The sequence below is a fragment of the Chryseobacterium sp. BGARF1 genome, assembly GCF_001677955.1.
Taxonomy (GTDB): Bacteria; Bacteroidota; Bacteroidia; order Flavobacteriales; family Weeksellaceae; genus Chryseobacterium.
This window is the reverse complement of sequence record NZ_LELA01000108.1, coordinates 1-57671: the sequence shown is the minus strand read 5'-3', so window position 1 is coordinate 57671 and position 57671 is coordinate 1. Positions and strand designations below refer to the sequence as shown.

Below are 57671 nucleotides of genomic sequence, written 5' to 3'. Positions count from 1 at the left end.
AAACCACAATCAGGATTTACCCAAAGTTGCTGTGCAGGAATTACGGCTTGTGCTTTTTTCAGCAATTCCACCATTTCCTCTTTGGATGGAACTCTCGGTGAGTGAATATCATAAACTCCTGGACCAATCTCGTTTGGATATTTGAAATCTGCAAAAGCATTCAACAATTCCATCTGGCTTCTAGAGCATTCTATAGTAATTACGTCAGCATCCATATCGGCGATATTTTGGATGATGTCATTAAATTCAGAGTAACACATGTGCGTATGAATTTGTGTCGCATCTTCCACACCGCTTGCCGAAATTCTAAAAGCTTCAACAGCCCATTTTAGATAATTTTGCCAGTCGGATTTTCTCAACGGAAGACCTTCACGAATTGCCGGTTCATCAATCTGGATAATTCTGATTCCCGCTTTTTCCAAATCATTGACCTCATCACGAATCGCCAAAGCAATTTGTTTGCAAGTCGTCGAACGAGGTTGGTCGTCACGAACGAAAGACCATTGAAGAATTGTCACAGGACCCGTCAACATTCCTTTTACCCATTTTTGAGTTAAAGATTGTGCATATTCCGACCAATAAACCGTCATCGGATTTGGTCTGTGAACATCTCCAAAAATCACAGGCGGCTTCACGCAACGGCTTCCGTAACTTTGAACCCATCCATTTTGAGTGAATGCAAATCCGGCCAATTGTTCCCCAAAATATTCTACCATATCGTTTCGCTCAAATTCTCCGTGAACCAAAACATCGATTCCGATTTCTTCCTGCCAGCGAATCGTTCTTTCGGTTTCCTGTTTCAATAAAGTGTCGTATTGTTCGGCATTTAATTCTCCTTTTTTGAATTTTGAACGCCAGTTTCTCACTTCTTTCGTTTGCGGAAATGAACCAATTGTTGTCGTCGGAAATAAAGGTAGATTCAACACTTTTTGCTGAGTTTCTTTCCTGACATTGAACGGCGAATTTCTTTGCGCATCTTCTTCAGTCGTTATATCAACACGATTTTTTATATCCTGATTATGAATTAATATTGAGGTTTTACGGTTTTCAATTGCCTTTTTGTTTTCAGCTAATTCCTGTAAAGTATTATAATCCGGATTTTCTGAAGCTAATTTTTTTAAATTAACAATCTCAACAACTTTTTGTTTTGCAAAAGCCATCCATTGTTTGATTTCCGGAGATAAAATATCTGCATTTTTCTCAGAATCAAGGTCGAAAGGAGAGTGGAGTAATGAACAAGACGGAGCGATGAAAACTCTTTCAGAACCAATTTTTTCGATTGCTTTTTTTATGAATTTTAAAGACTGACTGAAATCATTTTTCCAGATATTTCTTCCGTCGACAATTCCTAAAGATAAACTTAAAGTTTCCGGAATTGTATTTAAAACTTCATCCAATTGTTCAGGACAACGAACCAAATCAACATGCAAAACATCGATCGGAAGGGAAGTTGCCAAAGAAATATTGTCTTTTAATCCTTCAAAATAAGTAGCCACAATAAATTTAAGTTTCGGGAATTGTTTTCTGATTTCCGCATAAATAAACTGATAAGTTTCTTTCTCTTTTTCAGTTAAATCTAAAGCTAAAAACGGCTCATCAAACTGAATATATTCCGCACCATGATTTTCTAGTTCTTTTAAAATTTGAATATAAACTGGAAGCAAGTTTTTAGCTAAATCTAATTTATCAAAACCTTCTTCTTTCCCTTTTCCTAATAATAAATAAGTCAATAAACCGATGATTACAGGTTTTGCATTGATTCCTGATTGTTTTGCGCTGATGAATTCCTGAATGATTTTATTGGAAAATAACTTAAACTCCTGATTTTTCTGAAATTCAGGAACGATGTAGTGATAATTGGTATCAAACCATTTCGTCATTTCCATTGCGGTAATATCCAATCCATCTTTCTGAAAACCTCTTGCCATCGCAAAATAAAGATCGGTTTCAGATTTTCTTAAGGCAATTTCCTGATAACGTTCCGGAATGGCTCCGACCGTCAAAGTCATATCCAAAACCTGATCATAATATGAAAAATCATTGCATGGAATAAGGTCAATTCCTGCTTCCTGCTGCAGTTTCCAGTTGTTTTGAGTGATGGTTTTTCCGACTTCTAATAATTCGTCTAAAACAGTTTTGCCTGACCAATATTGCTCGCAGGCTTTTTTGAGTTCTCTGTTGCTACCAATACGCGGATAGCCAAGAATGTGCGTTTGCATTTTCTTTTAAACTTTTTAATTAAACAATAGTTGTAAAGTTCTTTTTGAATGCTTCGCAATGCTGTCTTAGAAAGAAATTTTAAGGAATAGAGTAGATACAATAATGACGTAATTTATTCCTTTAATAAAAAGAATTGGCTTAAACTTTTTTATTTTTTGACGCAAAGTTTTAATTCAATATTCTTTATATATTAAGAAAGCAAAGAGTTAATCAATAAATTGATTTTATGAAGCTAACGTTAACAATAAGCTTCATCAGCGATTCATCGCTATTCTTTGTTCCTTAAAAATAAGAAGTCATCATAAAAAATCTTTGCGTTTAAAAAAACAATATTAATTTGAAATTTTAAACCAAAATATATTCAAAAGTATCATCTACTGATCCAAAAACTCCAATTCGCGAGAGCATTGACCATTCGGAATAGGCAGGTCTCCTGACTTGTAACGGTTTTTGTCATCCTTCCCGTTTTCACAGTGGATATTCTCGGACAAAAACTTTTGGTGTGTTACTTACAGTTGCGCGACAGTTCGTGATTCTCACACGATTCCCTATTAATTTACTTTACGTAAAACCTTTTCCGCTTGATGAAGTATGTGAAAGAACAATTTCTTTGGTAAAGATAGTGTTAAAGTGAATTGATTGGTTTTAATTTAAAAATAAAGGATACTGTTCTTTTTATTTTAATTATAAAAGAAATTTATTCTTTAAATTTGAAATTTGTAATCTAAAAAAGAATATTATTCTGTGGAAAGACTTGATGAAAAGGATTTACAGCTATTAAGAATCCTACAAAAAAACGCAAAACTGACCGTAAAAGAGTTAGCCAAAGAAGTAAACCTTTCTGCGTCACCTGTTTTTGAACGGATGAAAAGACTGGAACAGGAAGGGTATATCAAGCATTATGCAGCCGTTTTGGAAGCTGAAAAACTTAATCGTGGATTCACCGTTTTCTGCCAAATTAAACTCAAAATTCATGACCGTTCTGTAGGAAATCAGTTTGTGGAAGATATTCTGAAGATTGATGAGGTGGCAGAATGTTATAATATTTCAGGCGATTTTGATTTCTTACTCAAAGTTCAGGTAAGAGATATGAAGCATTATCAGGATTTTGTTTTTAATAAATTGGGTTCTGTAGATTCTATCGGAAGTACACACAGTACTTTTGTGATGGCGGAAGTGAAGAATATTCATGGAGTGAGTATTTAGAAATTTTTCTGAAGCATGTTTGTCATTCCTTTAGGAATCTAAGCATGAATTCTTTCATTCTTATTTCTAGATTCTTTCAGGATGAGAAAGTGTGAGAAGGTTAATTTTTAAGGTAAAATGAGAAGTAAATTATAGATAATTACTCACCTCTATCAAATTCAAATCAGGATCTCTGAAATAAACCGATTTAATCTTTCCAGTCGCTCCAGTTCTTTCTACAATTCCTTCGATGATCTCTATATTTTTCTGTTGTAGTTCTTCTAAAACATCCTCAATATTGGTTTCTGCAATAAAGCATAAATCTGCTGAACCTGAGGTTGGATATTCAGCTTTAGGTTCAAATTCTTTTCCTTTTTGATGAAGGTTTATTTTCTGATTTCCGAAGGTCAGTGCTTTTCTGCTATCTCCAAATGTTACAACTTCAAAACCTAAAATGTTGGTGTAGAAATCTATCGTTTTATCAATGTTTGCAACGGTTAAGACAAGATGGTCAATGTTGTTTATTTTCATTTTTTAAATTTTAAAACTCCCTTTTAATAAATATATTCAGTATCATTATTTTTAATCTTAATGTCTTCATTTCCGGGTTTTAGCAAAAGAGAATCAGAATCAAACTTAAAATGAATGGCATTTTTATTTTCGTGAATTTTGAGAACATCAGTCATTGAAGTTTCCATATCAAAAGGTTCTAAGTCAATATTTCCAACGTATTTTACAGAATTGTTTTCAAGCAGAAAAACTTCGCCACCAAAAAAATATTCAAAAGCTAATTGACAGACGATGAGTATTTTGTTGTCAGACTTGTTCTTGTAAAAATGAGATTGGTACAGATATGTATCTCCGCCACCTTGTCCTTTAAAAATGATCTCATTTTTATTATTCAACACCAAAAGTCTTTGTCCGTTATCTTTTTCTGTATCGGGAGCAACTGTTTTGCCGTCTACAGGATTATAATATCCTGTAACAAATTTGGTCTGATCGTAAGAATAAGAGCTTATCACCTCAAATCCTTTTATCTTCACATTAGAAATACTGTCTGGTTTGAATTCTAAGTAATCAATTTCTGGATCTGAAATTTTCACATCAATATTTACATTTTCTGGTTTAGAACTTTGAATTGATGATGCTTTCTCGGATTCTTTAGTGCAACGAACTAAAGTTAATGAACATAATAAAATTGCGAAATATGTTTTCATTCTTATTTGATCAATTTTTGTGTTTTTTCAATTTTAAAAGCCGAAAAAATAATTAAAACGGTGTTGATAAGCACTAAATAAAATCCAACTTTAAGCTGATTAAAATCTTCAAGAATGTCAGAACTATAAAAGAGAATCATTGAGGTTATCAAAAATAATATATTCAAAATTCCTAAAATCTTAATAAGTTGGATTCGTTTAAAAAAGGAAAAAACAAGCATGCAAATTGTTGAAATAAAAATAAACAAAAGACTTAACAAGGCATAAAATGATTGATCATAAAATACCGAAGAATCTGATTTTGTATCCTTATTTACAAAACCTAGATCTAGTAATCCATAAAAGCTATAAGTGAATTTTTCTTTACTTTCCTCAATATTTTCTTTTCGTTCATCAAGCGTTTTTTGCAAAAGTTTTTCGTTGCTAGCTTTAGATACGTTATTTTCAGGTAAAACTTCTGAAATTACGGGATCCAATTTTTCAATAGATGAGTTTGAACAGGTGCGTAAAAAGGGAAGGCAAAACAATAGAAAGCTCAGTAAAATTAGGGTTCTTAGAGTAAAGATGTTTTTCATTGAGGTTATTTGGTTTATTCTATATCAATATAGCAAAATGATAAATTTATGTTTGAATAAATTATTTCAAATTACGATTCGTGTGATAGATGGATGCAAGTTCTTCGGTAGGGATTCTAACTGAATTTACATCATAGATATTGAAGCTTATCGACTGATGATCTTCATAAGTTTCAGCATAAAAAAGTAGTGCATATTTATTATTTCTAAAATAGATTGGTTTCGAAAAACTATAAACAATTGAGCACATCAATTGTTCTTCTTTGGTTGGAAAATATTGTATCAAACCATGACCGATGATCAGATCTTTAAAATATAAAGCTTTAGAATTTGGAAACAAATGATCGTTCCATACAAAAGTCTTTAACTTATTTAGTTCTGAAATAAGGTATTCCCGCTCAGATCTAGAAATAGATAAGTAATTCTTCTTACCATGATCTTTTTCGAACTTATTTGTTTTCGTTAAAATTTCTATAGCTTGATCAATTGATTCACCATCAATATCTTTTGTGTAATATAAACTGTCGCATTTTACATTTCCATAACTTTCTCTACTCTTCATTTCTAAAGGGATATCAAAATAATCAAACTTTTCTTGACTTGAAAATAAATTAAAACTTGAAATTAAAATGATTAAAATAAATTTTTGTTTCATTTTTTTACAATTTGTTTGATCTATTCAGTATCAATATACGTCAGTTTTGCCCCTTTAATAAATTCTTCCAAAGAAATGTCTTTTGTAGCTTTATCATTCATCAATTCAAAAAGATAGGTTGAGGTTGTGTTTAATCGAATGTCTTTTAGTGAAACTTTAAATCTCTTTGTTTTTATGTTTGAGTTAAAAAAAGTCAGTTCAGAAGTGTTGCTCAGCTTGATATTATTCACATCAAAAGAAGCTTTTGGATCTTTCTGAAGTTTCAAAAACCTTTTCTGTGTTTTATCGGTCGACTCATCCAGGAATTTCTGCATTTGATAATCGGTTAAAAGCTGCGGATAGATCAGGCCTTCTTTCAGAATTGTAGCCGTGATCTTATCGCCTTTATCATAATAAACTGTTTTATTATCAAACTGTATCAGATTATCTTTTACAAGAATTTTACCTGCAAATTTTTTATAATTTTTCTTTTTATAATCGGTTTTAAAATGCTCAACGATGGCAGCATCTTTCGTGGTCAATTTTTCATTTTTCTGGGCAAAAAAATTGGAAGAAAGCAATAGTGAAAGACCAATTGTGAATATAAATTTCATAATACTTTAGATTTTTGGATTTAAATATTTACAGAATATTTTTCAGACGAAGATGCTGTAAAAGCATAATGGTTTTGGCATCTTTTATTTCGCCATTATCAATCATAGAAAGGGTGTCATCAAACTGAAGCTGTAAAACTTCGATGTTTTCGCCTTCCTCTTCCAATCCGCCACCTTCGTTTATTTTCATATCATCAGAATATTCAGCAATAAAAAAGTGTAAAATTTCTGTTACCGAACCGGGCGACATATAAGCTTCAAATATTTTTTCTACTTTCGAAATTTTATAACCCGTTTCTTCTTCAGTTTCTCTTTTAATACAATCTTCGGGATTATCGTTGTCTAAAAGTCCGGCACAAGCTTCAATCAACATTCCGTCTGGATTTCCGTTGATATACGTTGGAAGACGGAATTGTCTAGTTAAAATTACATTTTTAGTATGTGTATTGTACAATAAAATAACGGCTCCGTTTCCTCTGTCATAAGCTTCCCGGCTTTGAGTTTCGGTGTGTCCGTTTTCTTTTTTTATATTGAAGGTTACTTTTTTTAAAGTGTACCAGTTATCAGATAAGATTTCTGTTTTCTCGATACTTACATTCGTCTCTTGCATTCTATATTGTATATCTTTTTATTTTAATGATAATTTTTATTAAAAAACTCTGTGTTCTTTGTTAAGTGAAACGCCTTTGCCTCAATTATATAATTAATTTTTTACTTGAATCGGCGAAACTTTGTTTTGCGAACTTAAAAACAGTTAGTAATTAATAAATCTTTTCGTCCTTTGCGTTTAAAAAATTAATCACGGCATTATTTTTTCAGCAAATCTTCTAAAGCCATTTTCAAATCAGGAAACTGAAATTCAAAACCAGCTTTCATTATTTTTTCTGAAGAAGCTCTAGAACCTTCCAGCAAAGCGTCTGCCAATTCACCAAATATCAATTTTAAAATAAATGATGGAACATTCGGCATCAACAAGGGCTTGTTTAAAACCTTCGCAATTAACTTTGTCAAATTTTCATTCGTTGTATGTTGTGGCGCTGAAGCATTGTAAGAGCCTTCAATTTCAGGATTTTTTAAAGCAAATTCATAGATCGAACAAATATCATCAATATGAATCCACGGCATATATTGTTTTCCACTTCCAAGTGGCGACCCAACTCCAAATTGTATCGGAGTCATCATTTTTGCCAAAGCGCCTTCATTTTTAGATAAAACAACAGCAGTTCTTATTTTTACTACTCGTTCTGCTACATTTTGTCTTTTAAATTCATCAGCAGCTTTTTCCCAAACCATAACAACTTCACTTAGAAAGTCATTTCCGGGAGCATCGTTTTCAATGAAAATTTTATCTGTAGTTTTTGTTCCGTAAAAATTAATTCCGGAAGCTGAAATAAAAGATCTTAGCTTTAAATTTTTCTTTTTAAGTGTATTTAAGATCAATTTAGCAGAATCTACACGACTAGAAATCAATTCTTTTTTTCTGTCTTCTGTCCAGCGTTTTTCAGAAATATTGGCTCCTGCAAGATGAATGATATGGCTTATGTTTTCAAATGCTCGTTCATCTATTGTATTATTTTCCAGATTCCATTCAAATTCGTTTTCGGCTTTCTTTTTTCGGGTTAAAAACCGTACAGCAAAGTCTTTTTCAATTTTTTTTGAAAGTGCTTTTGCAATGGCTCCGCTTGCACCGGTGATTAATACAATTTCTTTCATTATGCTTTTTTAGATTAATTTTTTACAATAAGAACATAATCTTCTTCCAGTATTTTATAACCTTGGTCGTACACAAACTTGTATTCCGAACCGTTTTTATACACTTTTATATTGGTGAGATAATTAAAATCAAAACCTAAGCCATCTAATTTTGACTTTGCAATTTTTGTTTTTCCTTCAATATTGATCTCACTCAGAATGCGGTAGTTTTTACGGAGCTTATTATTTACATTCCGCATCAAGTTGCTCGAATCTTTATTTTGATTATTGTTATAAGCGTTTCTACAAGAATCGTTGCAGAATTTTTTGTCGGATCTTCCAATGATTTTTTCGCCGCATTCTATACATTCCATGATGATTATTTTTTCAGTTGATGTTTGTGTCTTTTATTTAAAAGTCGCTTCCATTTTGTGCTGTTGGGATAACTTCTGTGTTTGGTCATATTATTAAAAACCAAAGCCACCACAAGTAAAATTAAGCAGCCCGAAAGAACCGGAGAAAGTACATACCAATATCCCAGTTCAGGAATTTTCCCCGTTGAGCTTACAGCAATTAACGCCGTTGCTCCACCGGGTGGATGAAGCGTTTTTGTGTATTGCATGGCAACAATTGAAAAAGCAACAGCAAGTGGTGCAGAAAGCCAGATAACATCGGGAACAATTTTAAAAACGGTAACTCCGATCAATGCTGAAATTACATGTCCACCGACAAGATTTCTCGGCTGAGCGAGCGGACTTTGAATGGCTCCGTAAATCAATACACAAGAGGCTCCGAATGAACCTATTAAAAAGATATTCTCTTGTTTGAATAGATATTGAGACTGCAGAAAAGCGATCAATCCAATTCCGAAAAACGCACCCAGAAATGACCAGAAATGTTCTTTATAATCAACAAGTGTTTCTTTATAAATGACATATTTTGAAACTCTGAGCGTTCTTTTGAAAGTTTTTTTCACAATAAATTTATTTGAGATTTAAAGGTACGAAATATCCGTTTGTAAACGGGTATGAAAATAGATTGATTGAATTTCTTTAAATATTATCTTTTGTATTTAGTGAAACCTATTTTCAGTTTTTCCTTTTAATTTCTCAGATTTATCTAATTAACCTGAGTTCAGAATAAGAAATTCAACAACATCTTCTACGCAAAGATTTTAATTTTTAAGATTATTATTTTAAGGAGCAAAGAATTGCGACAAAGTCGCTGATGAAGATTGAATAAAGCGACTGCTTAATAAAAATCAATTTATTGATTCATCTTTGCTCCTTAAAATGAGATTTGAGAAAATCAAACTTTGCGTTAAACAAACAACGAATTAAGAATTAGTAGCTATCACTTAACCCGCATTTAAGTTAATTAGACATTTTTTTAATATTTCTCATCTGCAAATTTGCGAAATCAGTGAGAAAATTATTTTCAAACAGATTTCTAATCTCAGTTGTTTCTTTTGCCTCTTTTGTAATAAAAAAGACCAAATATTTTTTAATGTCATTTAAAAACATCAATTTTGCACGATCAATGGGGTGCTGCAAATTGCGGCTGAGATGATACCCGGGAAAATTTTCCACACCTGATCTGGGTAATTCCAGCGTAGGGATTTTTTGATTTATCATCTCATCATTTAATTTATATAAGTTAATTTGATGCAGGACATTTTACAACAGACAACATGGCAAGAATGGCTTGGGGTCTTCTTTTCAGTATTTCAGGTTTTATTGGCAAGAAAAAATAATTCGAATAATTATCTTTTCGGTATTGCAGGGATTTCACTAACGCTTTACGTGATGATACAATCTAAGCTCTACGCAGAGTTTACGCTCAATCTTTACTATTTGGTAATGAGTATTTATGGATGGTTGTATTGGAAGTTTGGAAAAAGAAAATCCGAAACAACAATTTCTGAAACGACCAATAATGAAAAATTAATTACCGCAGGAATTGTGATTGGAACCTTTAGTATTTTCTATTTTTTTCTGACGAATTTTACCGATTCTGATGTTCCGATCTTGGATTCTTTGGTCAGTGCTTTTGCTTGGTCAGGAATGTGGTTGATGGCTCGAAGAAAGATTGAAAACTGGATCTTACTCAACATCAGCAACATTATTGCAATCCCTTTGTTGATTCATAAAGGCCTTTATTTGTATGCAGTTTTGACGGCTTTCTTGTTCATCGTCGCAATTTCTGGTTATTTGGAATGGAGGAAAAGTATTAGATCTAAATCGGTTATTGTTTAATTAAAATGCTTAAACGAATCGATATTTAAGTCTTTGAATCAACTTAATCTGTTAAATCAGCGAGAAATAATTAAACGCAAAGGTTTACTTAAAAAAAAACACATATTTTAAAGGAGCAAAGATGGCAACTTCGTTGCTGATGAAGCTTGAAAATATATGCTTAGAATCAATTTTATTGACTATTCTTTACCTCTTAAATAATAAACATACAGAAATAAAACTTTGCGTTGAAAAAACAAGAATTATAAAGTCCCATTTAAATTAAGGAGATTAATCTTTTTAATTATTAAGAGATAGATAAAAAGGAATGTTTACACCTAAAGAAATAAGAGAAAAAATGCATGGAGCTTCTGAAGTTCCAAAGTCGATCATTGATCAGATTCATCATGAAAGATTGCTTCAGATTTGGGTCCCGAAAAGGTATGGCGGATTGGGATCTCGTTTAAATCATGGTTTACAAGTACTTTTTGATTGGTCAAAAATTGATGGAAGTTTAGGTTGGATGCTCACTTTATGTTCGGGTGCTAATTTTTTTTCAAGAAATTTAAAACCAAATATTGCTAAAGAGCTTTTTTCCAATTCAAAAACCTGTTTTGGCGGAAGCGGGATGATTGGCGGAACAGCCGAAAAACAAACCGATGGAACTTTTCTGATCAACGGACTTTGGCATTTTGCAACAGGCACTCCCCATTTAAGTCACTTTACTTTAAATGCTACCCTGACTGAAAATGGAGATCCTTTGCTTGACGAATCGGGTTTAGAAATTATTAGGTCATTCGTGATCTCTAAAGATCACGCTGAAATTATTCCGAATTGGAAATCGATGGGAATGAAAGCAACCGGTACCTATTCTTTTAAAGTTGATAATGTAAAAGTTTCTGAGGATCATAGTTTTATTTATGATGAGTTTTTTACGGATGATGTTTTAGATAAAATTCCGTTCAGGATTTTTGCAGATCTCACTTTATTGGTCAATTACCTCGGAATGGCTTCTCATTTTTCTGAAGAAGCCATTAAAATTAGACCTCATCTTGATTTAAACTTTTTCGATAAAAAAATAGAAGATGCAATGGTAAAAGTGATTGAATTTGCCAATGAAATTGAATGTTTATTAAGCGAATCTCAATGTATAAACCAGGAAAAGCAATCAGAAATTCACGATCATTCTTCAGGTTTAGTTGAAAGTTTGTCACATCAGATTTTGCAGATCTACATTCAGTTAGGAATTAAGGCAAGTCATACCAATTCTGCGGTTTATCAGATTTTCTGTGATTATTTTACGGCGACGCAACATTCTAATTTTAGGAGGGAGTTGAATTTTAAATAATTATAAATTTATTCATATTTTTAATTAATATCATTATAAGAATTAACTTTATAAACTAACTGAAATTTGATTGTATCTTTTTTTGAATTTGGATATTTTTCCAAATATAAACGTTCTTCAAAAGTTTTCATTATTTCTAAATCCAAATCATCTCTAACTGCAAACTGAATTTCATTTTTGTTTTTACCTAATTCAAACTGAACAATAATTTTTCCTGATTTATCTGAGTTTTTAAATAATTCTTCAAAAATTTTATTTGTTTTATCAACAATTAGACTTAAATCTTCAACAGAAGAATTGTTTTTCAAATCTATATCACTGCTTAATAAAATAACCTTTTCAAGTTTAGTTTCTTTATTTCCTTTATCTGTCATATAAACTTCGTTCCCACTTTGGTAGATTTTAAAACTTCCGTCTGTTTTGTATGTTCCATTATCAATGGGATTGTAATAAGATTTTTTAATTGGAAATTCGTCAATCCATAATAGCTTCATGTTTGTTTTCAAAAAATTAAGAATGTAATTATGGTGCTCTGTTTCAAGAATAAATAATGGCTCTTCAATGTCAAATGATATTGTTGACCAATAATATTTCAACTCATCTTCATTTGCTTTTCTGATTTTATAATCTCCAGAAATTTCTTTTTTTACTTCGTTCCAAATTTTTTTTGAATCGTCCAAATCTTGGCTCATTTTTCCATCAACTTTCATATCATCTATGTGAAAGACAACATTTCCGGGAATACCTTTTAAACTTTCAATATTCTGAAATCTATTCCATAAAGTTGGTCCAATTATTAAACTTTTGTCCAAAATGGAATAATAATCTTTCTGTGAAATACTTTCAGCAATCAATTTTTTTACTTTTTCATTTATTTTATGACTCGCATAATTATAAACAACTCCATTGGGGATTATTATTTTTTCGGTGGTTTGCCCAAAAGAAAAACTTATTGTTGATAATAAAAATGTTGTAAACTTTAATTTCATAATCTGTTTTTTAAGTAATTTCTACTTATATCAAATATAATAAAATCAATCATCCAAAATGAGTTATAAAAATACATTTCATCCTTAGTCGTTTTCAAACGACTACAAACGAATTTAAATAGTTTATTACCGACTAATTTTTGCAATCTGATGAATCTTTGCAACAGAGATTTGAGAAAACAAGTGAACGTCTCTTATTTAAATCGCTAATCTTAAAAATATAAAGTTATGTCACTAAGAAACAAAGTAACCTTGATCGGTTTCACAGGAAAAGAAGTAGAAACTGTAAACTTCGAAAACGGAGGAATGAAAATTTCAGTTTCACTGGCTACAAACGATCATTACACCAATGCAAAAGGTGAGAAAGTAGAAGAAACACAATGGCACAATCTGGTTGCTTTTGGAAAAACGGCTGAGATCTTTCAGAAATATGTTCCAAAAGGAAAAGAGATCGCTGTTGAAGGAAAATTAACGTACAGATCATACGACGATAAAGACGGTGTGAAAAGATATATTACCGAGATCAGAGTAGATGAACTTATGCTTTTGGGAAGTAAATAATATCTGTTTATCAACCTACATTTTTTACGATAAACTTTCAGTTTTTTGGTAAGGTTACACTGTTTTTAACTTAAAAACAGCAAGTTATAAAGGAGTTTTTGCGCACTTTGCGTCAAAATAATTGTAGGATCAAAACAGGTGATCAAATAAATTATTGTTCAACTTTAAAATCACAAATGATGAAAATAAAAGTTTTAAAGATCAGGATCGCAGATGAATTTCTGCATGAAGACCAAAAAGTAATAGATCATTTTCTTGAAGATCATGAAATTATTAAATCTGAAACTGCATTTGTACACGACGAACAGTTTTGGTCGGTGGTATTGTATTTTAATGATGTAGAATCTGCCATTAATAAAACGAGTGTAAAAGATCCTAAACCTGTAAAATATTCTGCAGAAGACGAAGTTCTGAATAATGACGAAATAAAAATTCTGGATGCGCTGAAACTTTGGCGCTCTGAGAAAGCAAGAGAGCAAAATCTTCCTACCTATTTTATTGCGACCTATAAAGAACTAGTATCCGTTGCCAAATATAAACCTGCGAAAAAAGAAGAGCTGCTCGACATCAAAGGTTTCGGAAAACATAAGATCGAAAACTATGGCGAAGAGATCTTAGAAATCCTTGAAAGCGTGTAAAATGAAAACACTAAAACACAAATGATGAAAGTGAAGGCCGCAGAAATAAGATCTACGGCTTTTTTATTGATTTAAAAGTCCTTTCAATTCCTTATTTTTGCAATCAATTACTTATTATTCATTACCCATATCATATGAAGCCAAGCTTAGCAAAAGGAACGAGAGATTTTACATCGCTGGAAGTTTCAAGAAGAAAATACATCATCAATATATTACAGAAGAATTTCGAATTATTTGGATTTCAGCCTTTAGAAACCCCAAGTTTTGAAAATCTTTCAACATTAACCGGAAAATACGGAGAAGAGGGAGACCGTTTGATTTTTAAAATTTTAAACTCAAGCATCAACGAAGCTAAAGAAGAAAAGAAAACTCAAATGTTGAGCGATTTTCAGAAAGCTTTAGATAAACCATTTAGCGCAGAAAGTCTTACAGATAAAGCGCTTCGTTATGACTTAACGGTACCTTTCGCAAGATTTGTAGCAATGAATCATGGGAAATTAACATTTCCGTACAAACGTTACCAAATTCAGCCGGTTTGGAGAGCAGACCGTCCGCAAAAAGGAAGATTCAGAGAGTTTTATCAGTGTGATGCTGATGTTGTAGGAAGCGAAAGTCTTTATCAGGAAGTAGATTTGGTGCAATTGTATTTAAAATCTTTTGCTCAGTTAAAAGTTTCAGTAACCATTCATATCAACAACCGAAAAATTCTTTCAGGTTTGGCAGAATATGCGGGAATTACAGATAAGCTGATCGATTTCACAGTTGCTTTAGATAAGTTAGACAAAATCGGAAAGGATGGAGTAGTGAAGGAACTTTTAGAAAGAAATATTTCTCAGGAATCAATTGATAAATTAGATTTCCTTTTCAATCAGTCTAATGATGCTTTGGAAAATCTTCTTCAGCTGAAAGAAAAATTTGCAGGAAATGAAATCGGTTTGAAAGGTGTTGAAGAACTTGAATTTGTGATTACTCAATCTCTAAATCTGGGTGTCGATATTCAGAATCTTGTTTTTGATATTACTTTGGCGCGTGGTTTAGATTATTACACCGGAGCAATTTTTGAAGTAAAAGCAGATGAAGCGCAAATGGGTTCCATCGGTGGTGGTGGAAGATATGATAACCTAACCGAAGTTTTTGGGGTGAAAAATGTTCCCGGAATCGGAATTTCTTTTGGCTTAGATAGAATTTATCTGGTAATGGAAGAGTTGAATCTTTTCCCTGAAGAAGCTGCATCAAATGTAGAATATCTATTTGCTAATTTTGGAGGCGAAGAAACTTCGGAAGCTTTAAAATTAATCATCCAATTAAGAGAAAAAGGAATTTCTGCAGAGCTGTATCCTGAAAGTGCAAAGATCAATAAGCAATTCACTTACGCTGAAAAGAAAGGAATTAAAAACCTTGTATTCTTAGGTGAAGAAGAGTTGAAAAACAATACGGTTACTTTTAAAAACTTAGAAGCTGGTGAACAAAAAACAGTTTCTTTGGAAGAGTTTCTTAATTCATAAATTCTTTGCAGATGAATATTTTTCACATTCTGAATGGCGATTGTTTAGCCGAAAAATTTTCAAAAAATTTGGAAGGTGAAAGTATTATCTGGCGTGAAGCTTTAATTGACGGACCTGTTTCTGAAGATGATTTTTTTGAAAATCGTAAGAAATTTATCGCAGAAAATTACGATTCAGAAAGTAATTATAATGAATTGGTGGTAAAAGAATTTCAGAAAATGCAAAATATTCCTGAGGGTTCTGCTGTATTTTTCTGGTTTGAAGACGATTTGTTTTGTCAGTTAAATTTTTGGTTTTTAATTTCGAGTTTGAATTTACATAAAACAAAGATTTTTAGAATTTTCCCAAAAGAAACAGAAAAAGGATTTGCAGAAAGTGAAGAAAATGATTTGCTGGAACTATTTCATTCGGCAAAAGAGATTAATGATAAAGAACGAAAATTAATTTCAAATCTTTGGGCAGATTTTCAACAGAATAATTTATCAAAAGAGACCTCATCTGAAATTGTGAGAAATTTTGAAGAATTGATTGTTGCAAGCGAAAACAGATTTAATGGAGCTTTGGAAAGTCAAATAATAGATATTCAAAAGAATGCAGAAACTTTTGAAGAAGTTTTCACAATCTTCAATCAGAAATATCCTGTTTATGGATTCGGAGATTTACAATTGAAGAGATTGATGAATCAGTTTTTTGGATGATTTTAGATAAAATATTAAAATTCCGGCTCGAAAAAGCCGGAATTTTTTGTGTTATTTGCTTTTAGCAATTGTAGATAAAGTTTGTTTCGAAGATTTCTTTCGAGATTTTCTCCATTCCCAAGGTGCTGTTGGGCTCTTATCAATCCATAATCCTAATTTCAGTTTTCTTGCATACTTTTCTAAATCATCATAGCTGTTGTCTTTAGAATATTTTTTGTAATGCCAAGCAAAACCATTTTTTACAAGTTCTTTATTAAGATTTTTTCCGTTTGATAATATAATTTCGGCAAGCAATCTTTTATTTCGGTCTTTCTTCCAGCCGGTAGAAAGTTTTATTTTTTTTCCAAAACACAAATCTGAAGCAAACTGCTTTGCGTTGTTTCCGAATGGTTGTTTTTTTTCAGGACAATCAATATTCGAAAGTCTCACAGTTTGTGGTTTTCCATCCATTAATATCTCCACAGTATCACCGTCTTTTACTCCGATTACTTTGTAAGATTTGTTTTGTGAAAAAATTATAATTGGAAAAAGGAAGAGAAGAAAAGTTTTATAAATCATTTAAATATAATTACATTATCATTGTTATCCACTTTTAATACTTCCAAAATCTACAGAATAAATTTTCTGAAAAGTATAATTAATCATGGATTGCCTTTACATTATTTAAATTAATATTTTCGCCTTTTGTAGGTCTTAAATTAATTTTCGTAGTACACGACAAAAAAACTTATATGTTTTTTTGCTGCAAAAGTATCAAAAGAAATGATAAATTCAAAAGTTTATGAAATCTAAAAACTCTGCTCTGCAAATGCTTTGTTAGTTTTTAACAAACAAAATCCTGTAATAATTTTGTAAAGTTATCACAGGATTTCAAATAATCGTTTTAGAAAATAAAAGAATAGTTTATCTACAATAGAATATTAAAATCCACGAGTAAGTTTAATAAATTTTTGTTCATCAATTGCTTGTCCCATCGCTTTAAATTTCCATTCATTATCTTCACGAAAAAGCTTTCCTAAAACTAAAATTCCCTTATTTTTATGATTATCATTAGAATTAATGCTAAAATCAATTAATGCTTTATTGGCTTTTACATCTTCATTAATCTTTAAATTGACAGATTCTACTAATGAAAAATCGGTTTCCTTCATTTTTCTCCGATCAATACTTAAATAAAAAAAGACTGTTTCTATTTCATTTTCTATTTTTTGAGGATTTATTTTTATCGTTTTTTTGTACTGAGAATTATCAGTTACTGTTTCATAAAAATGATGAAAAGCATTGTCTTTTGAATGGTATTTACCTAAAGGGAAATTATGGTGAATAAGCCAGCTGTTGTATTTCGGAGAATAGATCCAGTCGACTGCTTTTTTTTGAGCATCAAACATAATACAAGTTAGGTCTAGATCTATGTCTAATCCATCTTTTTTCGTTTTTATTCCTAAAAAATTACGCTTCTGCATTTCTATTTTCCCCCAATTGACACCCAAAGTATAACTAGTGTCATTGCTTTTAGCATCTGAAAATATTTTGATAACCTGACTTTTTTCTAAAATTGCTGTCATAATTTTTTCTAAAATTTTTACTAAAAAAAACTAATCTCAAGCTGTTCTTATGTCGTAAACAAAAAGTAATTTTTGTTGAAAAAAAATAAATACAATTGCAGCCTTGATTTAAATAAATTAATCAAAACGTAAAGAAAAAGAAAATATAAAATTGTAGATTTTTATTTGATTCAATAATTAGGAATACCGTTGTTTATTTAGTTTTTAGCTCTTAGTTTGCGACAAATTTAACATAGTTTTTTGAAATAAACCTAATTTTTTATATTAATTTAAGTAATATTTAAGTTTTTCAACAATATGTTACATTAATGTTAATTATAATGGTAAAACTATTAATTAAATCATTCTTTTTGTAGATATTATGCTTCTTTTGAGATTTTTATTTTCGAAAAAAGTATGATAAATGCATAGATGAAAAATTATTTTAGTTAAAAGTAGCAGTGCTTGGTGAAATATTTTCGCTTACCTTAACAGAAAAAAAGGAATTTTAAGTAGCGAATCTTTCTTTTGCAATATTTTATTTGAGCCAAATGCACCTGGGTTTTGTTTAATTAATTCTTCAGCATAGTCATCTTTTTGAAATTGGTAAACATCTTTTATAATTTTATTTTTTTCAAAAATAAGTTCCACCGTTTTCTCAATGTTTGTATTGTTTTCGACAAGCAGGTCTAAAATCAGTTTTTTGTTATTTTCATCTTTTGCAAAATCATTGGGCAAAGGGTTTAATTTGCTTTCTGCTACATCAGTATTTTTTTCAATGGTAGGTTCTTCAGTAATAATTTCTTGTGGAACCATTTCTTTTACTTCTTCGTAATGCATGAAATAAAAATAGGTAGTTCCTCCAACGAATAGAAGATTTATAATGATTGAAATAATCGCTAAAGTTCCAAAATTTCTATTTTTATCACTTCTTTCAGTACTTCTTTCAGTACTTCTATCATTTGAATCTCTTTGATAAGGATTTGAATATGGAGATACACGATTGTTTGCATCCGAATTTGACAGTGATGATATCTGAAGAGAAGTTCGTAATTTTCTCTTTTCGTCATTAAACTCTCTCTCCAATTGTTTAAAAGAATGAGTTACTTCTTCGAGGTGTTTTCCTGAATTTAAGGCAGAAACTAAAGCTGGAATTTTATTCGAAAAATTATTATAATGATGATCCAAAGAAGTTAAATTACTTTTTGATTCTTCTATTTTTTTTTGATTTTCAGAATGTTTTTGTTCGCCTTGAGCAATTTGCTTTTTCAGATTGTCAAGTTCTTTTTTTTGTTCTTCTTCCAGTTTTTCTTTTTCTCTTTCTAAGCGAGAAATAGCATTTGTGATTTTCTGCTTTCTTTCTTCTTCTAAGATTTGAATTTCCTGATCCAAACCATTTTTATCAATGATTCTAAAAAGCCTTTTCTGAGATACGAATTCAGCAATTTCTTTACTGTCAATAAAAAAGATTGTGTCATATTTGGGAAGTAGCTCAAACGATTTTTTAAATAAATTCTGAATTTCGTTATTTCCAAATTTTGGTATGAAAACAACCAGATTTTTTCCGGAATTTTCCCATTCAAGAACATTCAATTGATGAGTTTGATGTTCCAGTTTTTCAAAATCTTTAGAGAATATATTTTCAATATTGAAATCTTTAGAATGATTAATTGTCAATATATTATTACTGACATTATTATTTTTCAGCCTTTGATGAACATCATGAAGAGAACTTAAAATTAAATTCTCAGGTAAAATTTCATTGGTAAAAACCAGACTTGTACCTATGAAGGTTCCGCTTCTGTTAGAGTTTTTTTCTTTTGCATAAGTGTAAACAGAATAAGAGATAATAAATTTATCTGCAATACCCTCTTTTCTAATCGAGTAAATACGGTCATTGGGAGATAATAATTGTATAGCGTCTGTTTTTAAATCGAAAGTTTTTAGAGCTTTTTCTAAATTTTTGTTTCCATAAATACAGGATTGTGTAAAGCCATTCGGTGTTCCAAATGTTGCATAACCAAAGACATTTATATTTTTCATTTATTTTGAAAAGTTAAATTTTATTTTTTCCCAGAAAGTACCTTCATAATCTAAATCGTAACCAACAATATTATGATACAGCCACTTTGCAATCACTTCTGCCGACTCCAGATTTAGGAGCGTTATTTTTTCAATTCCAGCCTGATTTTGTACGTTTCCTATTGTAAAATAAGTTTTGCTGAGGTTATAAGTGTCAATTCTGTTATTGGTCATACTCAATCTCTCGCTAATGAAATTTTCTAGATGTTGCTCATTGTCTACACCTGTATTTCCAGATTTATCCCACTTGGAAATTACGAGAAGTACATTTACATTTTTTAGATTTTTCCCTTTTTTTTCCAGGTAATCTAAGAATTCTACAATTTTAGAGTCTTCATTATGTGCTTTGTCATAGCTTGTTACAATAAGAAAATTCAAAGGGATGTCAGAATTTAGGTATGCTTCAATATCTGCATGGTATTTTCCTCCTCGTGAGATTTCGTTATGATTTTCACCTGCTGTTTCTAAAAATGAAATATTAATAGAAGGAACTTTTTTCGATTGATTATTCGGATCAAATACAAAATCTAATCTTGTAACCTGATCTCTTGTGCTTCGGTTCGGAAGAATACCTTTTTTAATATTTTCAAAAAAATCAGCCAATAAAATTTGAGCCTCCCTGGAATTTGGGCTTCCCAGTTTGGGTCTTAAAACTCCAGCGTAAGAATTAAGATAATATAGAACGGCAGACAATATAACCGATTTTCCTGAAGCAGATGTTCCGTAAAAGAAAACGAAATTACTGTCTTTATTTTTCACAGTAGTTGTACTGCCGTTTGAAGTGGGAACAAAACCATCTTCCTCTATTTCAGGATGGGTGTAGATGTTTTCATTCACTACAATCTCGTTTTGAGGCTCATTAAAATCATCGAATTTTTTAAAATCGTTGTCGATATCATAGTTGTCGAAAGAGAAAGGTTTGTCGTTATGTATCATGGTAGTTTATTTATTTGGGATTAATGTTCTGCCTTTTTTCCTGTTTCCTAAAACACTGTTATTGGTTCTGTTATCTGGGCTTGTCACCAACAAAATAATAATTACAATGACGAAATCTAATAGAATACATCCCGCTAAAACGACAAACTGATACATCCCGAAATTTTTTATAGCATGCTCAAAAGCATATCCTATTTTACCTACATCCTGAGTTTTAGAAGAAAGCATTTCAAATTTAAATTTATCTTCTCCCAAAACATTACTTGCTCTGCTTCCTAATTTATTGTAATCGGTTAATGCATTGTCAATAAGAGTTTGTGCCAAATCATCTTTATCTTTTTTACTTAGAGCTAAAAATTCCTGTGTTTTTTTATTCCATTTTAGAACAGAGTTATTGATGTCTGATTTTAAGTTTCTCTCATCAGGTGATAGATCCATGACCATATTGTCTATTTGACTTCCCATTCGCAATGCTAAATCTTCATAATCTTGCCCTACTGGGGTTAATAAATCAACTTTTTGCCCCGTCATTTTTTCAATATCTCTGATTAATGATTGTGCTCTTGAGCCGATTCCCTGGTTTGCGGGATCTACAATCTGTGCCATCAGCTGTTTTTTCTTGATTTCTATATTTCTTGCCGTCTCTTTTGGGTATTTGTAGCTTAATTTAGATTCAATATTTGTTTCCAAATTGTTAAAATCTTCGTTTAAGGTTCTTAATTCAGTACTGTAAATATCTGTTCGCATAAACCTCGTGTACAAAGCATTAAAATTTGCAATAAAGCAAAATGACGCAATGAAAACATAGATTCCTACCAAACTTCCTGTAGATTTACCCTCAAGTTTTGCCGCCCGAAGCATCCAGCAAAGAAATAATAACAGCAAAGAAAGCACGAGTGCGATTACAAATGATGCATTGCCGAAAATCTGCTCAAGCCCGATCCAGGTTTGATAAAAGCTCACGCTGATTAATAATATTGCGAGCACACCCAAAAATAGATCTGATGCTCCTAAAGAATTTTTACTCATGGTTGGTATTTATAATATTGTTTTTTCTTTCCTCTAAAAACAAGAAATTATGTATTCTAATTTTCTTCAAAACTACAGTGGCATTCTTGTATTTTTTTACGGGAAACCATAAACGATGAATGTTTTAAAAAAAATTATATTTACATTAAATAAAACTCAATGGAAAACTATTTAGAAATCAATAAAAAATCTTGGAATGCCAAAGTAGAACCACACTTAAAGTCGGATTTCTATTTTTTAAATGAATTTTTAAAAGGAAGAACTTCTTTAAATTCTATAGAATTAGAACTTTTAGGAGATGTAAAAGGTAAAACAATTCTGCACCTGCAGTGTCATTTTGGGCAAGATTCTATTTCGCTCTCAAGAATGGGGGCAAAGGTTACCGGAATTGATCTTTCAGATAAAGGAATTGAAGCAGCAAAAGATTTAGCTAAACAATGCAACACAGATACAGAGTTTGTCTGCTCTGATGTCTATGATTTACCTAATGTTTTAAACGAAAAATTTGATATTGTTTTTACAAGTTATGGCACAATAGGCTGGCTTCCTGATCTTGAAAAGTGGGCGGGTGTGATTAATCATTTTTTAAAACCTGACGGACAGTTTATCATGGCAGAATTTCATCCTGTAGTTTGGATGTTTGATGATGATTTTAAAGATATTGCGTATAATTATTTCAATGAAAAACCTATTGCAGAAACTTATGAAGGAACGTATGCTGATTTTTCTGCTGATCTAGTAGAAGATTATGTAATGTGGAATCATTCATTATCAGAAGTAATGCAGAATTTAATCAATAAAAATTTAGTAATCAATCAATTTCAGGAATTCGATTGGTCTCCTTATCCTTGTTTTAAGCACATTGTGGAGTTTGAAAAAGGAAAATGGCGTACAGAGAAATTTGGGAATAAAATACCAATGGTTTATGCCATTTCAGCACAAAAAAAGTCATCGTAATGATGACTTTTTTTATATGAATGTTAAAAAATGAATATCTAAGTTTGTTGATTCAAATTTTATAATTTTGATGCAGAATCCTCTACTTTTGATTTTGCTTCGTCAAATTTGCTTTGAGCCTGGGAAGCCACTTCATTTGCTTTATCTTTCAAATCATTTCCCCATTGGTTCAAATTATCTTTCGCAGAATTGATTTTATCTTTTACAGCTTGCTGCTGCTCTGGAGTAGATTTTTTGTATTTCCAGTATGCTAAAGCGCCTAGTCCTAATAAAGCTAATATTCCGTTTGTCTTATTTCCCATGATTTCTGATTTTTAAAGGTTGTAATATTAAAATTTTGTTACTAGTAACTATGTAAAATGTGTGCCAAAAATATTTTAGGAATAATAAATAAATGTTAAAATTATTTAAAAATTTCAAACTGATTTCCATCAAAACTTGCAAAGACCATTGTTGGATAAGAGTCTTGATGATAAATATTTCCGTTTTTATCAATAGCAATAGCTCCTGCAAAACCATCAATTGTTTTTAGTTCTGCAAAAGTTTTGTCAAAAGCTTCTTTCAAATTCATCCCGTCGGTTACTCTGGTTACAATTTTGGCTGAGGTCGCATTGCTTACAATATCTTCACCCACTCCGGTACAGCTTACCGCGCAAAATTCGTTGGCATAATTTCCGGCTACCGTTGCAGAATCTGAAATTCTTCCCGGGATCTCAAAACCTTTTCCTCCAGTAGAAGTGGCAACAGCTAATTTTCCGTTTTTATCGATGGCAACACAACCAACAGTTCCTTTTCCTCCGGTTTTTAGTTTAGCTTCATATTCTTTTCTTCTTTGAGGAATTTCAGTGGAGAAGTTTTCAAATCCGTTTTTATCAGCATAAATTTTAGCTCCGTTTCCTCCTAAAACACGGTCGTCTTCTTTCATTAGTTCTTTCGCCACAAAAATAGGATTCTTCACATCCTGGATATTGATAACACCACTCATTTTCTGAGTTTCACCATCCATCAAAGCTGCGCTCATTCTGATAACGCCGTCGCTTTGAATTTGCGAACCGATCCCTGCATTAAACAGTTCATCGTCTTCCAAAAGAGAAACTGCATACGCAACCGTATCTACTGCAGAATGGGTCTTTAAATATTGATATGCCTTTTCAGCGATGTTTTTTAAAGAATTTTGTTTGGCAACTTTTACTTCGTGGCTTTGATCGCTCTCCGAGAAAAAACCTCCGTGGATAATGATTTTCATAAAAATTATAGTTGATGATTGATAGATGATAATTGATATTAAATCTTCGATTTTAAATAATTTGATTTGAAATTAAAAATTAAAATCATTTATTATTTATCGATTATCAATGATTATTTTATGTTTGAGGTATCGGATTAAACTGCGAATTCTCTATCGTTAGTTTTCTTGTCGTCAGATCATAATGATCATTCATCGACATGACGTGTACGGTAAGATTATCTATTGAGATAGGTTCGCCTAAATTGATGTTGGTAAGATTAGTATCTTTAATAAATCTTCCATCAACAATAATTACTAAACCAGATCCTACGGCGGTCATTGTATCATTATGAATGAAAAGCCCTGTGTCTTCACCTAAACCGATTCCTAAAGTTCTGGGATTATTTACCACCGCCTGAAAAAGTCTTCCGATTCTTCCTCTTTGTACGAAATGGGTGTCTACAATAACGTTGTCAATCAAGCCTAAACCTTGAGTTGTTTTAATTTCACCTTTCAATAAAGCTTCAGAACTGCTCCCTTGATAAATCATATTCTCAGAAGCTGCGGCGGCTCCAGCTGAAGTTCCGGAATAGATAAAATCCTGCTCTTGATATTTTAGTAAAATAGCATCGTGAAATCTTGTGCCTCCCAAAATAGAGGTTAATCTTAATTGGTCTCCTCCTGTAAACATCACAACATCTGCTGCATTTGCTCTTGCAACAATAGCATCCGAATTGGCTTCTTCACGGTTATGAATATCTAAAATATTGACGTTTTTAGCTCCTAAAAATTCAAAAGCTTTTTTATATTCGGCACCAACAATTTGAGGGATTTGCGACGCAGTGGTCACAACCTCAATTACAGAATTTTCTTTGTTTTTAGATTCAGTAATAATCTTTCTTAAAATTCCTCTTTCAAAAAAGTTAAGATTTTTTTCGACATTCTGATCGTAATCGGTCTCAGAAAAGCTGCCTTTATTCACAGCTCCACCGATAATAATTAATTTTCCAACAGGTTTCATAGCTTGCAAATTTAAAAAATAATAAATTGTTAATGCAATGTAAACCCATTTTTAACGTATTTCCTTTGACTTTTAATCGATTACAGAAATTGTATTTTTTTAATAAATCTTTAATAACGCTATGGTTTTGTTTATGGTTTTGCATTATCTTTGATTTAGAAAGATGTTTTTATTAAAGTAATTAAGGCATAGAAAAAACTATGAGATTATAATTTTTTTAATTATTATATTATAATTTTAAAATTGGTGATTCTAGATGACAAATGGAAAAAAAATTAAGTAGCTGCATATGAAAATTGAGAAAATACAGGCTTTGCGTGGTCCGAATATCTGGAGCATAAGAAGAAAGAAGCTGATACAGATGCGTTTGGATCTGGAAGAAATGGAAGATTTTCCTACGAATAAAATTGAAGGTTTTCGGGAAAGAATAGAGCAGCTTATGCCTTCGCTCATTAGTCACCGTTGCTCAGAAGGAACGAGAGGTGGTTTTTTTCATAGAATAGAGACTGGAACATGGATGGGGCATGTAATCGAACACATCGCATTAGAAATTCAGACTTTGGCGGGGATGGAAACCGGATTTGGAAGAACACGTGAAACAAAATCTCCCGGGGTTTACAACGTAGTATTTGATTATATTGAAGAAAATGCAGGGGTTTATGCTGCTGAACAGGCGGTAGAAATTGCTTTAGCTTTAATTGAAAATAAAGAATACGATATCAATGCCTGTATTCAAAAACTGAAAGAAATTAGAGAACGTGTAAGATTGGGGCCTTCTACAGGAAGTATTGTAGAAGAAGCGGTTTCAAGAAAAATTCCGTGGATAAGATTGGGGAGTAATTCTTTGGTACAGTTAGGTTATGGTGTTAATCAACAAAGATTCCAGGCGACAATTACGGGAAATACAAGCTCGATTGCTGTAGATATCGCATGTAATAAAGAATTGACGAAAAGAATGCTTCACGATGCAGCAATTCCTGTTCCGATGGGGGATCTAATTGTAGATGAAGAAGATCTACAGAGAGTCATCAAAAAAATTGGATATCCTATTGTAATAAAACCTTTAGATGGAAATCATGGAAAAGGTTCTTCGATCAATGTTAACGATTGGGTTTCTTCGCTTACAGGCTTGGAACATGCTCAAAAATATTCAAAAAAAGTAATTGTTGAAAAATACATTACCGGATATGATTTCAGAGTTTTAGTAATCAATAATAAAATGGTTGCGGCAGCGAGAAGAGTTCCTGCCCATGTTGTGGGTGATGGTGAATCTAATCTTGAAAAATTAATTGAAAAAGAAAATAAAGATCCGAGAAGAGGATACGGTCATGAAAATGTATTAACTGAAATCACCATTGATAAAGATACTTTAGAATTACTTGAAAAACTTCAATATACTTTAGAAACTGTTCCTCAAAAAGGGGAAATTGTTTATCTAAAATCTACGGCCAACCTTTCTACAGGAGGTACTTCGATTGATGTAACCGACATGGTACATCCTGAAAATATCACAATGGCTGAAAGAATTTCAAAAATCATCGGTTTAGATGTCTGCGGAATTGATATTATGGCAGAAAACCTTACGCAACCCTTGAAAGAAAGCGGCGGAGCAATTATAGAAGTCAATGCAGCACCTGGTTTCAGAATGCATTTAGCTCCAAGTGAGGGTCTTCCGAGAAACGTTGCAGCTCCGGTTGTGGATATGTTGTATCCGCAAGGAAAACCTTTTACGATTCCGATTATTGCAGTTACAGGAACTAATGGAAAAACAACCACGACAAGATTAATTTCACATATTGTAAAAAGTAACGGTTATAGAGTAGGATTTACCACATCAGATGGAATTTATATTCAGAATACGATGTTGACGAAAGGGGATACAACGGGTCCTATTTCTGCTGAATTTATTTTGAAAGATCCAACCGTAGAATTTGCGGTTTTAGAAACGGCAAGAGGAGGGATTCTTCGCTCTGGTTTAGGTTTCGGACAGTGTGATATCGGGGTTTTGACCAATATTAAAGAAGATCATTTAGGAATGAATGATATTCACAATCTGAAAGATTTAACCAAAGTAAAAAGGGTAGTACTCGACAGCGTAAAGAAAAGCGGATGGAGCGTTTTGAATGCTGAAGATGAGTATTCTATGAGAATCATCAACGATTTGCCGAGTAATGTTGCTATTTTTAGTTTGGATGAAAATAATGAATACATCAAAAAATTCGCTAAAGAAGGGCGTACAACCTGCGTTTACGAAGAAGGCTATGTAACCATTAAAAAGGGAGACTGGAAAATCAGGATTGGAAAAGTAAAAGATTTCCCGATCACGATGGAAGGAAAGGCAAAATTCATGATAGATAACGTTTTGGCAGCGAGTTTGGCTTGTTATCTTTATGGTTTTGGGATTGAAGATATCTCCAATTCACTTCGTACATTTATTCCAAGTGCACAGTTGACCCCGGGAAGACTGAATGTATTTAAATTTAAAAACTTTAAAGTTTTAATAGATTTTGCACACAATCCTGCAGGTTACGAAGCGATTGAAGATTATCTTAAAAATGTAGAATCTACCAAGAAAATCGGAATTATTTCCGGTGTGGGAGACAGAAGAGATGAAGATATCAGACTGTGCGGAAAAATTGCCGGTAGAATGTTTGATCATATCATTATCAGAAACGAAAAACACCTTCGTGGAAGAACAGAAGAAGAAATCAACAGTTTGATTATCGACGGAATGCAATCTTCAGGAAAAGATGTAAGTTATGAGACGATTCCTAAAGAAATTGATGCACTGAAACACGCAATGGGAATGGCAGAAGATGGTACTTTTATTACCGCTTTAAGTGATGTGATTTCTAATGCAATTGACCTTGTTCAGGATTATCAGGCGAGAGAATTGCTTGAGGATGATAGGATTTAAGATAATATTTATATAATGCAAAAAACCTCAGGATTTCTGAGGTTTTTTGCATTATATAAATAAATTAAGATTAAATTTTATCCACTTGCACCTTTAAAAAACCAAGTGTTATTTTCTTTTCTAACCATAAAAATAAACATGTCATCCCAAATGAAATTCTCATTATTTTCATCTTTTAGTTTATTGCCACAGAAAAAATAATCAGTTTCAGTTGGAACATAATATCCTGGAAGCTTAACTCCACTTTTTTCTATAAGTTCTTGAGGTGTATAAACTTCAATTATGTAATTGTCTATATAATCTTTGTAAGTTTTAGATTTATTACGAATTGCAGAATTAAATGATTCACAGAGTTTATCTTTAAATTTTTTCTTTTCTACAATGCCATCTCCATCAAGAATAATTACAGAATTAGAAATAAGATCATAGTTTTTACAACCTTTTTGAAAGTAAGTTTTAACGAAATCAAGCGAAAATTGTTTTGCCTGAGTTTTCAACGAAACTTCATTTTCTTGAGAAAAGATTAAAGAATTTAAACTTAATACCAATAAAAAAGAAAGTTTAATTTTTCTATTCATTTCTAATATGTTTTATTCTCCAAAAAACGCATGCGAACTTCCAATCCAGATTGCGTCCTTTTTGTTAAAATCTACATTTACCATCGCGGCTTTTGTCATTCTTGAAAGGTTTTGAAGTAAAATTGGGCGCTCTTCATTTTCTTTCCAGATATAAAGTAAACGGATCTCTGCTCTTGAAAAATCTCCGTTGATATCTTCAAAAATAGGTTCATAATTTACTTTTCGCTGCAAGATATAATTTTCTTTGTCTGAAATAGCGTCAGTAATCTCTTTTGTGGGATTTAGATTTACACCACTTCCTGCGAAAGAAAACAAAGGTTTTAAAACAAAATTTTCAAGGCTTTCATTTTCAGGGAATTCGTGCAGGAAATAGCTTTTAGGAACAAATTCATGCTTCAGCAAAGGCAAAAGATATTTAGAAATTTTGAAAAACCAATTCGGATGAGTCACCCATTCAACATCTACGTTTTCACGGAAATTAAACTCAGTTTTAAGGTCAGGAATATTATCAAGCTCATCAAAAATAACACGGTTGTAAATCCTTGTAATTCTGATCAGTTCACCATTGCGCTCATAAAATAATTGATCCCCCTGCTTTTTTACTTTAGTGAGACAAACCGTTTTTATTCCTAAAAGTTTTTCGGTTAAGGCAAAATCAATCGCTGTTTTTTGTTTTTCAGGATAAATCTCAAGCAAGATAACGTTTTCAGGATCTTCTTTACCAACTATCAGTTCATATAAATGTTTCTGATACTCTTCATCTGAAATGTTATTTTTCAATTGATCTAAAAACGGGTAAACTTCACGAAACGTCTCTTCATAAACATTCTGAAAAGCATACAGCGAAGGAAAAGCTTGTAATTCTATCAACTGAGGTTCTATTTTACCATTTTCACTTCTGCAGATCCCAAAATCGATGGTGAAAAAATGAGGTTGTTTGGTATCGTTGGGAACTTGGCAATTTTCAGGAATCGAGTTTTCTAAAGTTCCTTCAGGGAAATTTTTGATCTGATCAATAATACTTTCACTTGCGGAAACTAATTTTTCTTTGAATTCATGAGTTAAAAAGATTGGACTTTCAGACAATCTGAAGGTAGGTTGTATGCCACTTTTTTCTTCTAAGATTGCTTTTATCTGATCATACTTTTCGCTGGTGAATTCTTCGTTAAATTGTTTTCTGTATTTTGGGATCATAATTTTTTTCTTTTGTGATTTAAAAAATCGAACAGTATTGCTCGATTTTAATTGTTTTTTATTTGAACTTTTTATCAGACTGTTGCCGTCTTTTGTTTCAAAATATTTTTCTTAGCATCGCTTAAAAAACGAGGGAGAATCTGAGATTGTGTAAGAACGATTTTGTCTTCGTCATTAATTCTGTCCACGGTTTCCAGATATTTTTCCATACCGTAATTTTCAATCATCGCTTCTTTATTTTTCTCGTCTTTCAGATTTTCAATCATTCCATCAGGATTAGCTTCAGGATGAAACTGTGTTCCGAAAATTTCATCAGAAAAACGAACTGCCATAATTGCTCGTTCCAAATCGATATGAGGACGAGATTTTTCAATCGCCACCATTTTCATACCTAATTCTTCAAAACGCTCTACATTAGGTTCAATAAACTGATACGCTCTGGAGTCTACGGCATAAAAAGGATCGGGTAAGTTTTTGAATAAAAATTCCTCTTCGCCTTCTTCCGTTTTATGAATTGGCTGCACTCCAAAAGAGTAAGATTTTCTTTTACAGATATTTCCTAAATCCCAATGAATACTTGCTAATTGAAATGAATGACAAATCAGAAAAAGATACTTTTTTGAATCATTATGTTTGTTATGTTTATAAACTGCATCTAAAAGATCTGCAAATTTCTGCTCCCATTCAAAACCTTCACGATGCGGATCTCCTGGCCCGCCAGAAGAAATGAATAGGTCAAAATCCTCAATGTTTGGAATTTCATTTTTATGTCTTACATCAAAACCTGTAATGCTTATATTTTCTTCCGATTGCTTTTGGAAATTCTCAGAGATCTCTTTAATATTTTTAAACCCTTGATTCGCCTGATTGTTGTTCATATCCAGCAAAGCAATTCTTACATTTTTCATAACCTCATAATTTCTGCAAAGTTATGAAATTATTATAAAGCAGTTTGACTGTGCGTAATGCCGTATTCGGTCTCAGATATCATATAATCAACGACTTTCTTCAGATCGCCGGTTTCTTTATAGATGGCTAATTGTCTATCTGCACCAGTTCCGTTTTCCAAAATTTTCCAGGCATATTCTACTTCTTTTCTGCATCCTAAATCATCTACAACATCATCAATGAACTCTAAAAGTTCTTTTAAAAGATCAGGATAAGGAACTGACTCTTCTTTACCAAAATCGATAAGTTTAGAATGAATTCCGTCTTTGGAAGCTCGCCATTTATTTTCGTTAAGCAACAATCTTCTGTAGCTTCTGAAGCTTAAATTCTGCTGGTGAAGTTTATAGATTTTTGCCACTAAACTCTGCATAATTGCAGCCAGACAAACCGTTTCTTCAATTCTTAAAGGCATATCGCAAATTCTGAACTCAATAGTCGGATAAAACGGATGAACACGCAGATCCCACCAGATCTTCTTGGCATTATCGATAGTTCCGGTTTTTACCAAAAGATCAACATAACTGTCAAACTCTGCTAACGAATTAAAGTAACTTGGAATTCCGGTTCTGGGGAATTTTACGAAAATTTCCTGCCTGTAGGATTTAAAACCTGTGCTTCTTCCAATCCAAAAAGGGGAGTTTACGGAAAGCGCATAAACATGCGGAAGAAAATAACGCATTACATTCTGTATTCTTACGCCTTCTTCACGGTTTGGAATTCCAATGTGAACGTGTAATCCGAAAATAAGATTTCCACGGGCAACATCGCCCATATCGTCTACGATTTTGTTGTAACGTTCACCATTTGTAATCGTGTTGTGTTCCCAGTTTGAAAAAGGATGAGTTCCACCCCCAGAAACACGAAGTCCCTGCTCGTGAGCTGTATTAATCAAATGTCTTCTAAGATTGGTGAGTTCAGCCTGAGCTTCCTGAATATTCTGGCAAATTCCTGTTTCCATTTCAATCATTGATTCGTGCATTTCGTGTTTTAAATTTTCACTTAAAACAGCTTTTCCACCTTCAATAATTTTTGAAACATGAGAAATTAAATCGCGGCTTTCAACATCGATAATCTGATATTCTTCTTCGATTCCTATTGTAAATTGATGCATTTTTTTTTCAGTGTTTTTTTAGGTTTTATTTTACAGAGTCTTTTACAAAAGTTCCCCACGAAATATTTGGTTTTCCGGGAACGTATTCTTTAGCTTTTTCAATGGCTAATTTTGCAGAGTGTTCTACGATCCAAGCAAAATTTTCTTCTCCTACAGAGTTTTTATCTGCATCAGGAGCAGGATTACAGAAATCAATTGCATACGGAATTCCATCTCTTACTGCAAATTCTACGGTGTTGAAATCATATCCTAAAGCCTGATTCATTTTTATGGTATAATCATGAATTGTTTTCAGTAATTTTTTTAAATCTTCACCTTCTGTTTGATGAGTAGTTTCATATCTCAGATGAGGTGCATTTCTTGGCTCATAAGGCATGATGTGAACGTATTTTTGTCCTAAACAATACACTCTGTAATAATCCTGGAAAACAATTTCTTCCTGCACCATCATTACCAATTGCTCTGTTTCGCTCAGTTTATCCCAAAGATCCTGCGGATTTTCTACTCTGTATACGCTTTTCCAGCCACCACCGTCGTGAGGTTTCATGTAAGCAGGAAATCCTACGTAATCAAAAATATAGTCCCAGTCGTGTGGGAATTTTAGATTTCTGAATGAAGTTTCTGAAGTATCTGTAGGTCTTTCGTGTGAAGGAAGCAGAACGGTTTTAGGTAAAGGAATTCCAAGTTTTGACATCAAAGCATTGTTGAAGAATTTCTCATCTGCACTCCACCAAAAAGGATTATTGATTACATAAGTTCCGTTTAAAGCTGCATTTTTCAGATAAGCCCTGTAGAAAGGAACATTTTGAGAAATTCTATCGATAATCACAGCATAACCATAATCTACACCTTGTTCTAATTTATCAATATTTACTGCTTCAGCGATTACTTCTCCACCTCCAAGTTCGTTTACCTTATCAATAAATGCCCACGGAAATGTATCTTCCATCCCGAATAAAATTCCTACTTTTTTTGCCATAATTTGTTTTTTTAATGATTTAATATTAATATTTGAGTTGTTTTAATTTAAAAAAATGCGCCGATGTATGTTGGAAAAGTCATTCTCCAAAGTGGCCAGTCGTGATTAATCCATTTTTTTTCGTCGTACCAGAAATCAATTCCTTTTGATGCTAAAATTCCTGCCATTTCTACATTTTTATCTTTACAGATATCTTCATCGGAAGTGCTTAAAACAATGTGCATATGTTTGTATTTCCAGGCTTCATCATTTTTAACAAATTCTCTCGGACAGTTAAAATAAACGAGTTCATCATCATATCCATCCATAAAATTTCTGATGCTGAACGCTCCCGAAAGACAGAATAAATGCGAGATAACATCCGGAAAACGAAACGCAAAATTTGCAGCATGATAGCCTCCGAAACTTGCTCCTGCGATTGCAACACGATGAACCTGATGAAGTTTTTGGATATAAGGAACAAATTCCTGAATCAGAAATTGTACATATTTTTCATAATTTCTGATTCTTTGTTGAGGTGAAATTTTTTCATCATAAAAAGTCCACGCATCAATTGTTTGAACGTTGTATAATTTTACTTTCCCCTGTTCAATAAACCAGTTGATACTGCTGTTGAGATGAAAATCGTGATTTTGAGTGTATAAACCCTGTGAAGTCGGAAACATAATGATCGGATGACCATAATGTCCGGTAACTTCCACTTTAAGGCTTGTTCCTAATATATTAGAATAATAATCTGTATGTTCTATATGTGGCATATTTTTTATAATTGATAAGTAATGAGTAATAGTTAATAATTTTGCATCTAAAATCTAAAATCTAAAATCTAAAATCTAACATCTAACATCTTAGCTTGATGGTTTATCTTTCGGGGGAAGTACATTCAGCATCTCTGCATGAATCTTTTCAGCTGCAGAATCGAGTCTGTTCTGAACAATTTCAGAATCTTTCGATTTATAAACAATTCCTACATGATAATCAATAGGAAGAAATTTCACGACTTCTTCACATTCAAAATCTTTATAATTGGGAGCTAAATCTTTAATCAGCGCAACAATCAATCCCGAATAATATCCAGTCGGTTTTGAAACTTCGTAATGATTTCCTCTTAATAGTGCATCTTCAATTTTTGCCCATTCACGCCAAATATTAATGTTGCTCGAAGCTTCTACCAAATCTGGGATATGGGCGCCTCCAACTCTTGAGGAAGTTTCCAGGAAATACCATTTTCGGTCTTCTTTACCACGAATGAATTCTGTATGAGTAGCACCATTCAATAAACCAAAGTTGTTTAAAACTTTTGCATTAGCTTCTTCTAAAGCTTTAAATTCATCAGAATATCTTCCAAGAGTTTTGGTTCTGAAAACCCCGCCTTCATGAGAAACCTGCATCGGTGGAGCTAGGTACTTTGAAGCAGAAGTAAAAACAATTTCTTTATTGAATGTTAAACTGTCTACATGGTAAACGTCGCCCGGTTTAAAGCTTTCGAGAAGAAATAAATGTCTTTCTTCACCCAGTTTTTCCAAGGCATTCCAAAGCTCTTCCTGAGTTTTTAATTTTTTGATTCCTGAAGCTGAAGCCTCAGAACGTGGTTTTAAAACCCAGGGTGGAGAAACTTTTTCCGTAAAATCTTTTACTTCCTGATCATTAAATACAGCAGTGAACTCAGGAACATTGATGCCGGAATCTTTTGCTTTTTGGCGCATGGCGAGTTTATCTCTGAAATAACGGTGCGTTGTCTGTCCCATTCCGGGAATACGAAATGTCTCACGAATCAGTGCAGCTTTTTCAACATCATAATCATCCAAAGCGATTACAGCGTCTACTTTCCGGGTTTTCATCAAGTGAGAAAATCCCTGAATAAGATGATCGAGATTCCAGACCGAAGGTTTTATCTCCGGCATATAGAAAACTTCATCGACAGCGTGCCATGGCCAGTTTTTTTCTTTTAAATTTTCCGATGTTACGAGGATGATTTTATTGCCGAGTTTTTTCATCTCATCCATAAAATCGTAACCTTTATAATAGCACGAAATACATACGATGGTTTTCTCCTTCATATAATGATTTTTAATTTTTATTAAATTATAAAAAATAAAAGCTTATGATTATTGATTATTTAATATTAAAAATTGATAATCGGTGTGCTTTTGGAAATTGCTAATCAAGTATAAGAAGAAAAATTTTAAAAAACTAATTTTTAATGATAATTTTCGATTAAATCGGCCAGTAATTGCACTCCAAAGCCGGTTGCTGCTTTTTCTTTTGCATATCCTACACTTCCAAATGCAACTCCTGCAATGTCGAGATGTGCCCAATTGGGATGGTTTCCGATGAATTGCTCCAGAAATTTTGCCGCAATAATACAATCTCCGAGAGGTTTCATTGAAATGTTTTTAAAATCGGCAACATCAGATTTAAAATCGTCTAACCAAACATCCCATAAAGGCAGATTCCATAATCTCTGATTGGTTTTATCGCCGGTTTTAATTAAAAGATTTTTCAACTCTTCATTGTTAGAAAACATAGCTCCACAAGTATCTCCAAACATTCTTACCGAACTTCCTGTAAGGGTTGCAAGATCAATTAAAATATCCGTTTTGTAATTTTTTGAAAGATAAGATAAGCCATCTGCAAGAGTCATTCTGCCTTCTGCATCAGTATTTAAAACTTCAATTGTCTTTCCGTTGTACGCCGTGATGACATCGCTTGGTAAGTAGGCATTTTCAGAAATTGCATTGTCTGTAATCGGTAAAATTGCTGTAATGTTAACGGGAAGTTTCATTTGCGATGCGTAAATTAGTGCTCCAATCACTGCGGTTGCGCCTCCCATGTCAGATTTCATATAGTGCATATTGTCTGAAGCTTTCAGGGAAATTCCTCCGGTGTCAAATAAAACGCATTTTCCTACAAGTCCAAAAGTTTTGGCATTTTTCTCCGTTGTTTTATATTCCAAAATAGTAAAAGCTGCATCATAAGCACTTCCCTGATTAACAGAAAGGAAAGCTCCAAGACCTAATTCTTTACATTTTTTTCTATTAAAAACGGTGTATTTCAACTGATTTTTCTTGGCTAAATTCTTTAGATAAGTATTGAAGATCTCAGGCTTTTTTAGATTGGCAGGTTTATTAAGCCAATCCTGACAAGCTACTTGTCCTTCACAGATCGCATCTATTCTTGAAGAAATAGTATCTAGTTTTTTCTGGCTTAAATTCCCAAAATGAAGCTCGAAAGATCTATTCCAAAAAGGATGGGTTCTATCAAATGGGTAAGTGTAAGTTCCCAATAATAATCCTTTTGTGAACTCTTCAAATTGTTTTTGATTAATGAATTCAGAAATTAATAACGTAGGTACGGTTTGTATATTTTTTTTCTGAGTCTGAGAAAATTTAACTCCAATTTGCTGAAATTCAAAATTCTGTAAAGTTTCTTTTCCAAGACCTATATAATAAGTGATGGTTTTTTCACTGGTTTCTATAAAAACTTCATGTTTTTTTCCTGAAAAAAGAATCGCAATATTTTTGTTGAATTTTTTAGAGTTTAAAGCCCAGGATTCTTCTGTGAATAATTGAAAGATCTGAGCGTATTGTTTATTTTTTTTGTTGAATAATTGCATTTTTAAATCGTTTTATTTTTAATATTTTCCTGTTGTGGTGTTACTTCAACAGGGTTTTCTGTATTGTTATAGAAAAGCCATTCAATGGCTCGCGGAAATTCCTGTGACCAATAAAATTCGCTGTGTTCACCGTCAGGATTGATATTGGTTTTAAATTCAAAATCAAAAAGGTTTTTCTTTTCCCACCGTTTTAAATAGTTTTCAAAAACCTGAATTCTTTTTACCATTTTAGCCCCTTCCTGTTCGCCCCCATAAAGATAGATTTTAGTTTTAAAAGGAACTCTGAAACTCATCATCGGAAAGTTATTATTAGGTTCTATCCAAAGCGAAGGTGAAAAAATCAGCAGTTTAGAATAGACTTCAGGATAAAGAAAACCACTGTATAAACTGATTAATGCGCCTAAAGAGCTTCCGCCGATTCCTGTGTTTTCGCGGTCTTTTTTTGTGCGGTAATGCTCATCAATAAAAGGTTTTAGAGTGTCTGTAACAAATCTGATGTATTTTTTTCCTTCAGATCCGTTGGCAACGTTATCATTATCAAAAATATATTCTTTGATCCGGTCTTCGCTTCCGTGTTCTACTGCGATCACAATAACATCTCCACGACCGTATTCTGCAAGAATAGATAGCTTTTTGTCGATCTCCCAGTTTCCGTACGCACTGCCTTCATTGAATAAATTTTGAGCATCCTGAAGATAAAGCACAGGATATTTTTTATCTGAAATATAATAATAGTAGGGTAGAAGTGCCCAAACTTTTCGGTAACGGTCAAGCTGCGGAATGTAAAATTCTTCAGAGATGACTTCAACAATAGGGAAGAACTCATCTTTAAATGGTCCCCAGTTGAATCTCCATTTTTCTACAAAATCAGTGGTTATGGCAGATCTTTTTTTGACCTTCCTGTTGGGCGTAATGTTTCCATATTGATCCAGTTCTACATTTTCCCAACCGCCTTTTGTAAATTTATATTCTATATCATCACCCAGCAATTGGTCTTCAATGTCAATGCTGTAGGTGTTTTCATCCAAAATTTTAAGTTGAAAATGATAATCTTTCGGATTCCATTTATTAAAATTTCCGGTGATGAAAATGGGTCTGTTGTCTTTTTCTGCCGTATTGAGCGTAAATTTCATTCTGTGTTTTTAACGGTTTTAAAACTTTTAAATTTATAAAAAATATTTTTATGAATTCTTTTTAATATTGATTAAAAATAGCTCCTGCCAAAGGAAAATTTTATATATTTGGTAGTCATCGTAATTCAGTAAAAGATATATGTTTATGATGATGTAGACCAAAACCGATTATGATGAATTTTGTAAAAACCTACACCCTTTTTACGGATCATGATGTTTATCTTTTTAAAGAAGGTAAACATTACAGACTCTACGAAAAGTTTGGTGCTCATTCTGTTGAGAAAGACGGAATAAAAGGGGTTTATTTTTCGATTTGGGCTCCGAATGCCAAGAAAGTTTCCGTTATCGGGAATTTTAATAACTGGAATCACCGCGAACACATCCTTTTTCCGAGATGGGATCAATCCGGGATTTGGGAAGGTTTTATTCCTGCACTTTCCTTGGGTACACTTTACAAGTATGCAATAGAAACTGTACAGGGAGAAATCTTAGAAAAAAGTGATCCTTATGCTTTAAGTTGGGAACAAAATCTCCAGGCTGCATCAATGGTCTCTACCAATTGGTATGAATGGGGAGATCAGGAATGGCTGGAAAAACGTTGGCAAAAAAATAGTTTAGATGCTCCGATCTCCGTTTACGAATTACATTTAGGTTCGTGGCTACGAAACCAAAATAATCCTGAAAAATTCCTAAATTACAGAGATATTGCCTCAAAGTTGGTTCCTTATATTAAGGATATGGGTTTTACTCATGTAGAATTCATGCCCGTGATGGAATATCCTTATGATCCGAGCTGGGGGTATCAGATTACCGGTTTTTTTGCGGCGACGTCTCGTTTTGGTTCTCCGCAGGATCTAATGTTTTTAATTAATGAACTTCATAAAAATGATATTGGCGTTATTTTAGATTGGGTTCCTTCCCATTTTCCGGGTGATGCAAATGGATTGCACCGTTTTGACGGTTCTTATTTATATGAACATGAAGATCCCAGAAAAGGCTTTCATCCCGATTGGAAATCTTATATTTTTAATTACGGACGAAATGAAGTGAAATCTTTTTTAATTTCAAATGCGGTGTTCTGGCTCGATCGTTATCATGCAGACGGACTTCGGGTTGATGCGGTAACTTCGATGCTTCATTTAGATTATTCGAGAAATGAAGGTGAATGGGAACCGAATATTTTTGGAGAAAATGTAAATCTTGAAGCAAAAGCTTTTCTTCAGGAATTTAATACAGCCGTTTATAAAGAATTTGGAGATAATATCATGACTATTGCTGAGGAAAGTTCAGATTTTCCAAAGCTGACAAAACCTGTACATGAAGATGGTGTTGGTTTCGGAATGAAATGGATGATGGGTTGGATGCACGATACTTTATTTTATTTTAAAGAAGATCCGATAAACAGGAAGCATCATCATCACAAACTGACTTTTTCTTCGATGTATATGTATAATGAAAATTATATGATTCCGCTTTCTCATGATGAAGTGGTGCACGGAAAAGCCAGTTTGATCTATAAAATGAAGGGTGATGAATGGCAGAAATTTGCTAATCTCAGAGCTTTGTATGTTTATATGTTTACGCATCCCGGAGCAAAATTATTGTTCATGGGTGATGAATTCGGGCAAACCAGTGAATGGAATTTTAAACAGAGCTTAGATTGGCATTTGTTGGAATATCCTGTTCATAAAGGTTTGCAGACTTTAGTAAAAGATTTGAATCATCTTTATAAGAACGAAACTGCGCTTTTTGAAAATCAATTCAATCAAAATGGTTTTGAATGGGTTGAAGCCAATGATCAGGAAAATTCTGTCTATATTTATTTAAGGAAAGGAAAAAGACGGGATGATGTTTTTATGGTGATCTTAAATCTCACTCCAAATGTTTTAGATTATAAAGTTGGCGTAAATTTAGGAACACACTGGGAAGTAGTTTTGAATTCTGATGATGAAAAATACAGTGGAAGCGGAGTTGAAGCGAATATTTTCAGAGAAGATCATGATGAATGGATGAATCGCCCAAGATCAATAAGCCTGAATCTTCCTGCACTTTCCGGAATTATTTTAAGACCGAGAAAAGATAAAAAGTATAAATTAAATAGGATCAAACAACATAAAAAATGACAATATTTCACCTCAGTACAGAATGTTATCCCGTAGCAAAAGTTGGCGGACTTGCAGATGTGGTCGGTGCTTTGCCAAAATATCAAAATAAAATAAAAGAGGTTACCGCAAAAGTGGTGATGCCTTGGTATAATAAACATTTTGTATACGATTATGATTTTGAAGTGGTTTTTGATGGCTTTATTCATCAGGGTTCCAATATGCTTCAGGTTCAGGTAATGAAAGAAACTACAAATGTTTTGGGATTTGAATTGTTTATGGTGAAAATTCCCGGTTTGCTTGATCGTGAAAGTCCTTATGGTTATGAAGATGAAAGTTTTCAGTTCTTAGCTTTTCAGCAAGGAGTTTTACATTGGTTAACTGCGATGAAAATTCGTCCCGATGTTTTGCATTGTCATGATTATCATACCGGTTTGGTTCCTTTTATGATAGAAAATTGCGAAGAGTTTGAATTTTTAAAAGGGGTAAAAACCATTGGAACAATCCACAACGGAGAGTATCAGGGAATAATGAGTTGGGATATGGTCAATTATATGCCTGCTTTTGACCATCACAAGTGGGGGCTTCTCGACTGGAACGGATTTATTAATCCTTTGGCGAGTATGATTAAATGTTGTACCGCTTTTACTACTGTTTCAGAAGGTTATCTTGAAGAGTTGTTTGTGAGTTTCAGAGGTCTTGAAAGTTTGGTAAGAGAAGAATTTTCCAAAGCTTATGGGATTATAAACGGAATCGATACTGATGTTTGGGATCCTCAGACCGATCCGATGATCGATTTTAATTTTAATAGCAAAAATGCGCTTAAAATAAAGAAGAAAAATAAGGCTAAACTTTGTAAAGAATATGGTTTAAACCCTGAACTTCCTTTGTTTGCTTTTATCGGAAGATTTGCTACTGAAAAAGGCGCAGATCTGCTTCCGGATTTAATTTGGCGAAGCATTAAGCAGAGTTTTGGAGGTTTGAATATTATTGTTCTCGGCTCAGGAAATGCTTACATAGAACAGCAGTTGAAAGAATTAGATTCGGTTTATTCAAATTTTGCGACAGATATTGGATATAAAGAGCATCTTTCTCATAAAATTTACGCTTCGGCAGATTTTTTGTTGATGCCTTCAAGAGTTGAACCTTGCGGTCTCAATCAGATGTATGCAATGCGTTACGGAACTGTTCCCGTCGTGAGTTATACAGGAGGATTGAGAGATACTGTGAAAGATATTACAACCGGAGGTTCCGGCTTAAATTTTACCTATCCCGGAGTTGACGATATTATTCACGCGATGAGTCGTGGTGTGAATATTTACAAAAACAGAACACAAATGGATGAATTGGTCTTGTCTAATATGAAATTTGACTTTGCCTGGGAAAAATCAGCTGAAAAATATTTAACATTATATAAAAATTAAAAAAACGCAGATATTTATGAAACACAACGTTATTTCTATTGTGTTGGGAGGAGGTAGAGGAACAAGGCTTTTTCCATTGACCTATACAAGGTCTAAACCCGCTGTTCCAATTGCAGGAAAATACAGATTGGTAGATATTCCGATCTCGAATTGTTTGAATTCAGGACTAAATAAGATCCTGGTTTTGACTCAGTTTAATTCGGCTTCTCTTAACTCGCACATTAAAAATTCTTATCACTTTGATATTTTCAGTCAGGGTTTTGTAGATATTTTGGCGGCGGAGCAGAACGTTGACAGTGACAGTTGGTTTCAAGGAACTGCAGATGCGGTTCGCCAATCGATGAAGCATCTTGAAAAGTACGATTATGAGTATATTCTTATTCTTTCAGGTGACCAGCTGTATCAAATGGATTTTAACGAGATGCTCGATTTCCATATCGATAACGGAGGTGATGTTACGATCGCAACCATTCCTGTAAACGCAAAAGATGCAACGGGTTTTGGGATCTTAAGATCTGATGATGATGGAAACATTACTTCATTTGTTGAAAAGCCCGGATTTGATGAGCTTGAAGGTCTACAATCTGAAGTTTCAGAAGAAAATAAAGCGAAAGGAAAAGAGTTTTTAGCTTCGATGGGAATTTATATTTTTTCTAAAACAATTTTAAAGAAAATGTTTGATGAGGGAGCTGGAGATGATTTTGGAAAAGATATTATCCCAAATTCTATCGGAAAATATACAACGCTTAGTTATCAATATGAAGGTTATTGGACTGATATTGGAACGATTGAATCTTTCTACGAAGCTAACTTAGATCTTTGTCATGATTTTCCCCAGTTCAATCTTTTTTCATCAGCACCAATTTTTACACGTGCAAGAATGCTTCCGCCATCAAAAGTGAACGGTTCGTATGTAAGCAAGGCAGTTTTCGGAGACGGATGTATTATTATGGCAGATAAAATTGAAAATTCTGTTATTGGAAACCGTACAAGAGTTGATAAAGGCAGCACGATTGTAAATTCCTATATTATGGGAGCCGATTTTTATCAAAATACCACAGAAATTGTCAATAACGACCGAAAAGGTTTACCCAACATGGGAATCGGGAAATACTGCTACATTGAGAAGGCGATTTTAGATAAAAACTGTTTTATTGGTGATAATGTAAGGATTATTGGTGGTAAACATCTTCAGGACGGTGATTACGGAACCCATTCAGTACAAGACGGAATTGTTGTCGTGAAAAAAGGCGCAGTTCTAAAACCGGGAACACACATTGGGTAAGTAGCTGGAAGTTTGATGTTGGAAGCTGGGTGTTTTGAGAGCTAATAACTTTCAAGTTTAGTTTTTGATTCAAAATTTCCCAGTCGAATATCAAATATTCAACATCAAACCTCCATCACCCATCAAAAATAAAAAGCAAGAGTGACCAAAGATATTGGTCACTTTTTTTATTTGTATTACTTTTGTATGATGCGTTTTTTCAAAATTATAGCGGTTATTGTAGTATTGTTGGTGGGAGCTTATGCAGCTTCTATGTACTATTTTGTGGATGAAAGTAAAGAATTTACCATAGAAAAAGAGGTAGACTATCCTTTAGAAAAGGTTTTTAATCAGTTTAATAATTTGCAGAATTTTACACGTTGGAATAATTTCTTTTCCAGCTCAAAAACGATCACCATTGATTATTATTCGCCTTACGAAGGAAAAGGAAGTGCTATCAGTTATGATGACCCTAAGAGTAAAGATGGCGGCGAAATGTTTATCCGCTACGAAAATCCAAATAAAACCTTGAGATATCAGCTTTTCGAAGATGAAGATGAAAATCCTACTTTGATCGATGTAAAATTTACAGCAGTTTCAGCGGAAAAAACAAAAATTACATGGTATGTACATACTCCAAAATTATCGGTTTTATCAAGGGCTCAGAATTTTTGGACGGAAGATAAATTTGCAGATAATATTGAGAAAAGCATGCTTAATTTGAAAAATGTTTTAGGCAATAAGGTAGAAAAAGACAATCAGTTGGCTGCCATAAAATATGACAGTCTGATGGTGGAAAAAGAAGAGGCTAAAATGATTTTGGGTATCAATGTAAGTACTTCTAATAAGAAAGATGCTTTGTATAAAAATATTGTCATGAATTATAACAAGGTCAATAATTTTGTGACGATGGATCTAGGCAAAAAAAATGATGAGGTAGGGTATCCGGTTCTTATTACCGATGCCGATAATTTTAAAGATAACGAGGTTTCTTATTTTTTCGGAATTCCTTTATCAAAAAAAATAGGAGTTACCGATAATAATTTTAATTTCAGATCTATAAGCCCTACAGAAAATTATGTAATGTATTACAAAGGTTCTTATCCGGGAAGAATAAAAGCAATTCAGCAGCTTATACAAAAAGCAAAGAAAGATGAAATGCGTTATGGTGATGTTTATCAGACTTTTATAGAGCCACCTGTAGATGGTCAGGATGTTAATCTGAAACTTTCTCTCTCTGTTTATAGATGATTTTTTCCCAATTATCTTTTTTATATTTTTTTTAAGGTTTTGAGGTCATCCCAACTCGGTTTTTTTTATTAAATTTGAGGATTAATACGTTAAACAAAATTTAATAATAGATAAACTGTAATAATGGACAGATTTTCATTCCTAAACGCAGCTCATTCTCAGTTAATTGAGGATTTATACCAACAATACTTAAAATTCCCTGACTCTTTAGAACCATCATGGAAAGCCTTTTTTCAAGGCTTTGATTTTGCGATTGAGAACTACAGTGATGACGAAAGCATCCAGTATGTACAAAATTTGGTAAAATCTTCTCCTGCTGTGCAGCAAATTTCTCAGGCTGCTTCAAACGGTGAAGTACCAGAGCATATCAAAAAAGAATTTAAGGTGGTAAACCTTATTGAAGCTTACAGAACGAGAGGGCACTTGTTTACAAAAACAAACCCTGTACGTGAAAGAAGACATTATACACCCACTTTGGATATTGAAAATTTTGGTCTTAATCAATCAGATTTAAATACAAAATTCAATTGTGCTGTAGAAACAGGAATGAAAGGTCCTGCAACTTTACAGGATTTGATAGCTCACTTACAAAGCATCTACTGTGATTCTATTGGTGTGGAATATATGCACATCAACAATGTTCAGGAGAAAGACTTTATCAAGCAGTGGCTTCAGGTAAACGAAAACCACCCAATTCTTTCTGCAAACGAAAAAACCGAGATCTTATTAAAATTAAATCAGGCGGTTGCGTTTGAAAATTATCTTCATACAAAATTTGTTGGTCAAAAAAGATTCTCATTAGAAGGGGGCGAAACTTTAATCCCCGCTTTGGATCAGTTGATTTCAAGATCTTCTCAGCTAGGAGTAGATGAGGTTGTTTTAGGGATGGCTCACAGAGGAAGATTAAATGTTCTGACAAATATTTTCGGGAAATCTTACAAGCAGATTTTCTCAGAGTTTGAAGGGAAAGAATTTGAAGAAGATGTATTCTCAGGTGACGTAAAATATCACTTAGGTTCATCTAAAAAAATAAAAACTGCTTCTGGAGAAGAAGTGGCTATCAACTTAACGCCAAACCCATCTCACTTAGAGACTGTAGCAGCTTTAGTTGAAGGTATTTGCCGTGCAAAAGTAGACGATAAGTATAAAGATTACTCTAAAGTTTTACCAATCATCATTCATGGTGATGGTGCAATTGCAGGACAAGGTATTGCTTACGAAGTTGCTCAGATGATGACTTTGGAAGGTTACAAAACGGGAGGAACCGTTCATATTGTTGTAAATAACCAGGTTTCATTTACAACAAATTATATGGATGCTAGATCTTCTACCTATTGTACAGATGTTGCGAAAGTTACAGAATCTCCTGTAATGCACGTTAATGCTGATGATGCAGAAGCGGTTGTTCATGCTATTCATTTTGCTGCTGACTTCAGAGCTAAATTTGGTAAAGATGTTTATATCGATTTATTAGGATACAGAAAATATGGTCATAACGAAGGTGATGAGCCAAGATTTACACAACCTAATTTGTATAAATTAATCTCAAAACATCAGAATCCAAGAGAGATTTATAAAGATAAATTGTTGAAAGATAACGTTACATCAAATGATGTAATTGCAAAAATGGAAACAGAATTCAAAGCGCTTTTAGATAAAGACTTTGATGCTTCTAAGGAAATCGAAAAGAATGTGATGGATATTTTCATGGCAGATGACTGGACTAATTTCCCGATTGCAAAAAGAGGAGCTGTACAAGATGCTGTTGATACAAAATATGATTTAGCTAAGCTAAAAGAATTGGCAATTAAAATGTCAACGCTTCCTGCTGATAAAAAATTCATCAACAAAATTACAAGACTGTTTGATAACAGAATCAAAGCTATTGAGGCAAACTCTTTAGATTGGGCTCTTGGAGAATGGTTGGCTTATGCTACACTTCTTGTAGAAGGTCACAACGTAAGAATTTCTGGAGAAGATGTAGAGAGAGGAACTTTCTCTCACAGACACGCTGTTGTAAAAACTGAAGATACAGAAGAAGAATATATTCCTTTAAAAGAAGTTTCAGAAAGCAGATTTGATGTATTCAACTCTCACCTTTCAGAATACGGAGTTTTAGGATTCGATTATGGTTATGCAATGGCATCACCTAATACTTTGACGATTTGGGAAGCTCAGTTTGGAGATTTCGTAAACGGAGCTCAGATTATTGTTGACCAATATTTGGCTGCAGCAGAAGAAAAATGGAAAATTCAGGACGGTTTGGTAATGTTGTTACCTCACGGTTCAGAAGGACAGGGTGCAGAACACTCTTCAGCAAGATTGGAAAGATTCCTTACACTTTGTGCTAACGAAAATATGGTTGTGGCGAATATTACTTCTCCAGCAAACTACTTCCACTTATTAAGAAGACAGTTGAAATGGGCATTCAGAAAGCCATTGATCGTGATGAGTCCGAAATCTTTATTAAGACATCCAAAAGTGGTTTCTCCGCTTGAAGATTTCTCAAACAAAGGATTCCAACCAATCTTAGATGATCCTACGGCAGACCCAGCAAAAATTGAAAAATTAGTATTGTGTTCAGGTAAATTATACTTCGAATTATTAGCTAAAAAAGAAGAATTGAATTGTGAAAATGTTGCTTTGGTAAGATTTGAGCAGTTATATCCGCTTCAAAATGACGCTATTGAAGCTGTATTTGCTAAATATGAAAACAAAAAATCAATCGTTTGGGCTCAGGAAGAACCAGAAAACATGGGAGCTTGGTCTTATATCTTAAGAAACTTCAGAGATACAGGAATTCAGGTTGTTTCTCCGGTACCAAGTGGTGCTCCGGCTCCGGGAAGTCACAAAATGTTTGAAAAAAATCAAAATACTGTAATCAACAGAGTATTCGACAGAGACGATGCTCCGGCAAAAAGACCAGTAACAGCTTAATTAAAAATAGAAGTTAGAAATTAGAGGTTAGAAATTTTTCTTTCATCTTTTATCTATTTTTCTCAAAGTCTTAATAAATATCAATTAAAAAAATAAAAAATACGATATGTCAATTTTAGAAATGAAAGTTCCTTCACCGGGAGAATCAATTACAGAAGTTGAAATTGCAACTTGGCTTGTAAAAGATGGTGATTACGTACAAAAAGATCAACCAATCGCTGAAGTAGATTCAGACAAGGCAACTTTAGAATTACCTGCAGAAGAAAGTGGTATTATTACTTTAAAAGCAGAAGAAGGTGAAGTGGTACAAGTAGGTCAGGTTGTTTGTTTAATTGATATGGCTGCGGCTAAGCCAGAAGGTGCTGCTGCTGACGCTCCAAAACAGGAAGAAGCACCTAAAGCTGCTGAGCCTGCAAAAGCTGAAGCTCCAAAACCAGCTCCGGTTGCTGCTCAGTCTTATGCTACAGGAACTCCTTCTCCGGCTGCTAAGAAAATTCTTGACGAAAAAGGAATCGATGCCGCTCAGGTTTCAGGTTCTGGAAGAGATGGAAGAATCTCTAAATCTGATGCTGAATTGGCTGCTGTTCCAGCAATGGGAGGAAGCTCTTTAACAGCTACAGGAGCGAGATCTACAACAACAACTAAACTTTCAGTTCTTAGAAGAAAAATCGCTCAGAGATTAGTTTCTGTAAAGAACGAAACTGCAATGTTGACGACTTTCAACGAAGTTGATATGTCTGAGATTTTCAGATTAAGAAAGCAATATAAAGAAGAATTTGCTCAAAAACACGGAGTAGGACTTGGTTTTATGTCTTTCTTCACAAAAGCGGTTACAAGAGCATTACAAATGTATCCTGATGTAAATGCATCTATCGATGGAGATTTTAAAATCAACTATGATTTCTGCGATATTTCAATTGCGGTTTCAGGTCCTAAAGGATTGATGGTTCCGGTATTGAGAAATGCAGAGAATATGTCTTTCAGCAGTGTTGAAGCAAACATCAAAGATTTGGCTATCAAAGTAAGAGACGGTAAAATTACTGTTGACGAAATGACTGGTGGTACGTTCACTATTACAAATGGTGGTACTTTCGGATCTATGTTGTCTACGCCAATTATCAACCCGCCACAATCTGCGATCTTAGGAATGCACAACATTATCCAAAGACCGGTTGCGGTTGACGGACAAGTTGTAATCAGACCAATGATGTATGTTGCAATGTCTTATGACCACAGAATTATCGACGGTAAAGAATCTGTAGGATTCCTTGTTGCGGTAAAAGAAGGGATCGACAATCCTGTAGAAATTCTATTGGGTGGAGACGAAAGAAAAGGCTTAGGATTATAATATTTTTGTAAATAGATATATATCTACAATCTCGCCTTGAAAAAGGCGAGATTTTTGTATCTAATATTTTAAATTGAATGAAATGTTTTCTAAAATTACTTCTAATATCAAAGTTTCGGTAGATCCTGAATATGATAGTAAGAACTCTTATCCTTCAGAAAACCGTTACGTTTTTAAGTATAACATCGTAATCGAAAACGATGGTGATTTCCCAATTAAAGTCCTAAAGAGAAAATGGCTTATTTTTGATGTAGGATTCGGGTTTACAGAAGTTGTCGGTGATGGTGTAATCGGGTTGACTCCGGATGTGGAAATCGGAGACAACTTTGCTTATTTTTCGAATGTTATGCTACGTTCAGGCGTAGGAAATATGAGCGGAAAATATCTAGTTGAAAACTCAGATACAAAAGAGCAGTTTGAAATTGATATTCCAAAATTTAGTCTTTTATCTGAAGTTTTAAGCAATTAATTAAATCTAAAATTAATTTTAAATAAGAGAATTATTGAGTAAAATATACAGATTAAAGCGCCTTTATCTTCAGTTTCATAAAATCTGAAACTTCATCATTGCTGGTGAGAAAAAGCTTTTCGAAAGCTAAAAGTGATATTCTAGCACAAACTTCAGCATCATCTCCGGCTCTGTGATGTTTAAACTGGATATCATGATATTCTGCAAGATGCTTTAAGCCATATTTTGGAAGGTAATTCCAAGATTTTTTAGCTAACTGAATACTACAGAGATAATTCATTTTTGGAGTAAACATTCCGTAATAATCAAGGCAACCTCTTAAAACACCGGCATCGAAACTTGCATTGTGGGCAATCATTAAAGTACCGTACATCATTTCCTGTACTTCATACCAAATTTCATCAAATCTCGGCGCATCTTTTACATCACTGGGTAAAATCCCGTGTACATCGATATTTCTCTGGTGAAAATAAGGGAAACTTGGTGGTTTTATCAGCCACGTTTTAGTTTCCACAATTTTAGAATCCTGAACAATACAGATTCCTAATTCACAGGCAGAATTTTTTTCGTGAGTAGCGGTTTCAAAATCTAATGCGCAGAAGTCCATAAATTATTAATGATAGGTAATGATTGATTAATGATGATGATATTATTTTTTGCCTCCTAAAAAATGCTTAAAAATGAGCCACTTTGTTTGGTAATATTCTGTTTTCTGATTTTTTTGTCGACGTTTAATTGTCTCGGGAAGTTGAGCATAAAACCCGAAATGCCCTCTTGCAACTGCCCAAAGATGTGAAAATCCGTTTTTGTAAGCAAAGTATAACGATGCAATTCCGTCTAAACACAATCTGAAAAATATTAACCAAATCAACTTTGGAAAAGGTAAATTTTTAAGCATCATGGAAAGATTATTTCTGATATTTAAATATGTTTTCTGAGCACTTTGCTTGTTTAAAGTTCCACCGCCAACATGATAAACTTCAGATTTTCCGGTGTAAAATATTTTTTTTCCTGAATTGATTAATCTCCAGCAAAGATCAATTTCTTCCTGGTGGGCAAAAAATCTTTCATCAAAACCATCCTGTTCCCAAAAATCTTTTGATTTGATGAAAAAACAACATCCCGAAGCCCAAAAAATTTCAGTTTCGTCATTATATTGCCCTTTATCTTCTTCCACATCATCAAAAACTCTTCCTCTGCAATACGGATAACCCAAATTATCAATCAAACCACCCGCTGCTCCAGCAAATTCAAAATAATTTTTATTATTAAATGATAAAATTTTAGGCTGAATCGCAGAAATTGACGCATCAGTTTTAAATAAATTTAAAACAGGTTTGATCCAATTCTCTGTCACTTCTACATCAGAATTCAGAAGACAGTAATATTCTGCCTTTATATTTTTTAAACCTTCATTATAGCCACCAGCAAAACCGTAATTTTTATCATTAATTACAATTTTTACGGTAGGAAAGTTTTGCTTTAAAAAATCGACAGAATCATCGGTCGAATGATTATCGATAACGTAAATCTCAGCTTCTTCAGAAAAACGAATTACGCTCGGAAGAAATTTTTGAAGCCAATTTTTACCGTTCCAATTTAGAATAACTACGGCAATGTTTTTAGAATTTTCTGTCATTTATTCGCCATCATAAGTTTTAATAGAATCCTGATATTTCCATTTTCTGTGCGACCAAAGATAGTTGTCAGGATTTTTTCTTATTGTATTTTCAAGTAACTGATGGAATTTTCTTACCACTTCGTTCTTAACAAATTTTTCTCCGTCGGGATAAATTCTGTGATAATTTACCTGATAAAAGCCTCTTTTTACTTTTTTCATGTCACAGTAAATAAAAATAAGATCCATTCTTGTAGCCAGTTTGTCATAACCAATAAAGGCAGGAGTTTTCTGATTTAAGAATTTCAAACCGTAATTTACATGAGCAACGTGTGGTGTTTGATCTGCAACAAAAAGATAAAGAGTGTCTCCATCATTTTTGCTTCTGAAAATATTTAGAATGACTTCATTCGCTTCCAAGGGTTCATTTCCAAATTTACTTCTCACTTTTTTCATCTGATCTTCCCAAAAACTGCTGTTTACTTTTCTGTAAACTGGGTGAGAATGCTTTTGTGGAGCAATTGGAGTGCATGCATTCATCCATTCCCAATTAAATACATGGCCCGCCATAAGAATAATGTTTTTCCCCTCAGCTTTAGCCTCATGAAATAAATGTTGATTGAGATATTGCATTCGAACACGGGTCTCTTTTTCAGAAATACTGAATGATTTTATGGTCTCAGCCAAATAATCTGAAAAATTTAAGTAAAATTTCTTTCTGATGGCTTTGATCTCTTTTTCTGTTTTTTCAGGAAAAGAATTTTTTAAATTCTGAGTAATAATTTTCTTTCTGTAGCCTATAAAATAGAAATTTAAAAAAAAGATGATGTCCGAAAAAATATATAATATTTTAAGCGGTATCTTAGAAATCAGGTAAAGTATTTTTATCAGGAAATTCATAAAGTATGCAAATTTAGTGATAAAAAAAATATGGTTTCATTTTTGCAGCTAATAACTATTATTTTTTTATTTTTATAGTATGAAAAAAATGTCGTTAGTAGCTCTTTTGGCTTTAAGCACATTGGCTTGGGCTCAAAAGATTGATAAACCAATAAAAGCAAAAAATTCAAATGATAAGGCTTTGTTGGTAAAAAGTGATGCAGCAGAACTGGAAGCGAAGAAAAAAGCTGCGGCAGAAGAAAAGGCTAAAATGCCAAAACCTTATGATGCTAAAGCTGACGCTCAGGCAGATATTAATAAGCTTATCGCTCAGGCTCAGAAAGAAGGAAAGAATATTATGATTCAGGCGGGAGGAAACTGGTGTATTTGGTGTTTGAGATTCAACCAATATGTACAAACAACTCCTGAATTAAAGAAAATGGTTGATGAAAATTATCTTTATTATCATCTAAATTACTCTCCAGAAAACAAAAATGAAAAAGTTTTTAGTCAGTATGGAAATCCGGGAGACAAATTCGGTTATCCGGTTTTTATTGTTTTAGATAAAAATGGAAAGATGATTCATGTACAGCAAAGTGATGTTTTGGAAGAAGGAAAAGGCTACAGTTTAGAAAAAACGAAAGCATTTTTCAATCAATGGGCTCCGAAATCATAAAAAGTAAAACCGAGAAATTTTCTCGGTTTTTTTATTTACAGAAATCTTTTAATCCAGCTTAGTTTTTTTTCAGAATAGGGCGGATATTTTATGTTGGGTTCACCCCAGGTTGCTCTTTCTAAAACTCCTTTTTGATGTGAAAAGGTTTCGAAACCAAATTTCCCATGGTAATTTCCAATTCCGGAATTTCCAACGCCACCAAACGGAAGGTTTTCATTTCCTAAATGCATGATCACATCATTGATACAACCTCCGCCAAAGGAAAGTTTATTGGTAAAGCTTTCTTTTTCTTCAGAATTATTCGTGAATAAATAAGCAGCCAAAGGTTTTTCGAGTTCTATAATTTCATTTAAGATTAAATTAAAATTAGTAAAAGAAATTACAGGTAAAATAGGACCGAAAATCTCTTCCTGCATTACTTCATCTTTCCAATTAATCTTTGTTAAGATTGTGGGTTCTATGTATCGTTTTTCTTCATCAGAATTTCCTCCAAAGTAAATTTTATCCTTATCAATGAGCTTTATTAATCGTTGAAAATTCTTTTGATTAATGATTTTAGTGTAATGTTCAGATTGAGGTTCATATTTAAATTGCTGAATATTTTTCCTCAACATTTCTAAAAACTGTTCCTGTACAGATTCTTCGACCAATAAATAATCCGGTGCGACGCAGGTTTGTCCGGCATTTAAAAATTTTCCCCAAACAATTCTTTTAGCAGCCACTTCAAGATTGGCATCTTTGGTAATGATTGCAGGAGATTTTCCTCCCAATTCTAAAACAACCGGAGTTAAATTTTCTGCGGCTGCTTTGTAAACGATATTCCCGATTTTTGTACTTCCTGTGAAGAATATTTTTTCGAATTTAAGTTTCAAAAGTTCTGTGGTTTCGTCAATTCCGCCTTCATAAACGTATAAATATTCTGGTGGAAAATTTTCATTGATGATTTTTGCCATCACTTTCATGGTATTTTCGGCAATTTCGCTGGGTTTTAAAATACAGCAGTTTCCGGCTGCTAAAGCTGCTACAATTGGAGATAATGAAAGCTGATAAGGATAATTCCAGGCTCCAATAACCAAAATATTTCCTAAAGGCTCACTATAAATTCTGCTTTTTCCGAATTGATTAGCAAGATTTGTTCTTACTTTTTTAGGTTTTGAAAGTGATTTTAAATTCTTTAAATAATACTTAATATCATTTAAAATAAAGGAAATTTCTGTGGTAAACGTATCAAATTTAGACTTTCCGAAATCTTTGTAAATTGCTTCATATAAAAGATTTTCATTTTGTAAAATCACATCCCGAAGTTTTTCAAGATACATTTTTCTGAACCTGATATTTTTCGTTTGCTGTGTTTTAAAAAATGCTTTCTGCTGTGATACGACTTCCTGAATTTCCATAAATCAAATTTCAGGAATTATAGCAAAACTTCTGCCTAAAAATCACAGAATATTTCTCACTGCAATTTTTACAGGATGATACAGTAAAACCACAAATGCTGTAATTAACGCTAACCAAAACAATCCTGTGAAAATTTCCATATTTGAAAGTAAAATGGCTTGTGCATTAATTTTAGCTTTAAAAGCTCCTGCTGTCATAGATATGGATTCATTTACCGGAAGTTTTGATATGTTTGCTCCAAAAATCTGATTCCATTGTGAATAAAAAACAGGATTGGTATCGGTAAATTCGGAACTCAATGTGTCTGAATGTTTTAAAGTTAAAAATAATATCAAATTTTGCATTAATGCATATCCGATTACGGTTGTCCAGAATCTTGTGGAAGTTCCGACTGCCGTTGCATTAGAAACATATTGTTCGGGCATTCCTGCAATGAGAAAAAACACCAAGGGCGTGAAAAGTAATCCTTGCCCGACTCCCTGAAGAAATAAGGGCGGACAAATCGTTTGAAGCGTTGTATCGGGATAAAAAGTATAAGTAAACCAAGCACAATCTATTGCTAAAATTAAAAAACCAGTGAAGAAAACCAATCTTGATGAAGCTCCTTTTGTAATACAAAGTGCAGACAGAAAAACACCTAAAAGTGTTCCTGCAACGTTCCAGTACTGAATTTCTACAATATAATCCCACGGCCATTTCCAAACGGTTGCCATAATATTGTAAACGTTATTGATGCTTGCTCTTAAAATATAAAAGATGAAGAAAAGTATGACACCAACAATCACATTTTTAGAACTGAATACTTCAAAATGAAAAAAGGGTCTTGCCGAATTTCTTTGTTTTAGCATAAATAAACCTCCGGAAATCATGCAGATAAAAAGACAGATTACGATAATATTTGATTCAAACCACATTAATCTCTTTCCGTAAATAATTGCATATGCTCCAGATTGCAGACACAACCAAAGCAGAAACCAACTCGCAATATCCAATTGGTACAATGGTTTCTTCGCAAAAAACCTGTTTTTATTGAAAATAGCCACCGCAATAATTAAAACAAAAACATGAAAATAAACCATCATTAAGATCATGTGCTGAAAATCGTAATCTTCAATACTCGACTTCAAAAGGGAAGTGGTAATTGTTCCCCCGGTGAGAATAATGGTATACATGAAAAGATAGGCAATTTCTTTGGCGTGTTTTGTTTTCAGTTCGGCAATGATCAGCGGTAAGAATATGGCACCTTCCAGAACTCCGAAAATTCCTTCCAAGACACGAATGACCAGAATAATATGATAGTCGTTGGTAATGGAAAGAGCATAAAGAATAAGAATGGAAACGGAAGACATCAGCAACGTGTAGTATTTCACACTGAAATACGCCATAAATCGCTGTATTACCAAAAGAGTAACCACGAAAGTTCCATACATTAAAATCATCAAATATTGAATGTCATCTGAATCTGCATCCATAAATGAAGAGGTAAAAGCACTGTTGGAGTGCAAAAGCGACAACAACATCAGGTGAGGAAAAAGGGCTAAAATCAAAAGCGGTAATTTCAGCCATTGAGGCACCCATTTATGATAAACTGTATTGTGATGCATGATTTTTCTTTAAAAAGCGAATCAGCTTATTAGCAAATTGCCGATTGTGTTTTATATTATTTTGTTTAATTTTTTTTAGGAGCTTAATCCCGCTTTCCACTATATCTTTTGTTTCGCTTCGCTACACAAAAGGATGCCGTTGCAATCGGGGCTAAAGTTGAGTCATTCCTTCAATGTTTATCATAATACAGAGCTTGTCATCCCGTAGGAATCTAGGCTCCAATCTTTCCTGTAGAATACTATGCTTATATTTTTACGGAATGACAAACTTGCTTAAAGAGTTTAAATAAAATTATTATTAGTGAAAAAATGCGAAAAGACAAAAAAGCAAGGTATAAAAGTAAAGATAAGATGGCAAAATTGCGATTCTGTCTTTCCGCTAAAATATTTTAATTTGAAAATTTAAAAATGAGATAATTTGAAAATTGCGAGCCGAATATTTTTACTCTAAAACCTTCAAACACTAAAACTCTCAAACACTCCTACACTCAAACTCTATATCTTTTTCGCGCTCACCAGAACATTCATTCCGGAAAGTAGTTTTTCGTTATTCTGATTGTTCTCAAGAATGATTTTCACCGGAAATCTTTGTTCGATTTTCACGAAATTTCCTGTAGCATTATCCGGTTTTATTAAAGAAAACTGCGAACCTGAAGCTGGGGAAACAGAAACTATTTTTCCTTTGAATTCAGCATTCGGATAAGCATCTGCGGTGATAATAACCTCTTTATTCTGGTCAATTTCTCCTAACTGAGTTTCTTTATAATTGGCAATAATCCATTTTTCTTGGCTTACAATTTGAACCAAAGCCTGACCTTCTTTAATCAACTGACCTTCCTGAATGGTTTTCTTTCCAACCCAACCGTCGTAAGGCGCCGTAACTACGGTGTAGGAAAGGAAAAGTTTAGCATTATTCAGATTGGCAGAGCTTTGCTGAATCTGACTTTTTACCGGAGCAACTTTTGTTTCCTGTTCATTTACACTAGCTCTCACTGCATTTTTCTGCTGTTCTAAAGCTAAAAGGTTTGCTTTTGCCTGCTCATAAGAAGCTTTGGCATTTTCAAACTGTTGTTCGGTTGCGGCGTCTTCCGAAACCAAGTTTTTATATCTTTTAAAATCCTGTTCAGTTCTCCATATTTCTATTTTTGAAGATGCTATTTTAGCATCAATAATTTTAGTGTCGCTTGCTTTGGTATTTACTCCGCTTTCAATGGTGTTAATATTCTCAGAATTTGCATTGAGATTGGCTTCAGCCATTTTTACCTGATTGACAAATTCGCGATTATCGATAATAATTAAAGTATCTCCTTTATGAACAAATTGATTTTCGTTAAACTTAATAGTTTGAATAAACCCCGAAACTTTGCTTGAAACTGGCGTTATATATTGTTCGATTTGCGCATCGTTGGTCGTCACGTTTTTTCTTGAAAAAAAATAAAAGCTTAGCATTCCGGTAATTCCGGTGATGATGAGAATCCAGGCTAATAAAGTAATCGTCTTGTTGATTCTTTTTTCCTTTCGTGTTAATTGCTTTTGTGCCATAGTTTTTATAGGTTTCCAATCGTGTATTGGAGTTGGTAATATTTTAGTTGACGATTTATTTTTACTGAAATTAAATTAGATTGAGCTTCCAGATAAGCATTGTCTGCATCGATTAATTCAGTGATTAGGCTTAATTTGTTGGTGTATTTCGTTCGTACAATTCGGTAATTTTCTTTCGCCTGATCAATTGCTTCTTCTGCGATGCTCACTTTCTGATTGGTTTCTTCAAACTTTTTGTAAGCTTCATATACATTATGTCTGATGTTTTCTTCATTTTCCTCGATCTGCAATTGGGCAAGGCTAATATTTTCCTTTGCTTCCTGCATTTTGTATTTGTTTTTATACAAACTTTCGATAGGATAGGTAAGATTGACACCAATCATTCCTAAACGATACGCATAAGGTTCTGGAGGAAAAAACATCATGTTCGGATATTTCATAAAATATTCTCCACCTGCTGTAATTTTCGGTAAATAATTAGCTTTTGTAATTTTTTCATCTAATTCCTTCAACGAAAGATTTTTGGTCGCCATTTCAACAGTTTCGTTTTTATGCAAAGCAGTTTCCGTTAATTCATTGACGTAAGGAATTTCTGCATTTTCTGAGATGAGATCTTCTGTATCAACATGCATTTCTTGGTTTTCGGGAAGAGATAGAATGGTTTTTAACTTATGTTCGGCAATTTGTACATCATTATCCAGTTCTGTCCAGCTCATTTTGTGGTTGGAAAGTTGTAGAGAAGTCCTCAAGACCTCATTTACCGTTACAACACCGTTTGTTTTTAAAGCTTTTACCTGTTTAATATTGACAGAATCCTCATGCATTTTATCATTGATTAAACCTTGCTGTTCTTTTAAATGATGGATCTGAAGAAAAGCGGTGATGATCTCCATTGTTAACTGTCTTTTGTCTAAATGTGTCTTTAATGAAGAGATTTCAGTGTCAATGGCTGCTTTTTTTTCAATATTTTTAATTTTTCCACCCATGTAAACCGGAATGGAAGCCGAAAGCGTAAAATCATACATTCCATTGATAATGTCATACTTGGTTGCTTTTCCAAATACGCCATTTTCATGTTGAAAAAGATTTGAAACCTGGTTATAGCTGGTGTGGAATTCAATATCCGGAAGTTTTTCCATTTTGAGATCTTTCTCTTTGGTCTCGGACATTTCATTTTTTAAGTGACTGATCTGAATCTTTTTATTGTTCTTTAATCCGATCTCAACCGCTTGCTGTAAGCTGAGATGTTGATAATCGATCATCTGTGAATGTAGAAAACTGCTTAATAATAAGCACAACGCCATACAGTGATATCTGTGTGCGTTAAATATCATTTTCATAAATTTATTAAATGTTTTTTGCTAAATTGATTTTGATCCTGCAAATTTACGCAGTGATAGCGAAGACGTGATTTGTGAAAACAGAAAAATATTTGTCCATTTGCGCCAAATTGATTTTTTTCTTATCTTTATTTTATGAATGACAGTCATTTTGGAGCCGTTGAAGAATTAGATGCTGAGTTTTATATATATCACGTTCTTGCAGGCAATGTGAAAACAGAGATTCATCATCATAGTTCTGCGCAATTGGTGTATGCAGAAGGCGGTATTGTACATGTTTTTACTGATTTGAAGCATTGGTATTTACCGGCAAGATGCTTCATGTGGATTCCTTCTGGAACACCCCATTATATTTTTTCTACTAGCCCGAAAGTTGATCTTTATAATTTTTATTTTAAAAAAGAAGAAAATGAAAATGGCTTTTTTGATGAAATTA

At 33.2% G+C, this 57671-nt stretch carries 53 protein-coding genes and 2 riboswitches (1 of these 55 running past the window's edge); of the genes, 18 read left to right on the top strand and 35 right to left on the bottom strand.

The window, feature by feature from the left end:
• Positions 1–2219, bottom strand: the 5' portion of a protein-coding gene (gene metE / locus AB671_RS19240; protein ID WP_066679152.1) for a 5-methyltetrahydropteroyltriglutamate--homocysteine S-methyltransferase. Its footprint begins 106 nt before the window's first position; only the first 2219 of its 2325 coding nucleotides appear in the window; it begins with the start codon at positions 2217–2219; the stop codon falls past the left edge of the window.
• A 406-nt stretch (positions 2220–2625) separates the two neighbouring features.
• A riboswitch (cobalamin riboswitch) is annotated at positions 2626–2811 on the bottom strand.
• Positions 2812–2964: 153 nt separating this feature from the next.
• On the opposite strand from metE, the gene AB671_RS19235 reads away from it, so the two are divergent.
• Entirely contained in the window at positions 2965–3426 is a 462-nt protein-coding gene (locus tag AB671_RS19235) for an Lrp/AsnC family transcriptional regulator (RefSeq protein WP_066679153.1), read from the top strand.
• A 129-nt stretch (positions 3427–3555) separates the two neighbouring features.
• Here the strand turns inward: AB671_RS19235 and AB671_RS19230 are convergent, their stop codons facing one another.
• The 9 genes from AB671_RS19230 to AB671_RS19190 form a co-directional block, all read right to left on the bottom strand.
• Positions 3556–3936, bottom strand: coding sequence for a VOC family protein (locus AB671_RS19230; protein WP_066679155.1), 381 nt, complete (start codon positions 3934–3936; stop codon positions 3556–3558).
• A 23-nt stretch (positions 3937–3959) separates the two neighbouring features.
• Positions 3960–4622, bottom strand: coding sequence for a hypothetical protein (locus AB671_RS19225; protein WP_066679156.1), 663 nt, complete (start codon positions 4620–4622; stop codon positions 3960–3962).
• Between the two features lie 2 nt (positions 4623–4624).
• Positions 4625–5197 carry a hypothetical protein gene (locus tag AB671_RS19220; protein ID WP_157444262.1) on the bottom strand — a complete coding sequence of 191 codons (573 nt, stop codon included), beginning with the start codon at positions 5195–5197 and terminating at the stop codon, positions 4625–4627.
• A 61-nt stretch (positions 5198–5258) separates the two neighbouring features.
• On the bottom strand, positions 5259–5852 hold the full coding sequence (locus AB671_RS19215) for a hypothetical protein (RefSeq protein ID WP_066679158.1): 594 nt from the start codon (positions 5850–5852) through the stop codon (positions 5259–5261).
• Positions 5853–5872: 20 nt separating this feature from the next.
• Entirely contained in the window at positions 5873–6445 is a 573-nt protein-coding gene (locus AB671_RS19210) for a hypothetical protein (protein WP_066679163.1), read from the bottom strand.
• 28 nt (positions 6446–6473) lie between these two features.
• Positions 6474–7055: a GDP-mannose pyrophosphatase NudK gene (gene nudK, locus AB671_RS19205; RefSeq protein ID WP_066679166.1), complete on the bottom strand. Its 582-nt coding sequence runs from the start codon at positions 7053–7055 to the stop codon at positions 6474–6476.
• 197 nt (positions 7056–7252) lie between these two features.
• The gene (locus tag AB671_RS19200; protein ID WP_066679167.1) at positions 7253–8158 is read right to left on the bottom strand and encodes a TIGR01777 family oxidoreductase; all 906 of its coding nucleotides are present in this window, start codon (positions 8156–8158) and stop codon (positions 7253–7255) included.
• A 14-nt stretch (positions 8159–8172) separates the two neighbouring features.
• Complete coding sequence (locus AB671_RS19195; RefSeq protein WP_175623159.1) at positions 8173–8514, bottom strand: DUF2116 family Zn-ribbon domain-containing protein; 342 nt, start codon at positions 8512–8514, stop codon at positions 8173–8175.
• Positions 8515–8516: 2 nt separating this feature from the next.
• Positions 8517–9113: an HPP family protein gene (locus AB671_RS19190; RefSeq protein WP_066679171.1), complete on the bottom strand. Its 597-nt coding sequence runs from the start codon at positions 9111–9113 to the stop codon at positions 8517–8519.
• A gap of 554 nt (positions 9114–9667) precedes the next feature.
• A riboswitch (TPP riboswitch) is annotated at positions 9668–9772 on the top strand.
• 26 nt (positions 9773–9798) lie between these two features.
• Here AB671_RS19190 and pnuC point away from each other — a divergent pair.
• Together pnuC and AB671_RS19180 are read left to right on the top strand one after the other, a co-directional pair.
• Entirely contained in the window at positions 9799–10392 is a 594-nt protein-coding gene (gene pnuC, locus AB671_RS19185) for a nicotinamide riboside transporter PnuC (RefSeq protein WP_066679173.1), read from the top strand.
• Positions 10393–10699: 307 nt separating this feature from the next.
• Positions 10700–11719 (top strand): hypothetical protein, encoded by a 1020-nt coding sequence (locus tag AB671_RS19180; protein ID WP_066679176.1) that lies wholly within the window; start codon positions 10700–10702, stop codon positions 11717–11719.
• Positions 11720–11739: 20 nt separating this feature from the next.
• Here AB671_RS19180 and AB671_RS19175 read toward each other — a convergent pair whose 3' ends face one another.
• A complete protein-coding gene (locus tag AB671_RS19175; RefSeq protein ID WP_066679177.1) occupies positions 11740–12708 on the bottom strand; it encodes a hypothetical protein in 969 nt (322 codons plus the stop codon).
• A gap of 228 nt (positions 12709–12936) precedes the next feature.
• Here AB671_RS19175 and AB671_RS19170 point away from each other — a divergent pair, with 228 nt between their 5' ends.
• From AB671_RS19170 to AB671_RS19155, 4 genes are all read left to right on the top strand, one after another.
• A complete protein-coding gene (locus tag AB671_RS19170) occupies positions 12937–13269 on the top strand; it encodes a single-stranded DNA-binding protein (protein WP_066679178.1) in 333 nt (110 codons plus the stop codon).
• A gap of 176 nt (positions 13270–13445) precedes the next feature.
• Positions 13446–13907: an HRDC domain-containing protein gene (locus tag AB671_RS19165; protein ID WP_228390948.1), complete on the top strand. Its 462-nt coding sequence runs from the start codon at positions 13446–13448 to the stop codon at positions 13905–13907.
• A gap of 134 nt (positions 13908–14041) precedes the next feature.
• Positions 14042–15412: a histidine--tRNA ligase gene (hisS, locus tag AB671_RS19160; protein WP_066679182.1), complete on the top strand. Its 1371-nt coding sequence runs from the start codon at positions 14042–14044 to the stop codon at positions 15410–15412.
• Positions 15413–15423: 11 nt separating this feature from the next.
• Positions 15424–16110: a DUF1835 domain-containing protein gene (locus AB671_RS19155; protein ID WP_066679185.1), complete on the top strand. Its 687-nt coding sequence runs from the start codon at positions 15424–15426 to the stop codon at positions 16108–16110.
• A gap of 51 nt (positions 16111–16161) precedes the next feature.
• Here AB671_RS19155 and AB671_RS19150 read toward each other — a convergent pair whose 3' ends face one another.
• The 5 genes from AB671_RS19150 to AB671_RS19130 all read right to left on the bottom strand — a co-directional run bounded on the left by AB671_RS19150 (position 16162) and on the right by AB671_RS19130 (position 21701).
• Positions 16162–16668 (bottom strand): thermonuclease family protein, encoded by a 507-nt coding sequence (locus tag AB671_RS19150; protein ID WP_066679187.1) that lies wholly within the window; start codon positions 16666–16668, stop codon positions 16162–16164.
• Positions 16669–17030: 362 nt separating this feature from the next.
• The gene (locus AB671_RS19145; RefSeq protein ID WP_066679189.1) at positions 17031–17675 is read right to left on the bottom strand and encodes a TerD family protein; all 645 of its coding nucleotides are present in this window, start codon (positions 17673–17675) and stop codon (positions 17031–17033) included.
• Positions 17676–18137: 462 nt separating this feature from the next.
• A complete protein-coding gene (locus AB671_RS19140; RefSeq protein WP_066679191.1) occupies positions 18138–19697 on the bottom strand; it encodes a hypothetical protein in 1560 nt (519 codons plus the stop codon).
• Positions 19698–20672: a hypothetical protein gene (locus tag AB671_RS19135; RefSeq protein WP_066679193.1), complete on the bottom strand. Its 975-nt coding sequence runs from the start codon at positions 20670–20672 to the stop codon at positions 19698–19700. It lies immediately after the preceding gene.
• 6 nt (positions 20673–20678) lie between these two features.
• Positions 20679–21701, bottom strand: coding sequence for a hypothetical protein (locus tag AB671_RS19130; RefSeq protein ID WP_066679198.1), 1023 nt, complete (start codon positions 21699–21701; stop codon positions 20679–20681).
• Between the two features lie 159 nt (positions 21702–21860).
• Here AB671_RS19130 and AB671_RS19125 point away from each other — a divergent pair, with 159 nt between their 5' ends.
• On the top strand, positions 21861–22658 hold the full coding sequence (locus AB671_RS19125; RefSeq protein WP_066679200.1) for a class I SAM-dependent methyltransferase: 798 nt from the start codon (positions 21861–21863) through the stop codon (positions 22656–22658).
• Positions 22659–22717: 59 nt separating this feature from the next.
• On the opposite strand, the gene AB671_RS19120 is transcribed toward AB671_RS19125, so the two are convergent.
• From AB671_RS19120 to AB671_RS19110, 3 genes are all read right to left on the bottom strand, one after another.
• Positions 22718–22960: a YtxH domain-containing protein gene (locus tag AB671_RS19120; RefSeq protein WP_066679202.1), complete on the bottom strand. Its 243-nt coding sequence runs from the start codon at positions 22958–22960 to the stop codon at positions 22718–22720.
• Positions 22961–23061: 101 nt separating this feature from the next.
• The gene (locus AB671_RS19115; RefSeq protein ID WP_066679207.1) at positions 23062–23904 is read right to left on the bottom strand and encodes an isoaspartyl peptidase/L-asparaginase; all 843 of its coding nucleotides are present in this window, start codon (positions 23902–23904) and stop codon (positions 23062–23064) included.
• A 118-nt stretch (positions 23905–24022) separates the two neighbouring features.
• Complete coding sequence (locus tag AB671_RS19110) at positions 24023–24907, bottom strand: cyanophycinase (RefSeq protein ID WP_066679208.1); 885 nt, start codon at positions 24905–24907, stop codon at positions 24023–24025.
• Positions 24908–25196: 289 nt separating this feature from the next.
• Here AB671_RS19110 and cphA point away from each other — a divergent pair, with 289 nt between their 5' ends.
• A complete protein-coding gene (gene cphA / locus AB671_RS19105; RefSeq protein ID WP_066676953.1) occupies positions 25197–27824 on the top strand; it encodes a cyanophycin synthetase in 2628 nt (875 codons plus the stop codon).
• Between the two features lie 77 nt (positions 27825–27901).
• Here cphA and AB671_RS19100 read toward each other — a convergent pair whose 3' ends face one another.
• The 9 genes from AB671_RS19100 to AB671_RS19060 all read right to left on the bottom strand — a co-directional run bounded on the left by AB671_RS19100 (position 27902) and on the right by AB671_RS19060 (position 37383).
• Positions 27902–28402, bottom strand: a complete 501-nt coding sequence (locus AB671_RS19100; protein ID WP_066676951.1) for a hypothetical protein — start codon at positions 28400–28402, stop codon at positions 27902–27904.
• A 12-nt stretch (positions 28403–28414) separates the two neighbouring features.
• On the bottom strand, positions 28415–29596 hold the full coding sequence (locus tag AB671_RS19095; RefSeq protein WP_066676949.1) for a hypothetical protein: 1182 nt from the start codon (positions 29594–29596) through the stop codon (positions 28415–28417).
• A 74-nt stretch (positions 29597–29670) separates the two neighbouring features.
• Complete coding sequence (locus AB671_RS19090) at positions 29671–30504, bottom strand: type 1 glutamine amidotransferase (RefSeq protein ID WP_066676947.1); 834 nt, start codon at positions 30502–30504, stop codon at positions 29671–29673.
• A gap of 32 nt (positions 30505–30536) precedes the next feature.
• Positions 30537–31655 (bottom strand): carboxylate-amine ligase, encoded by a 1119-nt coding sequence (locus AB671_RS19085; protein WP_066676940.1) that lies wholly within the window; start codon positions 31653–31655, stop codon positions 30537–30539.
• A 25-nt stretch (positions 31656–31680) separates the two neighbouring features.
• The gene (locus AB671_RS19080; RefSeq protein ID WP_066676939.1) at positions 31681–32634 is read right to left on the bottom strand and encodes a RimK family alpha-L-glutamate ligase; all 954 of its coding nucleotides are present in this window, start codon (positions 32632–32634) and stop codon (positions 31681–31683) included.
• A 47-nt stretch (positions 32635–32681) separates the two neighbouring features.
• The gene (locus tag AB671_RS19075) at positions 32682–33392 is read right to left on the bottom strand and encodes an alpha/beta hydrolase-fold protein (protein WP_066676937.1); all 711 of its coding nucleotides are present in this window, start codon (positions 33390–33392) and stop codon (positions 32682–32684) included.
• Between the two features lie 90 nt (positions 33393–33482).
• Positions 33483–34694, bottom strand: coding sequence for an acetyl-CoA carboxylase biotin carboxylase subunit family protein (locus AB671_RS19070; protein ID WP_066676932.1), 1212 nt, complete (start codon positions 34692–34694; stop codon positions 33483–33485).
• Between the two features lie 140 nt (positions 34695–34834).
• The gene (locus AB671_RS19065) at positions 34835–36250 is read right to left on the bottom strand and encodes a leucyl aminopeptidase family protein (RefSeq protein ID WP_066676931.1); all 1416 of its coding nucleotides are present in this window, start codon (positions 36248–36250) and stop codon (positions 34835–34837) included.
• Positions 36251–36252: 2 nt separating this feature from the next.
• Entirely contained in the window at positions 36253–37383 is a 1131-nt protein-coding gene (locus AB671_RS19060; RefSeq protein ID WP_066676930.1) for an alpha/beta hydrolase, read from the bottom strand.
• Between the two features lie 173 nt (positions 37384–37556).
• On the opposite strand from AB671_RS19060, the gene glgB reads away from it, so the two are divergent.
• From glgB to apaG, 7 genes are all read left to right on the top strand, one after another.
• A complete protein-coding gene (gene glgB / locus AB671_RS19055) occupies positions 37557–39506 on the top strand; it encodes a 1,4-alpha-glucan branching protein GlgB (RefSeq protein WP_066676957.1) in 1950 nt (649 codons plus the stop codon).
• Positions 39503–40909: a glycogen synthase gene (locus AB671_RS19050; RefSeq protein ID WP_066676928.1), complete on the top strand. Its 1407-nt coding sequence runs from the start codon at positions 39503–39505 to the stop codon at positions 40907–40909. The genes glgB and AB671_RS19050 overlap by 4 nt, the downstream gene beginning before the upstream one ends.
• 16 nt (positions 40910–40925) lie before the next feature.
• Positions 40926–42194 carry a glucose-1-phosphate adenylyltransferase gene (locus AB671_RS19045; protein WP_066676927.1) on the top strand — a complete coding sequence of 423 codons (1269 nt, stop codon included), beginning with the start codon at positions 40926–40928 and terminating at the stop codon, positions 42192–42194.
• Positions 42195–42380: 186 nt separating this feature from the next.
• Complete coding sequence (locus AB671_RS19040) at positions 42381–43424, top strand: SRPBCC domain-containing protein (protein ID WP_228390905.1); 1044 nt, start codon at positions 42381–42383, stop codon at positions 43422–43424.
• 123 nt (positions 43425–43547) lie between these two features.
• Positions 43548–46361, top strand: a complete 2814-nt coding sequence (locus tag AB671_RS19035; protein ID WP_066676924.1) for a 2-oxoglutarate dehydrogenase E1 component — start codon at positions 43548–43550, stop codon at positions 46359–46361.
• 106 nt (positions 46362–46467) lie between these two features.
• Positions 46468–47709, top strand: a complete 1242-nt coding sequence (odhB, locus tag AB671_RS19030) for a 2-oxoglutarate dehydrogenase complex dihydrolipoyllysine-residue succinyltransferase (protein ID WP_066676922.1) — start codon at positions 46468–46470, stop codon at positions 47707–47709.
• Positions 47710–47791: 82 nt separating this feature from the next.
• Complete coding sequence (gene apaG, locus AB671_RS19025; RefSeq protein ID WP_066676920.1) at positions 47792–48178, top strand: Co2+/Mg2+ efflux protein ApaG; 387 nt, start codon at positions 47792–47794, stop codon at positions 48176–48178.
• A 52-nt stretch (positions 48179–48230) separates the two neighbouring features.
• Here the strand turns inward: apaG and AB671_RS19020 are convergent, their stop codons facing one another.
• From AB671_RS19020 to AB671_RS19010, 3 genes are read right to left on the bottom strand one after another with little or no spacing between them, the layout of a single operon-like run.
• Entirely contained in the window at positions 48231–48785 is a 555-nt protein-coding gene (locus tag AB671_RS19020) for a 3'-5' exonuclease (RefSeq protein ID WP_066676918.1), read from the bottom strand.
• Between the two features lie 42 nt (positions 48786–48827).
• Positions 48828–49817 carry a glycosyltransferase family 2 protein gene (locus tag AB671_RS19015; protein WP_066676916.1) on the bottom strand — a complete coding sequence of 330 codons (990 nt, stop codon included), beginning with the start codon at positions 49815–49817 and terminating at the stop codon, positions 48828–48830.
• Entirely contained in the window at positions 49818–50696 is an 879-nt protein-coding gene (locus AB671_RS19010; protein WP_066676914.1) for a lysophospholipid acyltransferase family protein, read from the bottom strand.
• Positions 50697–50775: 79 nt separating this feature from the next.
• Between AB671_RS19010 and AB671_RS19005 the strand changes: the two genes are divergently transcribed.
• The gene (locus tag AB671_RS19005; RefSeq protein ID WP_066676912.1) at positions 50776–51351 is read left to right on the top strand and encodes a thioredoxin family protein; all 576 of its coding nucleotides are present in this window, start codon (positions 50776–50778) and stop codon (positions 51349–51351) included.
• Between the two features lie 35 nt (positions 51352–51386).
• Here the strand turns inward: AB671_RS19005 and AB671_RS19000 are convergent, their stop codons facing one another.
• From AB671_RS19000 to AB671_RS18985, 4 genes are all read right to left on the bottom strand, one after another.
• Positions 51387–52748, bottom strand: a complete 1362-nt coding sequence (locus tag AB671_RS19000) for an aldehyde dehydrogenase (RefSeq protein WP_066676910.1) — start codon at positions 52746–52748, stop codon at positions 51387–51389.
• A 42-nt stretch (positions 52749–52790) separates the two neighbouring features.
• Positions 52791–54353 (bottom strand): hypothetical protein, encoded by a 1563-nt coding sequence (locus AB671_RS18995; protein WP_066676908.1) that lies wholly within the window; start codon positions 54351–54353, stop codon positions 52791–52793.
• A gap of 495 nt (positions 54354–54848) precedes the next feature.
• Entirely contained in the window at positions 54849–55895 is a 1047-nt protein-coding gene (locus AB671_RS18990) for an HlyD family secretion protein (protein WP_066676906.1), read from the bottom strand.
• A 5-nt stretch (positions 55896–55900) separates the two neighbouring features.
• Positions 55901–57235: a TolC family protein gene (locus AB671_RS18985; RefSeq protein WP_228390904.1), complete on the bottom strand. Its 1335-nt coding sequence runs from the start codon at positions 57233–57235 to the stop codon at positions 55901–55903.
• Positions 57236–57370: 135 nt separating this feature from the next.
• Between AB671_RS18985 and AB671_RS18980 the strand changes: the two genes are divergently transcribed.
• The coding region (locus AB671_RS18980; protein WP_185116242.1) for an AraC family ligand binding domain-containing protein at positions 57371–57671 on the top strand (301 nt) is incomplete at its 3' end.

Coding starts and splice junctions, on each gene's coding strand:
- AB671_RS19230 (WP_066679155.1), bottom strand. CDS start 3,936: ATGAAAATAAACAACATTGACCATCTTGTCTTAACCGTTGCAAACATT.
- AB671_RS19225 (WP_066679156.1), bottom strand. CDS start 4,622: ATGAAAACATATTTCGCAATTTTATTATGTTCATTAACTTTAGTTCGT.
- AB671_RS19220 (WP_157444262.1), bottom strand. CDS start 5,197: ATGAAAAACATCTTTACTCTAAGAACCCTAATTTTACTGAGCTTTCTA.
- AB671_RS19215 (WP_066679158.1), bottom strand. CDS start 5,852: ATGAAACAAAAATTTATTTTAATCATTTTAATTTCAAGTTTTAATTTA.
- AB671_RS19210 (WP_066679163.1), bottom strand. CDS start 6,445: ATGAAATTTATATTCACAATTGGTCTTTCACTATTGCTTTCTTCCAAT.
- nudK (WP_066679166.1), bottom strand. CDS start 7,055: ATGCAAGAGACGAATGTAAGTATCGAGAAAACAGAAATCTTATCTGAT.
- AB671_RS19200 (WP_066679167.1), bottom strand. CDS start 8,158: ATGAAAGAAATTGTATTAATCACCGGTGCAAGCGGAGCCATTGCAAAA.
- AB671_RS19180 (WP_066679176.1), top strand. CDS start 10,700: ATGTTTACACCTAAAGAAATAAGAGAAAAAATGCATGGAGCTTCTGAA.
- AB671_RS19175 (WP_066679177.1), bottom strand. CDS start 12,708: ATGAAATTAAAGTTTACAACATTTTTATTATCAACAATAAGTTTTTCT.
- AB671_RS19170 (WP_066679178.1), top strand. CDS start 12,937: ATGTCACTAAGAAACAAAGTAACCTTGATCGGTTTCACAGGAAAAGAA.
- AB671_RS19165 (WP_228390948.1), top strand. CDS start 13,446: ATGATGAAAATAAAAGTTTTAAAGATCAGGATCGCAGATGAATTTCTG.
- hisS (WP_066679182.1), top strand. CDS start 14,042: ATGAAGCCAAGCTTAGCAAAAGGAACGAGAGATTTTACATCGCTGGAA.
- AB671_RS19155 (WP_066679185.1), top strand. CDS start 15,424: ATGAATATTTTTCACATTCTGAATGGCGATTGTTTAGCCGAAAAATTT.
- AB671_RS19150 (WP_066679187.1), bottom strand. CDS start 16,668: ATGATTTATAAAACTTTTCTTCTCTTCCTTTTTCCAATTATAATTTTT.
- AB671_RS19145 (WP_066679189.1), bottom strand. CDS start 17,675: ATGACAGCAATTTTAGAAAAAAGTCAGGTTATCAAAATATTTTCAGAT.
- AB671_RS19140 (WP_066679191.1), bottom strand. CDS start 19,697: ATGAAAAATATAAATGTCTTTGGTTATGCAACATTTGGAACACCGAAT.
- AB671_RS19135 (WP_066679193.1), bottom strand. CDS start 20,672: ATGATACATAACGACAAACCTTTCTCTTTCGACAACTATGATATCGAC.
- AB671_RS19130 (WP_066679198.1), bottom strand. CDS start 21,701: ATGAGTAAAAATTCTTTAGGAGCATCAGATCTATTTTTGGGTGTGCTC.
- AB671_RS19125 (WP_066679200.1), top strand. CDS start 21,861: ATGGAAAACTATTTAGAAATCAATAAAAAATCTTGGAATGCCAAAGTA.
- AB671_RS19120 (WP_066679202.1), bottom strand. CDS start 22,960: ATGGGAAATAAGACAAACGGAATATTAGCTTTATTAGGACTAGGCGCT.
- AB671_RS19115 (WP_066679207.1), bottom strand. CDS start 23,904: ATGAAAATCATTATCCACGGAGGTTTTTTCTCGGAGAGCGATCAAAGC.
- AB671_RS19110 (WP_066679208.1), bottom strand. CDS start 24,907: ATGAAACCTGTTGGAAAATTAATTATTATCGGTGGAGCTGTGAATAAA.
- cphA (WP_066676953.1), top strand. CDS start 25,197: ATGAAAATTGAGAAAATACAGGCTTTGCGTGGTCCGAATATCTGGAGC.
- AB671_RS19100 (WP_066676951.1), bottom strand. CDS start 28,402: ATGAATAGAAAAATTAAACTTTCTTTTTTATTGGTATTAAGTTTAAAT.
- AB671_RS19095 (WP_066676949.1), bottom strand. CDS start 29,596: ATGATCCCAAAATACAGAAAACAATTTAACGAAGAATTCACCAGCGAA.
- AB671_RS19090 (WP_066676947.1), bottom strand. CDS start 30,504: ATGAAAAATGTAAGAATTGCTTTGCTGGATATGAACAACAATCAGGCG.
- AB671_RS19085 (WP_066676940.1), bottom strand. CDS start 31,655: ATGCATCAATTTACAATAGGAATCGAAGAAGAATATCAGATTATCGAT.
- AB671_RS19080 (WP_066676939.1), bottom strand. CDS start 32,634: ATGGCAAAAAAAGTAGGAATTTTATTCGGGATGGAAGATACATTTCCG.
- AB671_RS19075 (WP_066676937.1), bottom strand. CDS start 33,392: ATGCCACATATAGAACATACAGATTATTATTCTAATATATTAGGAACA.
- AB671_RS19070 (WP_066676932.1), bottom strand. CDS start 34,694: ATGAAGGAGAAAACCATCGTATGTATTTCGTGCTATTATAAAGGTTAC.
- AB671_RS19065 (WP_066676931.1), bottom strand. CDS start 36,250: ATGCAATTATTCAACAAAAAAAATAAACAATACGCTCAGATCTTTCAA.
- AB671_RS19060 (WP_066676930.1), bottom strand. CDS start 37,383: ATGAAATTTACGCTCAATACGGCAGAAAAAGACAACAGACCCATTTTC.
- glgB (WP_066676957.1), top strand. CDS start 37,557: ATGAATTTTGTAAAAACCTACACCCTTTTTACGGATCATGATGTTTAT.
- AB671_RS19050 (WP_066676928.1), top strand. CDS start 39,503: ATGACAATATTTCACCTCAGTACAGAATGTTATCCCGTAGCAAAAGTT.
- AB671_RS19045 (WP_066676927.1), top strand. CDS start 40,926: ATGAAACACAACGTTATTTCTATTGTGTTGGGAGGAGGTAGAGGAACA.
- AB671_RS19040 (WP_228390905.1), top strand. CDS start 42,381: ATGATGCGTTTTTTCAAAATTATAGCGGTTATTGTAGTATTGTTGGTG.
- AB671_RS19035 (WP_066676924.1), top strand. CDS start 43,548: ATGGACAGATTTTCATTCCTAAACGCAGCTCATTCTCAGTTAATTGAG.
- odhB (WP_066676922.1), top strand. CDS start 46,468: ATGTCAATTTTAGAAATGAAAGTTCCTTCACCGGGAGAATCAATTACA.
- apaG (WP_066676920.1), top strand. CDS start 47,792: ATGTTTTCTAAAATTACTTCTAATATCAAAGTTTCGGTAGATCCTGAA.
- AB671_RS19020 (WP_066676918.1), bottom strand. CDS start 48,785: ATGGACTTCTGCGCATTAGATTTTGAAACCGCTACTCACGAAAAAAAT.
- AB671_RS19015 (WP_066676916.1), bottom strand. CDS start 49,817: ATGACAGAAAATTCTAAAAACATTGCCGTAGTTATTCTAAATTGGAAC.
- AB671_RS19010 (WP_066676914.1), bottom strand. CDS start 50,696: ATGAATTTCCTGATAAAAATACTTTACCTGATTTCTAAGATACCGCTT.
- AB671_RS19005 (WP_066676912.1), top strand. CDS start 50,776: ATGAAAAAAATGTCGTTAGTAGCTCTTTTGGCTTTAAGCACATTGGCT.
- AB671_RS19000 (WP_066676910.1), bottom strand. CDS start 52,748: ATGGAAATTCAGGAAGTCGTATCACAGCAGAAAGCATTTTTTAAAACA.
- AB671_RS18995 (WP_066676908.1), bottom strand. CDS start 54,353: ATGCATCACAATACAGTTTATCATAAATGGGTGCCTCAATGGCTGAAA.
- AB671_RS18990 (WP_066676906.1), bottom strand. CDS start 55,895: ATGGCACAAAAGCAATTAACACGAAAGGAAAAAAGAATCAACAAGACG.
- AB671_RS18985 (WP_228390904.1), bottom strand. CDS start 57,235: ATGAAAATGATATTTAACGCACACAGATATCACTGTATGGCGTTGTGC.